We start from the raw sequence: 55,369 nt of genomic DNA, 5'->3' as shown, positions 1-55,369 counted from the left end.
TGCATCACCCGCATGGCTACCACCGTCGTTCCAGTTTTCGATGGTGCTTCCGCTAAGGGTCAGCCCCGTCTTCTTCACCGTGATGGTGTAGGTATAAGAATAACCGGCCTCCAACGCGGGTTTGATCATGTCCTTGTTGGAGTAGCTCTGGTATTCCCCGTCATCGGGAGATATCTCAAGCACCAAAGCGTTGGCGAGTGTCTGCGGGAGCAGGATCATGGTGAAAGTCATCACGCCCGTGGCGGCGTCAAAGGTTGCCACGCACTTGTCCGTGGCCGTCTTCGGGGCACCGGTGCACTGGCGTAACATCCAGTCGCTCACAACGCTGCCCGCGGTCGCGGCGGTACCGGTCTTCACATCGAACGTTCCCTCGTGAACCAGGCCGCCCAGCTTGTAGTCGGCGAATTCCAGCACGGCAGTGTCGTCGAAACCGTCGGTGTTCGACACCTGCACCTTGAGGATAAGACGGGCCATCTTGTGCTTGAAGGAGCAGTCGCTGCCGCCCGCGGCGGTGTTGTCCGTGAAGCTGACGGTCGGGCTGTCTTTATCGGCCATGGCTCCCGTGGCATGGATGTAGTCCACCTTCTCCTGTTCCGTGGTCGTGGGCTGGTTGCTTGTATTTACCGTAATCTTCCCGTCTGTACCAGGCAGGGTGGAGGCGTTTGCGCCCGATGCGTAAGGCGCGTAGGCGGCAAAAGTAAACTCGAGGAAAGCGTCCTCGAAGAAGATGCCGCCACCCGCCGTCATCGGGGTGAAGTCCGCGTTGGTGCCGGTACTCGTGGTTGCGTATCCCACGTTCTTGTACTTGCCGCCCATGGTCGTGGTCGTGCCAGGGGCATCCACCACCATCACGCCGATTCGGTCGGCGTTCCACCCGTTGTCCACAGCACGGGTCTTCGGCCCGCTCACGCCTGCCGTGATTCGTGCTTCCACCGGATTGTTCCGTACCTCGTTCTCTTGTGTACACGCAGCCAATAGCGTTGCCGCTGCTGCAATAATGAAAAACCTCATGATCATTGTCATAATCTTGTTTTTTTGATTAAAATATTTATCGTCAGTTAGCATCCCCATTGCCGCTTTCTACCTCGTTCCAGCCCGTGATGGTTGCGCCCGTTACCCCGGCCTCTACGGGCAAAAGCAGATTACCCGTGAGTTTAACCGGTTTGGTGCCGTTATTGAAGTCCCTTATGGCCTCGGTAAGGTCGCTCACTACCCGCTGCGTGTCACCGTTGTTGAAAGTGATGTCCACCGTCAGCGTATGCGTTTCCGTCGGGACGATGCCGAGCAGTCGGAAAAAGATTGTGAACTTGTTGTCGTCCTGCCTGAAAGCGTTTGTTACTTGTGCCGCTACACTCCGGTCGCCTGTTGCCATATCCGCTGCCGAAGCCACGCCGGAGAGCGTTGCCGTAGCCGACTGTACACGGCTGTAGTCGCCTTCCGTGGCGGTCAGTTCGATGTCGAGCCTGCGCACGTATTGTCTCATCGGGGCGGTGACGTGCAGGGTGTCGTCCGCCACGACGCTGATGTCCTGGTGCGAGGCGAAGAGGTAGCCGGGGTGCGGCTCTATTGCACCCGTCAGATCCACCGGATTCACCGTTGCCTTGTTTCCGTCGATACTAATCCCCTCCGGGGAGTTGTACACCGTCAGGCCGTAGCCACCGGGCGCGAGCAGCGCGTCGAACACGTTGGTCGCCGCGCTCACGTTCTGTTCCCTCCCGCCGATGCGCAGTGTGTATGCCTGCGGTATGTCCGCCTCGGTGCTCTTTCCGCTCCAGTCTGTGGTTACGACCACCGCCCCACGGTCGGGGTGCGGCGTGTCATAGAGGTCGTCCTTCACGCACGAGGTCAGTATGGCCACCGCACCTATTAGATATAATAAGGTATAAGCCTTTCCGTATGCTCCCGTATATTCCTTTATCTGTCGTATGATTATCGTTGTATTCATTGTTCCTCCTTTCCGCTAAAAGATGTTCCACACCAGGGTGACACCCGCCGAGACAGGGCCCCACCAGTTCTTTGTTCCGCTGCCGCGCCTTACCCTCACGCCGTTGATGACCACATACTTGTCATAGTCGGCATGGATATAGCCCAACCCTAAGGAGAAGTCCATCGAGAGGGCATTGTTCAGTTTCAGCACGTAGCCGCCGGTGATGCCGCCACCCATGATGTCGCCCTGCTTGCCGGTCTCCGACAGCTTGTAGTTGAATGAGCCGACTTTGTACATAGCACCTACGTAGCCGCGTTTCTCGCTGCCTATATAATAGCGGAGTTCCGGTGCCACTTCCCAAAGGGCGTATCTTCTGTCCTTGTCATTCCACGACCACGAAGTCCACGAGCCGTTCACGGATATTCCCCATGACGGGTTGATGTGCCACTCAATACCGAGGTCGGGCGTGAGGGTTGCCCAACGCAGCAGGTTGGCACGCAGTGATAATCCCAAAGTTGTGGATGATGCCGACAGTACGGATTCAGGCTGATTTTCCTGTCCGGTAGACACCTTTGCCCCCTCTGTGTCTTGGATTGTTTCTGTAGCCTTGTCGTTTTCACGGTGTGACTGTTCCTTTTCTTCCTCGTAACCGGGATGTGTATCCTCCGCAATAACCGGCACTTTCTCTTTCGGCAGTATGATACGCACCGTCACGAAGTCGCCCTTCGAGGCATGGTTACGGGTGATGAAGTTGTTTTCACGCAGTCCTTTCCGGGTAATCAACTCTGATTTCACACGGTTGGAACGTGTCCCGGCGATAGCGAGGCTTGCCCGTTCCGACTTGCCGGAGTTACAGTATCCGTCCACGTAAAGAGGCAGCCGTCCCTCCACTATATCCGGTTTGTTACTTTCGATACACTCCAGAAGACGCGCAAGTTCTTTGCCATTGTCATTCCATGGCACATAGAACATGTCTTTTCGCGGCACGAAGCGGAAAGTGTAGACCGTGTCGGTTTTCTGCTGCGCAAAAGCAGGAAAAGCTGCCGATGCCAGCCACGAAAACAAAATGAAGAATAAGATTCTTTTGCTCATTTTTATATGCTTTTTTATTTCCAATTAGGAATATCAGCATACAAAATAAGCGAATAGATTTTATTCTGCCCGATTCTTGCCTATAAAAATTGTCTCAATTGTCAGAATCGCATATTTTTGTGGTTTAGAACATTTCAGTTTTGTCGTTCAGACTATTTTTTGTCGTTTAGGCTATTTCTATTGGGCATAAAGCAGTGCATTATTCCGCCTCTGTTTTCCTCCATTTGACAGGAGTACAGCCTGAATTTTCCTTGAACAGCCTGATGAAATGGCTTGGGGACAGAAAGCCGGATCTTTCAGAAATGTCAGCAACCGTCAGCCTCGGATATTGCGCAAGCAGGCGTTTCGCATAATTGATGCGGAGACCGGTAATCCAATCGCGGAACGATGCACCATACGTCGTTTTGATATACTCAGACAGATAGGTGCGGTTAGTCTGGAGCATATCAGCAAGTTTCTTTATGGTAAGGCCGGACTGGATATAACCCTCCGCATCAATCCAGCCGTTTATTTTCTCCGCCATTTCGGAATGGTATGACGGGTTCTCCAGTTTCTGTATCTGTTCCAGTTTGGTGTCACACGGGTCTTCCTCTTCAGAAATCATACCATCTTCCATTGCGGTTTCCACCTGTTCGTAAAACAGCAGATAATTCTGGTAGCAATGGTAGAGATAGACGTAAAACGGAATTGATGACAGAATCCATATATAAACGTATTCATCAGGCAAAAATGTAAGCAATCCGCATCCAACTCCGAAGATAAGAGCCCAATAAGTAAAGATGGACAGCCATTTTATATATGCGCCTATATCATCGGCATGTGTGTCATCGAAAATCCGGACAGCTCTGCGGTATGCGACAATGACTCTGCGAGACAACACCAGTCCGTAAACCACCAGCCATGCTGCCAAAGCCAGCAAAGTGCTTTTCTGCACTATTCCATCCGGAAACAACAATAGGACAACCCCGGAAAGTCCGGAGAAGATGATCCATAGAATGATATGCGTCCGAATCCTTTTCCGTGTGATATAGAAACGGTCAAGCAGTGTTATCAATGCTGAACTGAAAAGGTAGTAGCACAGAAAATAGGTGGACAGATTCATCAATATGGCTGCATGGACATTTTTGAACCTTATCCCGAAGAAGAAATGTACCGAATAGTTTGCCGCAAGCAATAACAACGCCATACCCATTATCCGCCGGGAGCGTAGGTAATTCTCAAAAATGGCCTTTTCCGGGGTTTGGGCCAGCAAAAAATAAAAGCCGAAGAACAACATCAACGGCAGCGCAATACAAAGTGAATAACTGTATATAGATGGTTCCATTTTATTATGCCTGACTATTTTGGTTGCAAAATTAGCGAAAATACTGAAAATATGGCGGATTTGCCGTGACGATTTACTTTCAACACCCTATTCCTTGATATAAATTGGAGGATTTTACGTATGGAATCCCTGTTATACCATATTGATGGAAAAAGGCAGGAAAAGGAACGGTATATTCCCAATCCTGCCATACATATCCACACTCGTTCACATTTTTATTCCTTTCGGTTTGCATTCGTCACGAACGTTGAATCCCGGCCGTCCGATAACGACATGGTCGGCAATGAAATTCCCAGACGGACTTCGCTCATTCGCCGGGCTGCGTATCAGCGGAGCTTCTTCGGTGGGTTGTGACGGTACGTTCCGTACACCTTCCGTATCCGGCTTGACCTCCTGCCCGTCATTCTCCTTTTCGGCGACTTCGGGCGTGGGCGGCGCAAGCTCCAACTGTATCTTGCGGTCGAGCGCGGCAAGTTCGGACTTGAGTTGCTTCAGCTCGTCCTCCTTCTTCCACACCTTGCCGGCTATCTCCTGCAACTGCGGTATCTCCTTTTCCAGCACCTCGTTCTTCGCCCTGTACTGGTCGATGGTGGAGGGAAAACAAAGGGACGGGGGTAATGTTTCATACATAACACCAGAAAATTGCTCAAAATGAATAAATCACAATACAAGGATTGCTATCTTCCTGTATGCCGGAAAATTCTTCTCTCATCCGTTGTATCTGTTTGGGATACTTCTCTTCAAAATTGACATATTCATTTCCTCCTTTCAAATACGTACACATATCCGAGGCACTGACAGAGGTTATTATATAATCCGAAGTGATGTCAATCATACGCCCAAAGGAAATAAAATACTTTCCGGTATAAGCCGTTAGTTCACAAACCTGAGACTCCCGATTGTTCTTATTATACAGGCACAAGCGATTCTGACCGGCTGCCAGCACCCAATAAATATAGAAATCCGGAGTTTCCTGGAATTTCTCTATGGTTGTAATATAATCCGGATTGCGTGTATATTCTTTGTACTCATCATATGAAAGTTGTTCCGCTGGCAAATGAAATTTTCCAAAACGTACCGTATGGTCAACACACATATCCTTCCCCTGGCAACGATAAATGTTAAAGTCTGTAGGTGCTATATAATACAACGAATCCTGGTATGTGGAAAGCGAATGGATACTGGCCATTTTACTTTCCCAGCGGGAGTCTATTTTCATATACTGACTTTCGATTTCGTACCGGGAATTCATTGCCCACAAATTGTATGGTTGGTTTTTATCTTGCGAATAGTTGCCCATATATCCGATGTAGCCGTTTTCCAATGAGACCATTTTAACAAATGCTTTCGGAAGACGGATAGTCTTTACCAAGCGGTATTCGTCCACATCAAACACCAATAGCTTTTCGTCTATTCTTGACAATAAATTCAAGGTCCGGTTCCGGGAATCGATAAACATATCGGATAATTGCAAATATTCTTCTGCCCCGCGTCCTTTCCTGCTTATTTTATGCAACAATTTACCCTGTAAGTTAAAAATATAAACCGCTTGCTCAGGAGAAAAGGTGGCGACATACAGACGGGTTTCGTAAAAGATGACCTTATCAATCTCTCCTATCAGAACCGAGTCGTTTGTTTCCAAAGGAACAATAGTACAATCTTTTAACAAACCCATTGTATGAACATCCTTCATCTCTTGAGTGAAATCGAAATGGATGCAACGAGACACTCCAGATGGTTTAGTCCGACAACCGGATAACAAAATGATAATGGCAATCATTACCATACAACTTAACTTTTCCATGATGAAAACAACATTATTTCTGTTTCTTATCCTGTCTTCCCCCCTTTTTATGGTTAAACAAACCCAATAAATATAGACATCTATTTATATCGTATATCCCTTTTCATTATTCGATTTATATACTTAACAAATATTATTCTATATTTCTGAAAAGAAGACAGCCCAAGATCCGAAAAGAGTGGTTCGGGAAATAATTTTTTACAAATAACATTATTTTTATATAAAATCAATCTATTGACGAAATTAATAATTAAGCAGTTATATACATGTTTACACTTATAACGCAGGTTTAATTTTTTTCTTTCTATTCCGATTCCGGTTTTTATACCGTCCGACCGATTCGCCTGGAACGGTCCGGTGAGGAGTTCCGCCGGTCAGTGACAGAAAAAGATAGACGACCGACAGAAGCGACCGGGTCTCCAAACACGAACACCGTAGACGGGCAAGTAACAAAATAATTCTATGTATTATCCTAAATAAGTTGACTAAAAACAGAGTAAACTTATGTCAGTAATACATCTACCCTATTTTCATTAACCGAATCGCCTCTACGATACCCTCGTAATCGTCGGGATGAAACCAACGGATATCGTCATCGCGCCGGAACCAGGACAATTGTTTGCGGGCATACCGCCGGGAGTTGCGCTTGATCAGGCGGACGGCTTCGGCATAATCGGTCTTTCCCTCGAAATAATCGAACAGTTCTTTATAACCTACGGTATTCAAGGCATTCAAATGACGCAAAGGCCACAACCGCCGGGCTTCATCTTCCAGTCCTTCCTCCAGCATCAGGTCTACCCGCCGGTCGATCCGGGCATACAACTCTTCTCTTTCGCGGTTCAAGCCGATACGAACAATACGGAATCCCCGGTCTTTGGGGGTGTTTTTCCGTAGCGAAGAGTAGGGTACACCGGCCATGCAACACACTTCGACAGCATGGAGCACCCGTTTTCCGTTGTTCAGATCGACCTGTCCGTAAAATACAGGATCCAATTCTTTCAGCATCTGCCGGATACTTTCCAAACCTTCCCGTTCATATACCTCCATCAGCCCGGTTCTCAATTCAGGAGAAATGGTCGGAATATCGTCTATACCTTTACATACGGCATCGATATACAGCATCGATCCACCGGTCATCAGGACCACTTCCTTCTCCTGAAATAATTCCCGGATCCGCTCCAAAGCCTGCACTTCGAATTGCCACGAATTATAATAATCGTGCACCGAGATCGTTTGGATAAAATGATGCCGGACAGCAGCCAATTGACCGGGTGAAGGCACTGCGGTCCCTATCCGCATTTCTTTGTAGATCTGCCGGGAATCACAAGAAATGATTTCCGTACCGAACGCTTTGGCGATACCGATACTGAGATCCGTCTTTCCCACTCCCGTCGGTCCCAATAAAACAAGTAGTGTTTTCATCCTGACTGATTTTCATGACAAAGGTTACAAGTGTCCGCATTCATTTTTGTGACCCTTGTAACCTTTGCAACCAAGTAACTGAAAAAAAACTATAGTTTATCTATATAATCGTCCAGACTTTCATAGCGGTCGTCATACCCATCGTCGTCGCCATAACTATCGTCCCTATAATCGTCGTCTTCATCACCGAAGCGAAAATCTTCGTCATCGTCGTCTCCTCCCCTTCTGCGGCGTCCGCTACCACCGAATTCCTCCATAAAACTATCGTCATATTCGTCGTCGTCTTTATCGAAAGCCCAATCTTCATTGGCATCGTATTCCGTCTGATGGGGCAATTCTCCTTCGCAATAGACACACAAGGGCAAAACATCGGCAGAATCCCCGATATATTCCCCGGCATATTCGACTTTCAGATACTGATTGGCAAAGAAATCATATACATATTCCAATTCGATGCAACTGGCATTTACCACTTCACGGATGGTCGTAACATCCATCACCAGCGTATTATTATCTTCTTCATCGTCGGCCGACATTTCCATCAGAGCAATTTCTTTTCCCCGGTTTCCCATTTTATCCAAGGTAAAAAAGGAGGCCATCTGCGAACCGTCGAAGTTCAATGTTTCCACCAATTTATCGTGCAACTGCTGAAAAGTCTGCTCACCGTTAATAGCTATTTCACACCTAAAATCATTACTGTCTGGTTTACTGATCTCAAATCTGTAGTCCATATTATTAAGTTTTTATAATCCAAAACTAGCAATACCTATGCTGGCAACAATTCCCATTAATACTAAAAGTAATACCACGACCACAACCCCCGCAATGCAGATGGAAATAATCCCGCACACCCGGCCTGCATTCACATTCTTGAATGAAGACTCGGTATATTCATCCGGCGACTGCAAATACAGTTTCCGTTGTCCCCCGGCCAAGACTACGGCAATGATCCCCAATATCAAACCGAAGAACCCGTAACACCAACAAAATATCAGGGACAGAATTCCCAAAACCAATACGACCGTCGCATTGGGCAGGTCCTTTTTCGCTCCATTCATTATTTCCATAATACACTGATTATTAAATTTATATTCTGTTTCCTGTTTTTACCTTCCCTCCTCATTTCTTCTTCGGTTTATCGCCTGGTTCATTAAAGCAAATATGAAATTAAAATTATTATCAAACAAACAAAAACGACATTTTTTAACAACCCGGCCAACATTTTTTTCATATCGGTTCCTCAGGAATAAATTCGAGCTTAGGATACGACGACAGGCCGATAAGGTTACAGGAATAAGCATACAAATCAAATCACCTGCCCCATTCTTATAAACCGGAATACATAAACGAGGAGAATCGTAGCGACACAACAAAATCCGGTTCCTTTCAAAAAACCGGCAGAGATCTTTCTGATCCCACAACAACGTCCGATCAGAAGCAGGCCGAATGCGAAAAGGGGAACTATTCCCGGCCAGCTAACGACCGCTGCCTGTATATTTCCTTTTAACAGGAGTAACAGCGCAGTCTGAAATCCGCAACCAGGACATTGGATCCCCCAAATCTCCCTGAAAAAACAGGGCAACTGATGTGCCTCCAGCCATTCGATCATGCCGTTATACGCTTAATTTCCCCGGATTACCCCTTCGAGAATATCCATCGCTTCTTTCACCAGATTGAGGTTGGCCTGAGTCCCCATATGTCCGATACGGAAAACTTCTCCTGCCAGACATCCGTAGTTTCCGCCGACCACCAGGCCTTCGGCCCGCAAACGTGTATCCAGATTCTTCCAGGATATTTTCTGCGGAACGTAGACTGCCGTCACTGTAGGAGAAGGTACAGCATCCATTGCCGGATATAATTTCAATCCCATTTTAACGATCCGCTCCCTGCAATATCCGGCCACTTTCTGATGACGTGCGATCACTTTGCCCAATCCTTCTTCCAGAATCAGTTCGCAAGCCTTATTCAACTGTGCGGTTCCTTGCCAATAAGGAGTATAAGGGAAATAAGCATTTTTTACCGCTGTACGGAAAGGTAAGAGGGCATCGTACCCCACATATCCCACTTCTTCGATTATTTCCCACGCCCGGTCGCTCACCGACAAAAAAGACATCGAAGCCGGTGCAGACAAACATTTCTGCGAAGCCCCCAGACAGAGGTCGATATGCCATTCATCGGTTTTGACTACGCTGCCCCCTAATCCGGAAACCGCATCTACATATAATAAAGGTACGGCATATTTTTCTTTTAAGGCCCCGATTTCAGCCACGGGATTCATCGTCCCGCTCGGCGTCTCGTTTTGTACCATCGTAATCATTTTCGGCTGGAATTCCCGGATAGCCTTTTCAATCAGATCAAAATCGGTAAAGGTCTCGTCGAATCCGAATCCGACCGTCCTTACCTCACAACCGATAGCCTCCGCCATTCCCCCCATACCGTAACCGAAAAGCCCGGTCGACAACACCAACACTTTATCCCCCGGTAACAAACAACTCTTCAAAGCACTCCAAAGCGCCAACATCCCCTCACCGGTTTGTATAATGACACTATTTTTCGTCTGCATGATTTTACGCAGCGATTTTTCAGTGGCCTTATACAGATCGATATACTCTTTTTCCAGGTCGGCAGAACCGAAATTCTCCTGCCCTGCCTCCAAAACTTCCCGGGATACAGAAACAGGTCCCGGCACCATAGGAATTCGATATATTTTCATCGTTTAAAGTATTTAGTAACTAAAGTAAAAACATACAAAAATATTCTTTTCACCTGAAATAACGCCAAAATAAAAAGAATGATTCAAAATTATCCATATTTCATGATTTTTTCTAATTTCGCATCATATGCAGTAACCCGAAAACGACATAGTAAAATTGAAAAAAGGAAACAAAGGTTTTCTGGCACAGTTTTTCGTTTTTAGTTGATAAATAGTATATATTTGTAGCTTGAAAAGTTATAGTCAAAAATGTTAAAAACGGAACAGGTAGTAAATAAAATTATTGAAGCGCTGGAAGATAATAAAGCGCACCGGATTGTAAAAATCGATTTAAGAAAAATAGAAAACTGTTTTTGTAGTTTTTTCGTAATATGTCATGGAACTTCCGGCACGCATATTGCAGGGTTAACCGATGCTGTTGAAGAAAAAGTGAGAGAAGATCTGGATGAAAGGCCTTTTCATATCGAAGGATTGAATGCAGCACAATGGGTAGTCGTCGATTATGGGGATATTGTCGTACACATTTTTGAAAAAGAATTGCGCGACTATTATCAATTGGAAGATTTCTGGGCAGATGCACAGATCACCGAAATAGCCGGAGAGCCGGAAATGCTCACTTATTCCGGTTATCATACGACAAACGGAACAAATTGAAAACAGTAAAGAATACAAATATTGCGAACATACCAAATGGCAGACAACAACGAAAACAAGAAAGACGGAGGATTCAATTTTCCTCCAGTAGGGGGAGGTAAAAATATCAAAGCTCCGAAATTCAACGGATATTGGATGTATATCATACTGGCAGCCATTATTATCGGATTTCAATTTTTCAATATGAATCCCGATCCGGTAAGGACAACCTGGCAAGAAGTCAAGACTAAAATGCTCGGAAAAGGTGATATCGAAAAGATTACGGTCATCACGAATAAAGGGCAGGCCCAGGTATATATGAAGCCCGATAAGATCGAGAATTACTCCCAATTGAAATCGCAGGGGTTCAAAAATTCCAGTCCCGGTCCTCAGTTTTACTTCTCACCGGGCCCGTTGGAAACTTTTTCCAAAGAATTTTCCGAGCTCCAGGAAAAGACTCCGGCAGCAGCGGATATCAAGATCGACTATGATCAGGAATACGACGGTTGGGGAAACCTCTTCTCTATCTTCTTCCCGATCGCTCTTTTGGTATTTATCTGGATTTTCTTCTTCCGCCGGATGAGTAAAGGGGGCGGAGGTCCCGGAGGAGTCTTCAATGTCGGCAAATCACAGGCCAAGTTGTTCGATAAGGACACCCACATCAAGATTACCTTCAAAGATGTAGCGGGATTAGCTGAAGCCAAACAAGAGGTGGAAGAGATCGTTTCTTTTCTGAAATCTCCGGATAAATATACCAAATTGGGGGGTAAAATTCCGAAAGGAGCTCTCTTAGTAGGTCCTCCGGGAACCGGAAAAACGCTGATGGCGAAAGCTATGGCCGGCGAAGCCAATGTACCTTTCTTCTCGATGTCGGGTTCCGACTTTGTGGAGATGTTCGTCGGTGTCGGTGCCTCCCGTGTCCGGGATTTATTTAAACAAGCCAAAGAAAAAGCGCCTTGTATTATCTTTATCGACGAAATAGACGCCATCGGCCGGGCCAGAGGTAAAAACCCCAACATGGGCTCGAACGATGAACGGGAAAATACGCTGAACCAGTTACTGACCGAGATGGACGGTTTCGAGACCAATTCGGGGGTGATTATTCTGGCTGCAACCAACCGGGCGGACATTCTGGACAGCGCCTTGCTTCGTGCCGGACGTTTCGACCGCCAAATCTATGTCGACCTGCCGGAATTGAAAGACCGGGAAGAAATTTTCAAAGTGCACCTGAAACCGTTGAAACTGGCCGGAGATGTGGATATCCCTTTCCTGGCCAAGCAAACGCCGGGTTTCTCGGGAGCCGATATTGCCAATGTCGCTAACGAAGCAGCTTTGATTGCAGCCCGTAAAGACAAAAATGAAGTTGAAAAACAGGATTTTCTGGATGCAATCGACCGGATTGTCGGGGGGCTGGAAAACCGCAGTAAAGTAATAAAAGTAAGTGAAAAGAAAGCCATCGCTTATCACGAAGCCGGCCATGCTACCGTCTCCTGGTTGCTCGAACACGCCCATCCCCTGTTAAAAGTGACTATCGTACCCCGGGGTAAAGCTTTAGGAGCAGCCTGGTATCTTCCGCAGGAACGTCAGATCACGACAAAAGAACAACTGCTGGATCAAATGTGTTCTGTATTGGGAGGACGTGCTGCCGAAGAACTCACTTTCGGTCAAATCTCTACCGGAGCACAAAACGACCTGGAACGGGCTACCAAACAAGCCTATGCGATGGTTACCATTTTCGGTATGAGCGAAAAGATCGGTAATCTGAGTTATTACGATTCCAGTGGTCAAAGCGATTTCAGTTTCACCAAACCTTATTCGGAAAAGACCGCAGAACTGATCGACAGTGAAGTAAAAGAACTGGTTGAAAATGCTTACAACCGAGCCAAAGAATTACTTAAAACTCATCAGGACCAACATCGGCAGGTTGCAGAGTTATTGCTCGAACGGGAAGTTATTTTCAGTGACGATCTGGAACGCATCTTAGGGAAACGCCCCTGGAAAGACGATGAAGAGGAAGAAACGAAGGAAGAGAAAACAGTCGAAAATGAAATAAAATCGCTATGAACGATTGGGTAGTTATTTTCGAAACCGGCCAGCTCTACCGGGCAGAGCTGGTTAAAAGTTTGCTTAACGATAACAACGTAGAAGCAGTGATTCTGAATCAGAAAGACTCCTCTTTTAAAATAGGAGCGATCGAAGTCATGGTTAAGAAAGAAGATAAAGGGAAAGCAGCAGCAATCATAAAATCAGTCAATTGTGAATAATTTCGGTAAACGGGCAATCAGCGGATTCCTATTTGTGGTGATACTAACAGCATGTATTTATATACATCCATTTTGTTTTTTTGCACTTTTTTTTATTATAAACATTATCGGATTACTTGAATTCAGCCATATGGCAGAGGTGATTCATATCCGGGTCAACCGTACCATGTGTATCCTCAGCGGGAGCCTGCTTTTCATTTCAGGGTTCATTCATAACTATTTCGGTTATAAAGAAGGTTATCTGTTTTTCTTCAGTGCCACATTCTTTATGGGGATTTGGGAATTGTACCGGAAGAGTACCCATGCTTTTCAGAATATGGCTTTCGGGATTTATGCTCTGTTTTATTTCACCCTGCCCTTTACTTTGCTGATTTACCTCCCCTACTTGTGTACGGGCAGGTGGCAACCGGATATTATCTTCTTTCCTTTCTTATTGGTATGGTTCAATGACACTTTTGCTTATTTATTCGGTTCGAAATTCGGAAAGCATAAATTATTTCCCCGTATTTCGCCTAAAAAATCCTGGGAAGGAACCATCGGAGGCGGACTCACGACACTGGTCGGCGGATTGCTTATCGCTCCCCATATCGAAGGTTTGTCTTATATCGATACCACCGTTATCTCGGCCATTGTCATTGTATTCGGTAGTTTCGGTGATCTCGTAGAATCGATGTTCAAAAGATGCATCGAGATCAAAGATTCGGGACATATCATGCCAGGTCACGGTGGGGTATTGGACCGATTGGATTCGATTTTGTATGCTTTGCCTGTAATCTTCGTATATATCGCCTTTAAATTCGGTTGCTGACCTATAGTAAACCGAATTTATTCGTTCGGGATATTAGCTTTTAAATCGAAAATTGATACCTTTGCGAGCTGATACCGTATAAATATTTAAAGTTAAAAATATGACCATACATAAAGCTGGATATATCCTGTTATTGAAAATTTTAATCGTGCTGATTATCCTTAATCTGGCATCTTTTTATTTCATCAATAATACCTCTATTGTCTATACAATTCTGGGGATTACGGTAGTTATGTATCTTCTTGTCGTCAATTTTTTCCGTTTTCCGAACCGGGTGATCATACAAGACGACAACACGATCTTAGCCCCTGCCGATGGAAAAATCGTCGTGATTGAAGAAACCGAAGAACCGGAATATTTTAAAGACCGCCGTCTTCAAGTCTCTATTTTTATGAACATTTTCAATGTACATATCAACTGGTTTCCCGTAAACGGTGTGATCAAGTATTTCAAATACCACAAAGGCAATTTTGCAGCGGCTTATCTACCCAAATCCTCGACCGATAACGAACGGACTACCATCGTTATCGAATGTAATAACGGTAAGACCGTCCTGATGCGTCAAATTGCAGGGGCTATGGCTAAACGTATTGTCTCTTATGCTCCTGTCGGAGGACAGGCCCGTCAGGATCAGCACGCCGGTTTTATCAAATTCGGTTCGCGGGTAGATCTTTTTCTTCCTCTGGGTACCCAAATAGAAGTGAAATTGGGACAAAAAACGACCGGTTCTCAGACGATAATCGGAACCTTTAAATAAATTTCAGATTTACGGACGACGATTCGGATGACTTTTCCCATCGGAAATCCCAGTTCTAAAGTCACAAATCAAATTAATCATGTCAACACAATCAGCAGTAAAAGTGGTAACCACCCATGTTTTATCGGAGATGAAACTCAAGGGTGAGAAAATCAGTATGCTTACTTCATATGACTATTCTATGGCCCGTATCGTCGATCAGGCAGGCATAGATGTTATCCTGGTCGGCGACTCGGCTTCCAATGTAATGGCAGGCCATGAGACAACCTTACCGATCACCCTCGACCAAATGATTTATCATGCCGCTTCGGTAGTCAGAGGAGTAAAACGGGCATTAGTTGTTGTAGACATGCCTTTCGGTAGTTATCAGGGAAATAGCAAAGAGGCCTTAAACTCAGCCATCCGTATCATGAAAGAAACGGCTGCCGACGCCATCAAACTCGAAGGAGGAGAAGAAATTCTCGAATCTATCCAACGTATCCTGTCGGCCGGAATTCCGGTTATGGGCCATCTTGGACTTACCCCCCAGAGCATCCATAAATTCGGGACCTATGCCATCCGCGCCAAAAAAGAAGAGGAAGCGGAAAAATTGGTTCACGATGCCCATCTCCTGGAAGAAGCAGGTTGTTTTGCCATCGTGCTGGAGAAGATTCCGGCAGCTTTGGCAGCCAGAGTCGCCCAAGAAGTCAGTATCCCCGTCATCGGCATCGGTGCCGGTGGCGGTGTAGACGGACAAGTCCTGGTCATCCACGATATGCTCGGTATCAATCAGGAATTCTCTCCCCGCTTCTTACGGCGCTATCATAACCTATATGCAGAAATCAGCGGTGCTGTCGGCAATTATATCGCCGATGTAAAAAGCGGTGATTTCCCGAATGAGAGAGAACAATACTAATAAAGTTATAGGCTATAAGCTAAAAGCTAAAATGTTTATCTATCTTTTATTTACTTTTAGCCTATAGCCTTTAGCTTATAGCATCTAGCTTATAGCCTATAGCCTTTAACTTATATCTTTTATTTATGTTAGAAGTTTTATACGAAGATAATCATATCATCGCCGTCAATAAGAAAATTTCGGATATTGTACAGGCAGATAAAACCGGAGATACCCCTTTGAGCGAAGAAGTAAAGGCGTATATCAAGAAGAAATACAACAAACCGGGAGAGGTTTATCTGGGTATCCCCCACCGGGTGGATCGTCCTGTCAGCGGTGTAGTGATTTTTGCACGCACCAGTAAAGCCCTCACCCGGCTGAATAAAATGTTCCAGGAACACGAAAAGGAGATCAGCAAGATCTATTGGGCTATCGTAGGCAATTTGCCGGCCGAGGATCATGCCGTACTCACCCACTATCTGATGCGTGATCCGGAAAAAAACAAATCGCACGCTTACAACCAGCCCAAAGCCGGAGCCAAAGAAGCCACCCTGGAATACAAACTACTCGGAAGTTCACAACGTTATTACCTGCTCGAAGTGAAGCTTTACACGGGCCGGCATCACCAAATCCGGTGCCAATTGGCTAAGATCGGCTGTCCGATCAAAGGAGACCTGAAATATGGTTTTCCCCGCTCGAACGAAGGAGGAGGGATCAGTTTGCACGCCCGTTCGATCACTTTCAAACATCCGGTGAGCCAGGAAATGATTACCATCACGGCAAAACCTCCTTTAAACGATCCGCTTTGGAAAGTATTCTATGAAGGAATAGTTAACTAACGTCATCAACCTGATGAAGCGGGAATTGACCATATTACTGACAGAGGCTTTCATAAAAGATATCGAACGCTACGAATTGGATAAAATCGGTTTCATCCACGACACCTGAAGGGAAACCGATTTTATCCTTCAATGTATTCCCCACCCCACAACCACTTTCAAAGATGTTGAAAGTGACCGGAAATGGTACTCCGGAATTTTACTGTTATATTCACGTTAAAACATTCATATAGCCCATCTATTCGGCAGCCAGACAGTGAATGACAGAATAAATGGCTTCCGCCACCTGTTCGTCCGTAGCCATCGAACTGTCCAGCATCAAATGGTAATAGTACCGGTCGCCCCAATCGCAACCGGCATAGTGCAGGCAGTGTTCACGCCGCTCCTGGTCGGTACGTTTCAGTAAGGCTTCTGCACGGTTGTTCTCTATCCCATATTCAGAGATTATGCGTTTCAGACGGGCAGCCTCATCGGCATAAACAAAAACATGGAGACACCGGGGACGGCCTTTCAGAATGAAATTGGCAAGCCGTCCCACGATAACGCACGACTCCCTGCCGGCAATATCAAGTATTACCCGGCTCTGTGCGCGGAATACGGCAGTCTGCACAGGATCGTCATACAACAGTCGTCCGTTTACGGTCTGTTCATTCTCCTGCACGGTGCATTCGCCCAACCCGCTTTGCTGCGCAGTGAGCGTGATAAGCTCCCTGTCATAGAATTTCACCCCCAACCGCTGTGCCAGCAGTTCCCCGATATGATGCCCGCCACTACCGTATTCACGTGAAATGGTAACCACAAACGGCAGGGATTTTCCGGAGGACAGGGTGGTATCCTCTTTTTCTCCGAGACCTTGCATTCTCCGGCGGTTCTCCGGATTGAACGACGAGGCATGACAGCGTCCGAACACATAATAGTAGCCCCACGACAGCAGGCAGGGCACGATCATGCAGAGGAACATGGCATCATACCCCAGCCATTTCACCAACACGCCTGCCAGAAAGCCGCCCAGCGCAATACCGAAATCGAAGGCCACAAAAAATGTGGAACTCGCAGCTCCCCGCCGTTCGGGAGCTACGGCGTGCATCGCCATGGTCTGCAAGGAAGGCTGGATAGCCCCGAAACTATACCCCAACAGGACTGCCGACAACAGGTAGCAAGGCACGTTGTGCGCAAATATCAACAGCAATATGCCTGCCACGATAGCTGCGTTACCGGTATAAACCAGCCGCGCCTCCCCATACCGGTCAACGGCACGCCCCAGCAGAATACGTGTCCCGACCGTGGCCAGAGCGATGAAGATGAAATAGATCCCGCCTCCGGGCAAATGACAGGAGGCAGCATAAATCGCTACATAGACTTCTATCACGCCATACGCCATCATGAAGAAGAACTGCGTAACGGCAGCGGGCACTGACATCGGTTCGAACAGTTCACGAATACGCAACGGAGCGTCGGATACCGTGTAGTTGCGCGACCGTATGCCCATGCCTGTCAGCAGTGCAGCCAGAGCTACCAGTGCAGCAATGGCGAACAGCGGCCGGAATCCCCAGGCGTTCATCACCGCCAGCCCCAATGCAGGTGCCACGGCGGTCGATACGGCCATTGAAAGTCCGTACATGCCCAGCCCTTCTCCCATCCGTTCATGCGGGATAATATCCGTCACCCAGGTGGAGGAGGCGTTGCTCGATGCCGCATGAAACACCCCGTGCACCGTGCGTAGCACAACAGCCATCGCAATGCCTGCCGATACAAAATATCCCATCGGGATAAGTGCCATTCCGACAAGTCCCAGTACCAGTATCGTACACCGTCCGCGCGTGTCAATAAGCCACCCCACGAACGGACGCGATACGATGGAGGTGACACTGAACAATGCCGTTGCCAGTCCGATAGTCACTGCATCACCTCCCAGGTAGGTGACGAAAAAAGGAAATGTAGGCAGCAACGCATGAAAATTCACGAAAATAAAGAGGTTCACCAGACAGATTCTAATGAAAGAGCCTGTCCATAATTTGTTCTGTCCTGCTGTTTCTTCCATATTTTTCCTGTTAAATTATGCAAAAAAAGAATGCCTGAACACGTAAACCACCAACTGGATTTACGTGTTCAGGCACTACTCGTTGTTCTCTTTTAACGACTGCAAAGATAGAAAAAATCGGGAAACATCCCGGACGGAAGACTTGAAAACAATCGGTAAAATTTGTGAAATAGTGTGTATTAGGAAAAGAAAATTCCGGTGACCAAAAAAAGGACTGCCAACCCAACCACGGCAGCCAGCAGTCCCGGCAACAAAAGCAAAAGAATCCTCCGACACAATCAGAAAAGATCATGAAACAATTTGTCGATATTTTTGTCAGAGGGAGAAGGCGCATGAATGTCTATAACTTTTCCGTCTCTACCAAATAACATAAAATGGGGTATGGCCGATACATTATATTCATTTCCCAGTATTTCTTTCGCGTGTTTCGTTGCCCAATACTGTTTCCAATTAGATCTATCGGCAGGAGCTTTTGCCAGCCACTCCTCTCTACTATCATCCGTGGAAAGACTGATAATCATCAAGCGGGAATTGTTTGCGTATTTTTGTGCCAATTGCTCCAGGAAGGTCATCTCATAACAACAAGGGCCACACCACGAAGCCCAGATATCAAGGAAAACTCCCAGGAAACAGCACAATTATTATTCAACATAGGACAGTCTTATCAACAGATTTCCGACCCGGAGAATGCTCTAAAATATTTCCGTAAATCTTTAAGCCATACCGCTGAGGCAGATGAATTACGATACAAGTGCTATCTTGCCATGGTGACAATTCACAAGGCTTTACTATCTGGGGAAATTGGGGACCTTTTGCAGCGGCCAATTACAATATGGGATGGCATTCAAAAGGAGGACATGACCGGACTTTCGGAACTAATGCAAAAGCATGGGATTGGTGTTCTGTGAACAATGCGGGCTTTGAATATTATCAGAATGCCAAAAAAGACGGTATCGGACTACCACCACACAATCCCAGAATCTGGGTTTTCAGACATCAATCCAATGCAAGTTGTGCTCCAATGCTCCGGCGTGTATGGCATCCTATCGGTTATAGCTCAAATTCAGGATGGTCTAACTTTTTTATCAATATTACTGCTGGAAGGTTATTGACATATACAAATACTCTTCTTAAATTTGCTTTGCCGGATATTGTCATTGGAACAGGAGGTGGTTATAATACATACGATATATATGAAAGTGTAAATCATGAATTATCCCATGCCAGCCATTTCAACAAAGTGGGAAGTGCTTTTTGGGCAAAATATGTCAATTATATCATTACGTATGGCAAAAAATATGACCACCCTTATGGAGATGCAAGTTGTAATAATTCAGGTTTTTGTGGAGTTGGTGAAATGTGGGGATATGCGATGGGATATATTCGAACTTACGAAAAATATCAACAAAAACCCAAAAATGGTCAAAGTAAATGGTTCCAACCAAATTTATTATATGATCTCATGACAGAAAAGATTTTAACCAAAAAACAGATTTTTGATTGTTTGTCTTCAGATGTCACTTCACATGCTCTTTTGAAGCAAAAGATGATTTCAAGATATCCTTCAAAGAAAGATTCAATAATTGCCAAATTCAGCAGGTATGGATTTTAAATTATTTTGGGTAGGTATATTTATATTTTTGATAGCCTGTAATCCATCAGATTATAGAGATCCGAGAAATAAATGTGAATGGTTCTTAAAAAATAGTACCGGTAGTACTATTATTCTATTGAAAAATTTCGATTCGCCAAATTACAATATTGTTCCTAATGATAGTACTATTACTGTATATGGAGCTGGGATCTCCAGTTTTGAAGAGACACCCGATATGTTCAATTGGATTTTAGATGCTATTGTCTTAGAGGATTCATTAACAATTTTTGATTCGAATAATGTCCTCCTTAGAACTTGGGTTCAATCTCAACGGAATGATTCCGGTAAGCAATTTTTCAATGAGCAGTATTGGCAAAAGCGGGAATGGAAAGAGGGGAAATATACGTATCACGAATGGACGTTTGAATTGCTTCCGGAAGACCTTGAAATCAAAGAACAAGATTAACCATAGCATTAATAAACTATTCTTAGACATTCTCTAAGATACGTCACATAAAAACGAACCCTAAAAGTTATGAAAAATGTTTAACTGAAAAATTTTTTCTGTGTCTACTTTTTCAAGCTGGTACAATAACAATAGTATATATTGCCGATTATATAAAACTTAGGAACATGCTTGCACTAGAAGAACTACTCGTAGAAACGGATGAAGATTTACCAATAGTGGCAACAGTGATTATCGGCTTTGATGACAATGGCTGTTTGGTATTAGAGCATAAAATCATGGATTATGACGTGCCGGAAGAATCCCGTACAAAGTATGCAGTTGTTGAAAAGCAGGAAGCATACGTTTTGGCTAAAAAGGTAAAGGTTTCTTTGATGCAACTTCCTGCTTATGTTTTCAAGAAATATGGTGTCCAACCTTTTTGCCAGGCTGTTCCTTCAGAAGCTCGTACGTTGTTTAAAGCCATATTAGATTTTTTTGCTTTTTATGGTGTGAAATATCGATTAAAAGACGCACTATAACACCCTTGGTTAGTTACCCATTTCCCGGTTTTACCCGACAAAAAACTTATTCCGCCGTTTCCCAATCCCCCACCGTTCCCGTTTCGGAAGAGAAGCTCACACCGATGCGGTAAAGTTTGCGAGGGTCTTCCAGATACGGACGGGCATAACCTTTCTCCAAAGCGTCTATCGCCAGTCCCTCGAACAGCCCTTTCCGGCCTAAAAAATAATGCTTCAGTGTCGATACCAACAGACTTTTCCCGAAACGCCGGGGACGGCTCAGAAAATAAATTGTTCTCTCCTTCACTAACGAATAAACCATTGCCGTCTTGTCTACATACACATAACCGTCTTCGATGATTCGGTCAAAACTCTGGATGCCTATCGGATATTTCATCATGATACGTATTTTTCTGGTCATTTGTAGGTAAAGATACGCAAAGGTGAGTGCAAAAGTAACAAACTTGTCTGATTGATTTTGCCGAACCGCATCCTATCTTCTCCCAAAATATGGAAATATTCCATTTTTACAACAGCAGTGATGTCCCCCCGTCAGCCCCGATATCATCTATATCCGCATCCTCATAAAAAGATATGATTGAATATATCCTGACATTTTTAGAAAATTGCTTTAAATTTGTCGCATTTATGCGAACGAATGATAAGGCATAAAGTTTGCTGATACAGATATCAATATAAATCCGTTTATTGAACGGGAAAAATAATTTATAAAAAAAATGTCACACATTGAAAATAAGCAAATAATATAAATTCGCCCCCCAAAATAATGAACACGAAAAAACGATATCCATAAACGAACGTTTAATAATATAGAATTACACACGGCAGTACATCGATCATGATAGAAAAAGGTAGTCATACGACCGAGTCAGATCAATCCCTATTGGACGCATTGATCAAAGGAGAGGAAACCGCTTTCGAGAAAATATATAAAAGCTATTTCGCTCTTCTTCAAAACTATTCTGCCTCTATCGTCGGTGATTCGGAAGCGGCTTTGGAGATTATTCAAAATATTTTCGTTGCCTTATGGGAAAACCGGAAAAATCTCGACCGGGAAAAATCTCTGCGCAATTACCTGCTTCGCAGCACGCACAACAATTCCCTGCGTTACCTCAAAACCCGGTTTCTCCACCTACAACATCAAGAAAACCTTAAAAGAAAAAAAAGCGAAGAGGAACAAGAAAACGTGATCCGGGCGGAAGAAGGACCCGAACCCGAACAACAATTATCCGCTTTACTGAATGAATTACCGGAAAGAAGCCGCCAGGTAATGATCATGAGTCACATTGAGAACAGGAAAAGTGCCGATATTGCCCGAAAATTAGGCATTTCCGTCCGGACAGTAGAAACCATCCTCTACCAGGCAATGAAAAAACTTCGGGGAAAAATAAAAAAATAGTATTTTCGAATACGTAGTTTCGGGCAGTCAGGTATTATATTAATGTCGATCAGGTTATAGCGTGCATGAAAACAGATACAGAGAAATATTTGAACCGCCCCATCGGGGAAAATGAAGATGAGTTGCTGGATGAGATCTGGAACTCTCTCCGGGCAAAGGAGTGCGGGGAACATATACTGGACAGAAATTACCAGGACGTAAAAAGCAGGATCCGCCGGAGAAGAAATACCCGCCGGATGTATTGGATTTCCAGCGGTGTTGCCGCGGCTTGTGTGTTCGTGTCCCTGTTTCTGGTGTTCCGTCCCACTGCCCTGCAAGAGGTTACGGTATACACCCAACTCGGTCACATGGGCATATCCGTTTGCAACGAACAGGTGCAACTACTCGTCGGGGATTCCGCCGTTTCGAACCTGGGAGGCGACGCCAAGATAAATATAGACAAACATTCGAATGTCGCACTGCAATCCGCCGACGGGAAAAAGATTATGCTGCAAAAGGCAAAAATATTGAAAATATATGTTCCTTCGGGTAAGCATTTCAACCTTGAATTAGCCGACGGGACACGTATCGTACTAAACGCCGACACCTGGTTCGAATACCCATCGACGTTCGACTCCCAACCGGAACGCAGGGTAAAAATCAAGGGAGAGGGATTCTTTGAAGTGAAAAGCGATACAACGAAACCTTTCTACGTGGAGATTCCCAACAGCGAATCTATCCGGGTACTCGGCACCTGTTTCAACGTATCGGCTTATGAAGACAACACGGAAAACGTGACTACGCTACTCTCCGGTAAAATAGCTTATCACGTTCCGGAGAACAACCGAACGGTGACTTTATCGCCGAACGAGCAAATCCGCGTGGACAAAGAAACGAATAAAATGGAAAAATACGAGGTAGATGCCGCAGAATATTCCATGTGGAAAGAGGGCGTGATCTATTTCAACAACGAGAAATTAAGTGTATTGGCTAAAAAATTGTCCAGAATGTATGGTATCGATATTCAGGTATCGGAAGAACACCGCGATTCCCGTTTTTCGGGAATGATCCGGCACGAACGGGGAATTGATTACATCACCAAGCTGTTAACAACGACAAGTAACATCGAATGTATTATTGAAAACGGGGTTATTTATCTGAAGTAAAATCCCCTCCATATCAATTACAAAACTTCATTGGAAAATGAAGTTCGGGGCTTTGTATGCTCAAATATAAAGAATAGTAATAAAATAAATATTCATTAATACAAGATCAATATGAAAGAAGACAGATCATTCAGCCGGAACCGGACGGTTCTCCGGGACAAACTCCGGAAGAAAATCGTCCTGCCACTGTTCTTGCTACAAATGCTTTGTAGTTTTACGCAGGTAAGTTATGCCCAGGAGGTACAACTAAATTTAAAGCTGGAAAATTCCACTTTACTGGACGCTTTGAAAAAGATAGGAACAGCCACCGGAACGGAATTTTTTTATAATGCCGGGCAAATCGGTACTTCTGACAAACGAATCACGAGGGAGTTCAGAAATACGCCATTGAGATCAGCACTGGAATACGTTTTGAACGGAACTCCTTTCACATTTAAAATCGAGGATAAAACGATTATTATCACCCAACGTCCGGCAGAACCACAAAAAACTGAAATGAAAATCATCGAATTGAAAGGGATTGTGGTGGATAGTCATACGAAAGAACCGTTACCGGGAGTAACTGTTATGATCGAAGGAACAACGCAGGGAACTGCCACCGACGTTAACGGACAATTCACATTCCCCCTCGGTCCGGCAGAGTATAACATTATCTTTTCGTACATCGGTTACGAGCGTCTGGTAAAAAAGTTCAACGGAAATAATGTCTCCGATTTTCAGAAAATTACACTTGTTCCTGTTATCGAAGAGATGGATGAAGTAGTCGTCACGGGTATCTTCACCCGTAAAAAGGAAAGTTTCACGGGATCATCGACTACATTCAAAGCAGAGGAATTGAAAGCCGTGGGAGCGTCGAATCTGGTTCAAAGTCTGCGCACACTCGACCCTTCATTCAAAATCGTGGAAAACAACCAATTCGGTTCCGACCCGAACCGCATGCCCGATATCGAAATCCGGGGCAAGAGCAGTGTTATGGGATTGAAAGAAGAGTATGGGACCGACCCCAATCAACCTTTGTTTATCCTTGACGGTTTCGAAACGACATTAGAAACCATCATGGACCTGAACATGAACCGGGTGGCATCGGTCACCTTGTTAAAAGACGCAGCCTCAACCGCCATTTATGGTTCGAAAGCAGCTAACGGCGTGGTGGTTATCGAAACAAAGGCCCCGGAGGGGGGACGCCTGCAATTCTCCTATAAGGGAGATTTCAGCGTGACGATGGCAGACCTTTCGGATTACAACTTAATGAATGCCCGTGAAAAATTGCAATTCGAGACACTCGCCGGTGTATACACGGACAAATCCAACAGTGCCATCAACCAGGTACGCCTGGATAGTTTACGGAATGCCCGTTTAAAAGGAATCGAAGAAGGGATCGACACCTATTGGTTAAGCGTACCGCTACGCACCGGGTTCACGCATAAGCACAATCTATATGCCGAAGGGGGTGAAGAAAACATCCGTTACGGTATAGGGCTCAGTTACGGTAACGTGCAGGGAGTAATGAAAGGTTCCGACCGCCAGACCATCAGCGGAAATATAGATCTGATCTATCGTTCCGGCAAGTTCCAGTTCAGTAATAAATTGACTGTAGACTATATGGAAACGAACGATCCGTCCGTAAGCTTCTCCGAATATGCACAAGCCAACCCTTATTACAAAAAATATAACGAAGACGGGGGTATCGACAAATACCTATACTATTACTCGGGAGATGGTTACGAGGAAAAAGTGGCCAATCCCCTGTGGAACGCCAGTCTGAATAATTATGACAAAAGCGACGAAACCGGATTTACCAACAATTTCATCATCGAATGGTTCGCCACCGACGATTTACGTGCAAGAGGGAAATTCGGCATAACGAAAACCAGCAGTTCGGCAGAAGAACGCCTCTCACCCGAACACAGTGACTTTGACGATGAAGAGGAAATGAAAAAAGGAAGCTATACGCACACCGCCAGTAAATCCACCAGCTACGAGGGAGATATTGCTGTTACTTACGGACGTCTGTTCGGAGGGAAACACATGATAAACGCTGTGGGCGGTTTCAATTTCAGCCTGTCGAAAGAAACAAGCAACGGTTATAAAGCGATCGGCTTCACGGAAGATGCTTTCGGGAGTCCTTCCTTTGCCAATGGTTATCCCGAAAACGGGAAATCGTCCTACTCGGAAAGCGAAACACGTGCCGCCAGTTTTTATCTAAACGGCGGATACGCTTACGACAACCGTTATTTACTCGATTTCAACTACCGTAGTGACGGTGCATCCATGTTCGGCACGAACAACCGTTTCCGCAATACCTGGTCGGTAGGTATCGGCTGGAACCTACACAACGAAGCATTTTTTCATGCGAAAGATTGGTTTCAGCTATTGAAACTACGCGCTTCGGTCGGAAATCCGGGGAACCAGAACTTTTCGGCATACCAGGCATTCACGACCTACACGTTCAACACGGATATGACAAACATTTTCGGTTCGGGACTGGTGATCAACGCGCTGGGCAACAAAGACCTGGCATGGCAAGAAACGATTAATTGGAATGCCGGAGCAGATATCACAACCTGGAACAACCGCCTGAACATCACGTTCGACTGGTATAAGAAAATTACCGACCCGTTATTGGCCCTGATTACCACACCAGGTTCCATGGGGGTGAAAAGCGTGGCTATGAATGCCGGACAGCAAAAGACAACCGGAATAGAAGTGACTCTGAAAGTCTCCCCCATTTACAGACCGCAAGAAAGAATTAACTGGAATATCAGCCTTAACGGGACACACGCCAAAGCACGGTACGCCAAAATCGGCAACGCTTTCAGCTCCCTGAACGAAGAGCAGAAAGCCTCATTGGCCGGGACAACGCGTTATTATGACGGCGGAAGCCCCACAGCCATCTGGGCGGTACGTTCTGCCGGTATCGATCCAGCCACGGGAAAAGAACTTTTTATCAAAAAAGACGGTTCCTATTCCTTCACTTATGACACAGACGACGAGGTCGTTCTGGGAGATACGGAACCCAAACTGGAAGGAGTGATCGGTACCACACTATACTATAAGGGATTATCCGTAGGATGTTACTTTCGCTACACCCTGGGAGCCCAAATATTCAATGAATCGGTTTTCGAAAAAGTAGAAAACATCAGCAGTGACGAAGTTTACAACAACCAGGACAAAAGAGCCTTGTACAACCGTTGGTCGGCGACTAACCGTGAAGCCCAATACAAAGGCATCTCATTGACCCAGACAACCGACAAGTCATCGCGCTTCGTGATGGATGAAAACACCATAAGCGGGGAGTCATTCAATATCGGTTATGAATTCACCCAACCTTTCGTGAAAAGAATGGGACTATCCGTTTTGAACATTCAGGCCATCATGAACGACCTGTTCCGTTGTTCATCCGTGAAAAGCGAACGAGGGATCGATTACCCTTTTGCCCGCACGGTTTCTTTCTCATTATCGGCAACTTTTTAAAGCAAATGTTATGAACATGAATATACAACGACTGATCGGACTGTACTGCCTGGCATTTTTACTGGCAGGATGCAGCAATTGGCTGGATGTCCAACCCTACGACCAGATCTCAGAGGATGAACTGGTGAAATCGGAAGAGGGATTCCAGAAAGCACTAAACGGCATTTATATCGGACTGAATGACGAGGCCCTGTACGGAAAATCCCTGACAGTAGAAATGATCGAAATCATGGGAGGCGCCTACGAAATCGGCAACGAAAGCCTGGTATGGGGGAATTACACGGACTTAAAAGATTATAATTACAACACCGAATACTGGCGTAGCTGTATGAGTTCCACCTGGGACAAGGCATACGCTCTGATTCTAAACTGCAATAAATTACTGGAAAATATGAAATCCCGCGAAGAATTATTCACGGGAAACAACTATAACATAATCCAAGGCGAAGCCCTGGCACTGAGAGCGATGCTGCATTTCGATATGCTACGCCTGTTCGGTCCCGTATATTCGAGAAACCCGGAGGCAACCAGTATCCCCTACTACACGTCGGAGGTATTGTCCCCCGAACCTTTGCTGCCCGCATCGGAAGTGATGACAAAAATCATACAAGATTTGCAGGAAGCACGCATCCTCCTAAACGAAGATCCCGTGAAAACGGAAGGAGGATTGTCAAGCGGGAATGCAGGCGAAAGTTCGAATTTCTTATGTTACCGGGCACTACGGTTAAACTACTATGCCGTAACAGGCCTGCTGGCCCGTGTATGCCTGTACGCCGGACAACGGGAAAATGCATTCAATTATTCCACTGAAGTGATAAAAGCTTCCAATAACGGCATATTTCCTTTCGTAGACAGAAGCCTGGTGAACGGAACTGCCCAGGATCCGGACCGTATTTTCTCGCCAGAAGTTCTGTTCGCCCTCTCTGACAGCCAACGAGGAGAATTGTTCGAAGAATATTTCGACCCATCGTTAGCCCCCAACATGGTATTCCGCATGGAAACCGATTTACTGGAACAAACTATTTACGGTGGAACCGGAACCGGCGGAAATCTGGACGACTACCGTTGCCGTTCCAATTGGATTTCCTCGGGAAGCGCACGCTATTTCTACAAATATTCGGACATGACGGAATCGGGACGGATAGAAAATACCATGATCCCCTTGCTACGGCTGGGCGAAATGTACCTGATCGCCGCAGAAAGCCAATCCAACAGCCTGGCTAACGGAGTATCATACATAAACACGTTGCGTAAAAACCGGGGAGTAAGCAATTTACAGACCCTGACCACCACCCTTCTGCAATATGAATACATCCGCGAAGTTTATGGCGAAGGACAATTATTCTTCATGTACAAACGGATGTACTCATCGATTATCCGGTCGAATTCGGCAACGAACAACCCGGCTCCGTCAAATGCAGTATTCGTGGTGCCTTTGCCCGACACTGAAACAGAAAACAGATAACCAAGTAATCACAACAGCAATGAAGAAAAACATAATCAGGAAAGTATACTGGGGAATGACGGTATTGTTCGGACTGGCAGGATGTAACGAAGAGAAACCGGCTACTTTCGACCAAATCAACGGAATATATTTCAACAACCGTTTGTTAAACAATACGATCGTTGACAGTACCAACGTGACATTCGTTTATACCAGTGCCGACACGATGACTGTCACGGTAAAAGTCCAGGCATTGGGACGCCCCGTGGCATACGCCCGCCCGATAGACATCAGTGTAGCAGGAGGCAATGCCATAGAAGGAACCGACTATGAACTGGTCTCTGTCGCAGAAATGCCGGCAGAGGCAGTAAACCTCGATTATAACGTGCAACTGAACCGTACGGCGGTACTGAAACAAGAAAACCGGGAGATTGTGCTGGAACTGAAAGCCAACGAGCACTTTATCCTGCCTTTCGAGTATCAGGTGCAAAGTGGAAATGACACGACAACCGTGATTCGTTACCGCATCATCTTCTCCGACCGTTTCACGGTTGCCCCGGAAAGTTGGGATGAAGACTTCGGGGGAGAATTCTCCCAGCAAAAGTTCGAATTAATATGCCGGGTACTGGAAATAGACCCCGCCGAATTTAATACGGCAGGCGGTATTTCACTGGCAAGATGGCAGTTTATCTATATAGAAATGTGCGACTACGTGGCCACCCAAACAGAAAAGAAAGCAGCGGGAGAAGAATACGACGAAGAGGCTTTCGACCCGACAACCGGAGAACCATTGTTTAAATATTAATATATGCAACCATGCGAAAAGGATTATTATACACGGCCTGCTGGATTTTCTTACTGATATCCTGTGCCGAAGATTTGGGGAATTACGATTACCGGGAACTCTCCTCCCCGGTGGTGACCGGCATTGATGAGAAAATACCCGTACGAAAATTCGAACGTTTACAGTTGACACCGCAAATTGAAGGTGAACAATTCACGGAAGAAGATTACCAGTTCGAGTGGAAAGTGATTCCGCAGGCAGACGCCGTTACAGCTACCGTGATCGGAAATGAACGCATTTTGGATTATGAAGTGGTATTGGCGGAAGGGACATACACGCTATATTTCACGATAACCAACCGTACAAGCGGTTTGTTCTGGCAACAGACTTACGAACTGGAAGTCACCCAAACCACTTCCGAGGGCTGGATGGTGTTGTGCTCCGACAACGGTCGGACACGACTGGACATGATATCCATGGTCACGGGAGAAACTTACAGGGACTTATTATCCAGCCAGGATATGCCGGAATTAAACGGCCCACGGCGTATCCAGCAACTGGAAGACCTCGCCGAAACCGGATCGCCTTTCTACTTGCTGACGGATGACGGAGCAACCCGCTTGAGCAGTGACGGTTTTGCCTGGACGGAAGAATACAATATACGTTACGAGATGGGGAACGGACAAGCAGTAAGCCCACATGAAATAATACCCACGGTCAATGCCAAAATGATGGTTGCCGGGACGGATTTCCACTATGCGAGCAATATGGGTGAGATTCTCGGACTTTTCAGTTCTCCCATAAACAAAGATTTCCGGGTAGCCCCCATGGCAGGCAGCAATGTTGCAGGCAACATGATCCTCGCTCCCCTGGTGATGATATACGATATCGACAACAAACGCTTCATGGGATACGGACAAACTTTAGCTTCCTCAGACCTGAACAATCAGGAACCTTTGCGGGAGATGAATGAAATGGCAGAACTGATGGAAGACATGCAAGCGACGACGGGAGGAGTTACGGGTTCGGCATTTGATGAATTTCCCACCGGACTAGACTACGTGTACATGGAGAACACCCGATATGACCCGGGTAGCGGGCAAATGGCAGTAACCTATACAGTACTGGCAGACGGCGACAAACGCTACCTTTACGGCATCCAGCTAGGCGACATAGTCCCTCAATCGTGGAGTAGTTGTCCTAACGCGCTTGGGAAGGCTTATTATGGCGACTTGTCGGAATGTACCGATATAACAAAGGTGACAGACCTCTTCGCTTTCAGTTCACTGAAAAACTGTATGTACTATGCCGTGGGCGGTACCCTCTACCAGGTAGACCTTTCCACGAAACCGTTGCAGGCAAAAGTGCAGTTTACATTACCGGGAGGAGAGGAAATCACCCGCCTGAAATTCAATCTATTCCGCAAAAATACCAGTGACTCCCGTTCGTACAATCTGATCATCGGAAGCCTACGGGGTGAGGAAGGTATCCTCCGGATATATAACGACACGGAAATGAGCGGAGATTTTTCAGGAGTGGAACCGGAAGTCTACGACGGTTTTGCCCGTATTGTCGACGTAACCTATAGAGAATGGTAAGTTTTAAGTGTTCAATTTATCTATATTATTAATTTCTAAAATCTAAATGTTATGAAAAAAATTCGGATAATGATGCTTATGATATGCAGCATTTGCGCATTCACGGCTTGTTCGGATGATGATGATCCGACACCACAAAACCCTGTATCAAACGTGAGAATACCCGCTACAGCTGAAATCGGTACGGAAATTATCGTATCCGGTACCGGATTCGCTTCAACAGCACAGTTCACCTTCAAAGGCACAGCCTCATCTGCCGATGTAAGTCAACTAACCATTGTTTCCACCGGTGTGACAATGACCGTGCCGATGAGCTTAACACCAGGACAATATACGTTGGTACTAAAACAAGACGGCGAATGGGAATTGGGAAGCATTGAATTAACAGCGGCTTCACTCCCAATCATCGGATTAGAAATACCCGAAGCAGGATTTACCGGCCAAATAATAAATATTGGCGGTAACGGATACAACGAAACGTCAAAAGTATACGCAGAAACCGGGAATGGCACCCGAACTGAATTGACTGTAACAGACTACCAGAGCGGATTGATTTGTACTTTACCCACAGACCTCAGTGCCGGAACTTACCGTCTTATCCTTGCCCAGGATGGAGGGGAATGGACATTAACCGAAGAGTTCGAAATTGTAAAATACAAACGATTGGTCAAGATCGGCTGGGTAAATGATTTCAGTCAAATAATGGCAGATTATATCACAGAATCTACATTCGAAATTTCCTATGCAGCCAACGGTCCACAAAGTTTCAAGTACGCTAATGTCCTTTACGAACATGAGATGAACTATGATGTACAAACAAACAATGACCAAATTATTTTATCTATCAGTAATCCGGATCCTGACTGGGAATTAGAAGGATATGTAAGACAGGTTACTCTGAGTGTAACCGATGATTTAGCACAATCAAATGCTACAATTTTCTATAATCTTTGGAATACAAAGGACGTAAACATGAGTGCTGACTGGACATATGCAGACCGGTATATGAAATCCTATGAAGGCAAAGGAGGTCTTAACAATTTAGAATATACTTTTGATGCCGGCAATTTAGTCGATGTCAGCGGAACATCATTCGAATACGACCAAACACAAAAATACACTCGTCCAGGAATGGACATTGCAGCCCTTTTCTTACAACTTTCAAACATAAACTATACTCAAGATTGGGGATGGATGTACGCTGCATTCACAGGGTTGATCGGAGAAAAATCGGCAGGAATTCCCGTAAAAATGTCGGTAGTAGATCCGGAGACGGAAGAAACAACGACCCACGAGTTAAACTACACGTATGATGAAGATAATTACGTTACAAGCGTATCTTATGAATCTTCATATTACGGAATGGGTATGGTTACTTTCCGGATCGATTTCACATACGAAGAGGTACAATAATACCACATAGAGGGTGTGTCAAAATGCGTGTTTCGATAAATTATATAGTTGCAATTTATTGATAATCAATATTGAGAAGCCACTAAAAATACGAAAATTTGCATTTTGACACACCCTCTTTAAAAACAGCAAATCGATTTTAAAGATGAAATACATTCTATTTATCGCACTCATTCTATCCGTCGTCAGTTGTACGGAACACGACGGATATACCCTCACCGGACATGTCCCCGAAGCATGGGAAGGGAAACCCGTTTTTCTGGCACTGGATGATACCAATCAACCTCATTTCATCGACAGTACGAAAATATCGGGGGGTAAATTCAGGTTTCTGGGTAAATTCGATGTGCCGCGTTATTGCACGGTCAGCATCTACCTTGATCCCAATGACCGGCTGACCCGCAGTAAAATTGTAAACTTCTCGTTATTTATCGACAATGCAGCGATAGAAGCCACTTGCGACTATTCCAGCAAATATCCCGTGTTTCAGATCTCCGGAAGCGGGACTCAAACTGAATATCAAAACTACCTGAACGAGATACAACCCATGGAGGACGACCGGAGCAAAACGTTCCGCGCTTACGGGGAAGCTTATTACAATTCGAAAGATTTAGCCAAAGCGATTGATCTGGCCAAACTCGTCACCCAAAAAAGACTAGCCCTCAGAGAGACTCAAATCAACTACCTTAAAGCACATCCCGAATCTGCCATCAGCGTTAAAATCGCACAAGAACTCTCCGACAAGAATTCCGACCTTTCTTTGAAAGAAATCGAAGGATTATTCACCTGCCTATCCCCCGAAATGCAAAATTCGGAAATGGGCCAGGCTCTTCGGGCAACGATCCAGGGCAAACAGGTATTTATCGGAGGATCTTTCATCGACATGGAACTCACGGCAGCGGACGGAAGTAAAAAGAAAATATCGGATTTTGTGAAACCCGGGACCACTACATTAATTGAATTCTGGGCATCATGGTGTAGTCCCTGCCGCGGGGAGATACCTCACATGCGTAACACGTACAATACCTACCATCCCAAAGGGTTAAATATCGTGAGTATCTCCATTGACAGTGATCCGAAGAATTGGCATCAGGCTTTGGAAGAGGAAAAGATGCCTTGGGAACAGCTTATCGATAATACCAAAGCGGCTTTCCGGGCTTATAACCTGAGCGGAGTTCCTTCCTCTATCCTTGTAAACGACAAGGGAAAAATCATTAATGTAAACGCAAGAGGCGGATGGCTGGATGCTGCCATGCAGGAAATTTATGATTAATCATATACACTTTAAAATGAGAAACTTTATATTTATTATTTTACTCTCGGTCGTTTGCTCTTGTTCACAGCAAAACAACGACGATATCGTCGTAGACTTCAACGTGCAAAACATGACCTATTCCAAAATTGCCATTGTTGTCAGCCCGGAAATGATCAAGGAAACGGATCTGGATAAACACGGAAAAGCCAGCTGTACATTACAGGGGAATATGATATACGCCCGTCTGTTTTATGGCGAGGAAGCCAAAAATGTTTTTTTCCAGAAAGGCGATCGTGTCACAATTTCTTTTGATGCCAACAATTTTAAGGACAGCATGAAATTCGAAGGAAAAAACACTCCGGTAATAGAATACCTCAATTCTATCACTTACAACCCGATAATCCCCCCCGAATACGAGCGCTCACTAAAGGAGATTGTCAGTCTTGTCAACGAGAAGACAGACGAGGCGGCCAATTTATTGAAAGCCCGGAAACTGGAAGCGGTAAATCCCGAATTTGCAAAACTGGAGGAGGGACGAATCAAGTATTCATATCTGATCAGTTTGGTTATGTATCCCATGGGACATATCATGTTCGACACAACTTATCGCCCGAATGAGGAATATTATTCAACATTGGAAAAATACGTACAGGAAGACGAAAGTCTGATTGACCTTGACATTTACAGGGAATTTATTATAGAGGCTGCTCTTGTGCTTGGAAGCAAGGATAAAGAAATCTCCGGCATCTACAATAAAAATGTTGCCCGGATGAAATATATCGCCCAACATTTCAAAAATGACAAGCTAAAACAATCTCTTCTGAACGAGATTGCCATCAGACAGATAAAGAACGGTATTAACCATATCACCGAACTGGAAAATATTTACAATACTTACGTGACTGACCCGACTCTACGGACTGCCTATAAAACAGAGTATGACAAACGGAACATTGCCGTTACCGGCAAACTTTCCCCGGACTTCCAGGCCAAGGACATTAACGGTAAAACTTACTCCTTGAAGGATTTCAAAGGGAAATATCTGTATATCGACATGTGGGCGACCTGGTGCGGTCCCTGTAAAAGAGAAATGCCCTATTTGATAGAACTGGAAAAGAAAATGGAAGGGAAAAACATCACCTTCCTCGGTCTTTCCACCGACGAGGATAAGGCAGCATGGGAAGAAACAGTCAAATCGGGAGAACTCTCCGGCGTTCAACTTTTGCTTGGGCGAGGGAGTCAATTCCAACGGGATTATAATATCGACGGTATCCCTCATTTCATTCTTATTGACCCGGATGGCAAGATTATCAACCCCAAAGCAGTCCGCCCTTCTTCACCAGACGCCGAAAAGATTTTAAATGCTCTTCCTGATATTTAAACGGGATGGAACTGCTTCAATATAATTCAAATCTATATCCTCATAAAAAGATATGATTGAATATATTCTGCCATTTTTAGAAAATTACTTTAAATTTACCGCATTCATTCAAACGAATGAAAAGTAATATGAATCAATAAAATGGAAAGACTATGAGTGAAATTATTTGCCACTGCTTTGAAGTAAGCAGAGAAGAAATTGAAAATGCAATTCGTGAAAAAGGATTAAAAACCGTCGAAGAAGTAGGCGAAGCGACGAACGCAGGAACCGGTTGTGGCGGTTGCCAGGAACAGATACAGGAGATTCTGGACGAAATCAATGGGAAATAATCTCCCTTCCAGCAATAACAAAAAGATCCCGGATAATGAATTTTCATCCGGGATCTTTTTGTTATTGTGTCGCTGAATAACTTTTAGCGGTTCAACCAGTCCCGGAACTCGCGAATGCGGTCGGCACTGACGATAGCTTCTATATTTTCAGGAGGCAAAGGAGATAAACCGATTTTTATGCGGTTGTTGGAATAACGGATCATTTCTTTGATAGCAGAAAAGCTCACTATAAACTTCCGGTTGATCCGAAAAAAGATTTGGGGATCCAGGCGTTCTTCGAGTGCAGCCATCGTCTGATCGAGGATATACCCTCCCCCTTCATGGGTATATAACATCAGGTATTTTCCATCGGCCATAAAATAAGCGACTTCTGCCACCGGTACGGATTTGATCTTCGTTCCGATCTGCACCAAAAAGCGCTCCTGAAATCGGACCGTCCGGGGTGCTTTCTTTTCTTTTGCAAACCAATTCCGCACTTTTTCCAACGCCCGCAGTATTTCCTCTTCGTCAAAAGGTTTCAGGATGTAATCTATTCCCTGGCTCTTGAAAGCTTGCAAAGCATATTCATCATAAGCGGTAATAAAAATGACAGGAGCTTTGATCTCTACTTGTCCGAAAATATCGAAACTACGTCCATCTCCCAAATGAACATCGCTGAAAATCAAATCTACCTGATTTTCTTTCAGCCATTGTACACTTCCCCGTACAGAATCCTGACGGGCAACGATTTCTATTTCCGGTGCCAACTTTTTCAGAATACTTTCCAATTCACGGGCAGCCAAAGCTTCATCTTCAATAATAATTGCAGTCATATTGAAATATAGGATCGCCCGAAAATACGAAAAAAGGACTTGCCTGCCAAGTCAAAGTTTTTTATTTTATAAAAAAAACGGTAACAACCGTATTTCTTTACCATTTTTACTGTTGTTACCGTTTTATCCGTTGTTACCGTTTCAACTCAACCCTAATTATTCAATTCCGGATTATTCTGAATCGCTTCTTTCGGATAAGGAATAATATACTTGGGATCGTCCTGCCGGATCGTAACCGTAAGCGAATTCCAATCGGCATCCATATAGTTTTTTATAACCTCCGGGCGGGTTGTTCTACGAAGATCGAACCAGCGATGTCCTTCGAATACCAGTTCCCGGACCCTTTCCTCCATGATATCGGCCAACAATTGTTCCTGATTCATGGTTTCGATCTCTGCTTTCCGTTCGTTATAATAACTTTCAGCCAGACGCTTCTGAAGCAAGGTCAACAGATATTCTTTGGCTGCCGGCAGTTGTCCTTCGCGGTGAGCAGCAGCTTCGGCAGCAATCAGCCAAAGCTCTGCACTCCGGAAAGTGACCTTCTCATTCTTATTCCCTCCTTTATTACAATACCAGGTTCCGTATTTATCGACCAAATAATTTCCCAGCCGGGCATCTACATATTTATCTCCCTCTTTTATCTGGTTAAATTTTCCGCTGATATTATCCAATACGTACATATCTTCTTTCATTACGGTACTGGATACCGTTTCCAAAGCAAGTATCGCTTCTTTCGACGTATAAGTCCAAGGTTGGGCTTCGGTAGTCGTCAGATCCTCCAGCGGACAAGCCGCCAGCAGACTTTCGGCTGTCTCCTGAGCCTGTTTCCAATCCTGATGATAAAGATATACCCTGGCCTGGAAGGCTTTCAGCGCTTTCTTCGAAAACCGGTACAGATAAGCACCCGTCTGTTGCTCCACCTGCATATATTTCTCCGCTTCCTGTAAATCGGCGAACACCTGTTCATATACCTTTTCCACAGTAGTAGGTATAAACGACTGTCCGATATCGATCTTTAAAGAAAGCGGAACGGCTTTATCTGTTGCCGCAGTAGCCGGATCATACCATTTGGCATACAGATTGATTAAATCGAAGTGAACAAAAGCCCGGAGACAATAGGCTTCAGCCAGCAATTGCTCGCGGGAATCCGTCGTGACATCCGCCCTGGCCTCCATCACTCCTTCGATAACCGTATTGGCATAAAAAATCATATTATACATAGCAGTCCAGGGATAAGTCTCGGTTAAAGGATCCGGATTCTCATCGTTCAAAGTGGCCAAGTCAATGTAATTATCGTAAGACAACCCATACAAATCCGGAAATACTTCATCGGAACGTACCATCAGATAGCGGCGGTATTGGGGATAGGTACTATAAGCCGTAGTCAGAAGGGCCCGATATTCCGAAACTTCATCCGGAATCACCTTTCCGACAGGATCGACATCGACATAATTACATCCTCCCATTCCCAGTGAAAAGACAGCGATCAATAGGATATATATTCGTTTCATATTTTTATATTTAGAGTTAAAATGTCAAATCGATTCCACAAGAAAAGGTCTTCGCCAACGGCTGGGTATAAATATTCCCATAGGTTTCCGGATCGAAATAACCTTTATAGCTACTACCGAACACAAAAGGATTACGGGCTTCAAAGCTGATGCGTGCAGAGGAAAAACCGATATGTCCTAAAAGCCGCTCGGGAAAAGTATATCCTAAACGTATACTATTGATGCGCATATAACTCATCTTCTTGAACCAATAGTCGTATTTCCGGTAAGAATTACCGGGATCGAGCATACCGAGCCACTGATAAGCCCAATTCTCCTCCCCTTCGGTATAAGTACCCATGATACGGGGATATTTACCGGAGGTATTATCCGGAGACCAAATCTGTGACATCCGGCGGGAATAATTCTGTCCCGGTGAAGTCTGTACCGGATTATAGAAAGGTTGTTCCTGCACGGTCTGATCCAACACAAAAGAAGCCGATACGGTCAAATCGAAATTCTTGTAATAAAACCGATTGATCCAGCCACCGGTAAATTTCGGTTCGGTCGTACCTTCGTAGGTAAATAAATTACGATATTCTTCTGCACTCAGGTTACTTTTCAGGAAAGGAATCAGGCCTCCCATCATATAACCGTATTCCAGACCGAAAAAGTCATTGAAAGAAACCTTTTCCCCCTGTTTATTATAAAACATCTGCAATCCATTTTCATCCAGCCCTGCGGTCTTCAGCGAAAATACAGCACCGACAGAATAGCCTTCGCGTGAAGGTTCATAGGAATTATCCCTGACATTGAGCCGATTGATCTTACTCTTATTATGCGCCAGATTAAAATCCATCACCCACCGGAAATCCTTTGTTTTCACATTTACTGTAGACAGAGATAATTCGTATCCCCGGTTGGTCAATTTCGCCCAGTTCATGGTCGAATAATCGAAACCGTTCTCTCCCGGCAAGCTCCTCATACCGATCAAATCATCACTCACCCGTCTGTAAACATCGGCTGTAAACGCGATCCGGTTACCGAGCACCGCCACATCGAGTCCCCCGTTCCAGTTGGTGGTTTTTTCCCAACGCAAATATTGGTTAGGGGGAGACGATACGATAATATTGGACTCGGAATTGTCCGGTAAAACCTGGGTATTGTCCCATTCCCCGACAACCAATGGAGAGGTATCTTTATCGACATTTCCCTGGACCCCATAGGAAGCTCTCAGTTTCAGATCGGACAACCAGTCGGCATCGCTCAAAAATGCCTCCCGGTTGATATTCCAGGCACCGGAAACAGCCCATAAAGGCAAGTATTTGTACTTCCGGTCTACTCCGAACATATTGGAACCGTCATACCGTAAACTTCCGAAGAAAGTGTAACGGTTATTATAAGTATACGAACCGGTCATGTAGACAGAAAGGAAACGGTCCTCCGTGAACGATTTACTATACTGTTTAAATTCGGCATTATCTATCTGGGTACTTCCTTCAGGAAATACCAAAGGCTTCGTAGTCAACGAATTCGGATCATAACCGAATCCACGGGTCATCAGGTCTGTCACCTTGCTGCGACGTAATTCTATACCGGCCATATAATTGACAGCATGTACTTCTCCGAACACCTGATTGAACTCACCTTGCAATTTCCAGTGATATTGATTCATATCTTTGGTAGAATTCTGTATAATTCCTCCGTCGGGCAAAAAATAACTACCATCGTTCCCTCTTGTTTTTTCGCGATATTTACGAACATAATAAGTTTCTTTAGCCGCCACCTTTTCTGTCGCAGAATGATCCAGCTGCATAGAAAACTGAGTTTGTAGTTTTAGCCAGTCGGTCAGCCTGTAATCTAAAGTAAACAAAGGCTTTATAGAGCGATTTTTCAGCGTATAATCCGTATTATCCACCTCTTCCAGGTAATTGAATTTCACATAACGGCCACTATATCCTTCGATATCAGGGTCATAAATATAGTCTCCTTTTTCATCGGTCAGCTGCAAGTAAGGATTGGCATTACGTGAATAATTGGCGGGATTGATAAAAGCATCCCCATCCGTCAGGTAACCGTTTTTCTTACTGTCGTTCAAAAAAAGAGAAACGCCGGCCTTCAGGTTTTTAGCCAGATCGAAATCGGTTTTCAAAGTCAGGTTGTAGCGTTCGAAACCGGTTTTACGGGTCGTCCCCTGCTCATTGTAATATCCGCCAGAAAAATAATAAGTCGCCTTATCCGATCCTCCTGAAATGCTCAGGTTATACTGTTGGTTGACTGCATTCCGGTAGATCACATCCCCCCAATCGGTAGTTTGTCCGCGCAAAGCATCGATAGCCCTCTGTGCCTCGGAAGAAATACCGTTGAACCCATTTTCCCTCAAAGCATCCAATTGCCCGTATTTTGACAGCAGACGGGACACTTCACCATAGTCGCTCCGGTAATCCAGATCGGAACGGGAAGCCAATCCCAACTCGAAGTCCACTTTCTCAGACGAATTCATCAGATTCAGTTTGCCCAAATCAGGTTTCAATGTATAGAATACCCCACCGGAAAAATTCACCCGTAGTTTTCCCTGCCGGCCCTTTTTCGTCGTAATCACAATCACCCCGTTAGCGGCCTTAGCTCCATAAATAGCTGTAGCTGCCGCATCTTTCAATATAGTGATGCTCTCGATATCTGCGGGATTGACCCCGCCGATCGAAGTATTCTGCAGTTCATCGATATTATCCTTATCTCCAAAATCCTTGGGTATATCGTTTCCTTCCAGGATCATACCGTCGAGTACCCACAACGGATCGGTACTCCCCGACAGAGAAACCGTACTCCGGATCCGCATTTTAGCGGGAGCTCCGGGCGCACCGTTCGTCGGTGTCGACATCAAACCGGCCACCTGTCCTTCCAGCATCTGATCGATACTGGCCACTCCGATACTTTTAATATCGTCTGCCTGTACAGTAGTAATAGCCGAAGTAACTTTCCGCTTTTCTATCTGCTGATATCCCGTAACGACCACTTCATCCAACTGACTCACTTCTTCCTTCAGGCGGAAAGTAAATTCGGTCTTTCCCGATATATCCGCTTTTAAAGCCTCGTATCCGATAAAACTCACCACCACATAACGAATCGAAGCAGGCAAGGTCAATTCGAATTTTCCGCTTACATCCGTCACTGTCCCCGCAGGATTATATTCTTTAGCTTCAGGAGCATCCGGATCGATAAAAACCGTAGCACCGGGGAGAGGTTCACCGCTCGCAGCCTCGAGCACTCGCCCGGTAATCTTCCGCATATCCTGTGCCCACACCACCACAGGCAGGCACAATGTTATTAAGATCAATAGTTTACGCATTTATATTTATTATTTAGGTTTGTATGTTATCTTATATTCAAAGCCTCTTTAATCCGCACAACCAAATCTTCATAATGTTGCCGGGTTTCCGCATTTCCTGCATTCCGGTTTCTTTCTGCCAATTTTAATACCTGTAACATAACTCCTCTCTTCACCGATACAGCCTCGGAAACCCGTCCCATAGAAGAATATTGCATATTGCTAAGCCGGGTTTCAGGCTGTTCGGGGAGCGTGAAAGCAGCTTCCCGGGCTGCAAAACCACAACAATAACCGGTATGCAAAGCTTTTTTGGTCGTTTTTTCCACCGCTTTATTGGAACTGACAATGATAGCATCGATAAAATTCTTTTGGGTCATCCTTTCATACAAAGACAAATTACGTCCCTGTAAGGATCCCTTGAAAACCACCTGGTATAAATCGGCAAACATTTCTTCGGGTGTATACACATTTTTCTTTCCCTTCATCGCTTCGGCCTCGTACATCCGCATCAGCCGATCGTCTTTCAATAAATCATAAAAACAGGCATACTGTAATTCCCGGGCAGTATTATAAGGTGAATATTCTACTTCCTGGGGGGAAATACGAACGGGAAAACTCTTCTTCCAGACATCGGCAGCAAACAACCATTCAGGAACGGTAAATACTTCTTCGGATAAATATTTCACCGCTTCTTTCTGCCGTTCTTTCTCTACCGGTACATAGCGTTCCAGATCATCTCCCATCACCGGATTGTTGATATAGAAACCTCCGACATTCGCAGTTACATGTCCGGCATACATTTTCCATTGATTGATCACTGCCATCAATAATTTTCCCGCTTCCAGATAACCTCGTCCTTCTGCTTCGGTCCATGCTACAATATTCGGCACAATCCGTTTCAGATTTTGTATACCGTAGCGATTAGCCTTGATCACATCGTCACCGAGGTCCTCATCCTGAGAACGGGGATCGATCGGATCTTTAGGGTCCTGTTGTTCGCCGTACCAATACATCTTGTCTCCGGAATGTTTCGTAATCCATTGATTGAGTACAGGTAATTCTTCGTGCGGATCCTTTACATCCAGCCAACGATAAGCCCAATTTATCGCAAATTTATCATATACCCCGATCACCGGCGTAATTCGTTCTACCTCATCTTCGGGTTGGGCCACGTAATTAAAACGGGCATAATCCATGATCGAACTAGCCGTCCCGCCCATCCTTGCTGTGAAGGTCTTCGAGCGCAACGAATCTACCGGAAAAGACGAAGAAGCTCCCATATTATGTTTCAATCCGAACGTATGTCCCACTTCATGGGAAGATACAAAACGGATAGCACTCGCCATATAAGCATCATCGAAAGTATTCGCTCTGGCCCGGGGATCGATAGGCCCGGTCTGTACCCGCATCCAGGTATGTAACATCGTCATCACATTATGCCACCAAACGACATCGGCTTCGATAATCTCTCCCGAACGGGGGTCGACCACAGAAGGTCCCATGGCATTCGCTTGCTGCGAGGCCGCATAAGTAATCACCGAATAACGCGCATCGTCGATATCGAAATCAGGATCATCGGTCGGAGCATCCTTCGCTACAACCGCATTTTTAAAACCGGCAGCTTCAAAAGCTTCCTGCCAATCAAAAACACCGGCTTTAATCTCCTCCCTCCATTGAGCGGGAGTTGCCGGGTCGATATAAAATACAATCGGTTTGGCCGGTTCTACCAACTCGCCCCGTTTGTATTTCTCTATATCCTCCGGTTTCGGTTCCAGCCGCCAGCGATGTACAAAATCACGGGTTTCCACCGCCTGTTGTTTGTCATTGAAATAAATGTGAGGAGTCGTAAAAAATCCGACTCTCCGGTCTGCAAAACGCGGAGTCATCGGCACCTTCGGCAACAATACGATATTCGTTGTCGTTTCGACTGTCAAGGGTACCGACTCGGTACCTTCCGTAATCTGGGTTGTCAGAAAAGCTTTTACTACAATATTCTGAGGAAAAGCTTTCATACCTCCGATCCGGGACAATTCTTTTTTCACAGAAGCTCCCAAAGAAATACTATTGTATAAATCGTTAAAGCTCTTCTCACTTCCGTCGAAAACTTTATTCACCTTGATCAAGACGGCAGAAGAATCGGGCTTGAAGGCTTCTATCGGAAACTGTTCGATCACAGCTTCACGATAGTTGTCCTTCACCGAAAGGGCTATAGCATCCCCCTCGGGCACACTGACACGGGGATTCCACGTTGTCACCCACACTTTATTAAGCACTGTATCTTTATGAAAACGGATCAGCTTATCTTCGTAAGCCATCCCTTTATTTAAACCGGCATCGTTCAATTGATAAGGTACACCGGAAACTTTATTGACAATCAGGAGATCACGGTTCATCAACGAATCGTCGATCTCGAAATACCAATCCTTCTCTACCTGATGAATACGAAACATACCTTCCCGCGTCTTTGCCTTCTTCACCAACTCATCGTATTTACTTTCAGAAGTTACGACCGAATCATTTTTTACGGATTTTCTTTTATGCCATCCCCAGGCATAAGCATCGGAGACTGTTCCGGTAAAACAGAGTGCGAATAACGCAACAATTAAATTTGTTCTGGTTTTCATCATATAGTTTATTCAGTATTCATCGATATTTATGCAGTTTACAATATTATCGGGATTTTTTATAAAATGAAAAAAAAACCAGAATGAATCCCCCGAATAAAAGTATGAAACACGATAAAAAAGGAGTGAATTATTCAACCAAAGGTAAGCGGCAGATAAATTTCCCTTCCTTTATCTCATATTCCGGCTGAACGTCAGCATAATAACGATAAATTTCCTGAATACTCTCCATACCGACTCCGAAAGATGCCTCCGGCATATCGGTCCGGGGATGATAGGAATTTTCTACAATCACCGCTCCAACTTCCGCATAAATATCGATATCCAAAGGATATCTATGAGTAATTTCATTGTACTTAAGTGCATTTTCGAAAATCAATTGCAGACTCATCGCCGGAATCCTCCCGTTTACCGTTGTCAAATTATCGGCCAGGTGCAGATTCAATTGTTCCCCGAAACGTATTTTTTGGAGAAAATAATAGTGGCGGATAAATTCAACCTCTTCTTCTAATTTACTCAGGTTTTCTTTCCGTTTTTCCAGCACATAACGATACACTTTCGACATTTCCAATATAAATTTCCGGGCTACTCCGGGGTCGGTAGTGATCAAGGCACTCAAAGAATTCAAAGCATTGAATAAAAAATGAGGATTGAGTTGATTTTTCAATTGTTGCAAATTCAGCCGGATGGCTTCCTGTTCGGCCTTTTGCCGTAAATCGTATTCTTTCCGCCACCGCCGTTGGGAATAAGCAAGCAAAACAATAAAAATCACGACTGTAAACACGACTATCCACAAAGCATACCGATGGAAATCGGCCATAGCTTCCTGATTATCCAATTGCACCACGTTAATGACGACCGTACATTTCTCTGTCCCCACCGTGAGCGGATAATAAATCTTATCGACAGGCAAGAGTAAAAACTGCGAAAAACCGGTAACATGGATCCGCTTATTCTCCCCGACGACCTGTTTTACCCTTCTTCTTTCAAGCGAATCGAGGAGCCGCATCCCCAGCCATTTTTCTTCGGGATGGGCGACAATTACCCCGGAGTCGTTCAGGATATAAGCATAGTTCTTCCCCGCAGGTAATAAGTTTGAAAAATAAGCATGTAAATGATCCAAAGCGATATCGATCCCCAATGCCACCTCCCCCTGCCGCCCGTATAACGTCCAGTAATAAGTGGAATCTTCGGCATACAACCCTCCATTTCTTTCCTTTGAAGGTCCGGCTTCACTCTCCCGTATACCGGAATCGGTACAAATCGTTCTTTTCCCTTCCGTTTCGAACCAAATTCGGCTCACCTTATTATCCTGTCGGATCAATAAGGCAATCAACTCTTCGAATTGTTCCTTCTGATAGCCCCGTGTCGCCAAATAATCCTGCATACTTTCAACCAGCTCTGCCGTCTTTTGGAAATCCTGCCGGATCAGTTCCGTCCGGTACTCCCCCATCTCTTCCACCACTGAATAATGCATCCGATTCACCGTCTTGTCCATCTGTACACTGACTAAGCCGATAGCTCCGGCAAATAAGATCAACAACAATATTCCGGCAACAATTCCGTTTTGCTTATAAAACATGTCTCCGCTTTTTTATTTATTCTCTAAACAAAAATAGGTATTTTCTACGGGAGATATCCTATAAAAGAAAAGGGTTATCGAAATTTTCCGGCTTTAACAGAAAAACCTAGAATTATTCTGTCGTTACTTATTCGTCTTCGGTGTTCGTGTTCGGGGACCATTGGAGCGGGAACGAGGGTCCGGTTAGGTTTTCCGAACGGCCGAGCGGTGGTGTTTGACGAACGAAGTGAGGAGTTCCGCCGGTCAGTGAAGGAAAGCCTTAACGGACCGGTCCAGGCGAACCGGTCCGATGGCACAAAACCTGGAATCGGAATAGAAAGAAAAAATAAACCTACTATAAATATGAAAAAACGGAGCATTGGAAAAAGGGGGAATTATAAACTCCTATCTGTTCACTTTATAAAATTAGCCGGCACGTCGGTCAATTCTTCATGCCGCATTTCCTTTGCCAGTATTTTCCCGTCCGGCCCCACTAAAATAATGTGAGGGATTCCCTTGATGCAATAAGTCGTAAAAATATCCGTTTTTGGAGGCAATAACAAATGATCCCAGTTACTATGATCTTCTTTGATAGCTGCCAGCCACAACTCTTTCTTCCGGTCATCCGATACGCCTAAAATGGTAAAATTTTTTCCCTTAAAAGCTTCCAATGCTTTTCTCAGCCACGGTGTTTCTTCGCGACACCAATGACAATAAGAATCCCAAAAATCCACAATAACATATTTACCTCTGAAATCACTTAATTTGATCGGATTACCCAGCGTATCCCGGCCGGTAATCTCCGGGGCGACAGCACCGATAGCACATCCCGCATAACGGTCGAGCTGAGCGTTCATCAAAGCGATATAAGGAGTCTGCTGAGCTTCCGGTCCAAAATTTTTCTGGTATTCCCTTTCCGCACCGATATTTTCTTTAGTAGAGAAATCTTTCCGTCCGAATAATTTACTGTAGTACAAATAAATTCCGAACGGATTCTCCATATTTCCGTCAACCGTTTGTCTTACCAACTGATCTTCGGCCATCTGTGCCTGCTCATAATAAGGCATAGACTCCTCTTTGATCCGGGCCATTTCCTCCCGGTCCTCCCGGTCGCGGGCAGTAAAAAACAAGGCATCCAACGAATCCAGCAACCGATCGTTTCTGACAACGGCACAGGCTTTCAGAAAATCCCGATACTTATTATTTAAGACAGACCCGGAAACTTCCCATACCACTCCTCCCTTCTTAACAGTTGCAGGTTTTACCTTCAGATTACCGGCCTCGGCAAATACCATTCCTCCTTGTCCGGGCCTGAATCCCAGAAAGAGCATTTGTTTTTTCGCACAATCTACCGTAAAAGTAAATTTACCCTCTTCAATTTCAGCCGAATCGATCGGATCGAACAACCCATAATAGGTATTCGTTATTTCCCCGAGATAGATCTTATTTTCCTTTATATCTCCGATTTCTCCTTCAATCCGCATGCGATTGGAATGGCATGCCCCTAACAGGCATGCTATTCCAATGATTAAGTTTATTATTTTCATCACTTTCATATATTAATCTTGTTTTTCCACCGTCGCTACCACCTCATCACAAAATCCTGCTTTGGTATAAAGTTTTTGTGCTGCAAGTCCACCGATATTATTCAATTTATAAACAGCAATTCCCCCATTCGGAGCCGGAATATTCCCGTCTTTAATGGCTATAGTCAACTGTATCATGGTAGCATTCGGATTCTCTGTCGTCGGAGCAGCTACTTCTGTACAATCTACCCCATCGATCGCATAATGCTCTTTCGTACCGTCGATAATCACTCCCTCAGAAGCCGTTTTCACATTAAAAGCATAAACTTTATCATCGCTGACATAGAAAAAGATATCCGAAATTCCTTTCGAATCCATATGCCAAGGCATGTAATTGTCTACCTCGGCCTTGTTTCCGGGTATCATCGCCGTAGCGTTGTATAATCCGGGATAGGCTGCTCCGGTTAATACCTGCTTTGACAGAGAGATAAAATCATACGTCCAGTCGTCATTAAAAATAAATTTATAGGTAATCAAAAAATATTCATTCTTATTTTTATCTCTCATCAACGCCCATACTTCATTCAGAGTCGAATTCATACTTCCTGAAAGTACTAATTCTACCCCTTCTCCCATTGCTTTGGGATCAAATTTCGAAAAATCGGAATTCGCCCCACCGATAAAACTAAAATACCCACCGCTTTGGTTGATCATAAAACGTCCGTGCAGGTTATCATAAAATAAGGGAGCGGCATAAAACGGATAGCCTGTCGGCTGTGCAACATAAAGTGCTGCCGAATAATCCTGAGGAGCCGACAAAAATACAATTTCCGGATTCCATACGGCTGTTTCCTCAAAACCATAGGCCCGCCCGTGTACTTTCCCATTCACCACCAGATAATCACTCCCCTGGTCCGTACAATAACCGTCGATCCCGATGTCTCCGGTCAGGTCTTCACCCGAAAAGAATTTCTCTTTCATATAAGCCTTCCGCACAAACAAATCGGGATCGAGATATACGCCTCCCGTATTATTTTTTGCAGTAACGACGACTGCCTTATAAGGTCTCGGGTTACGGGCATAAGGTTTGATCAGGATGATTTTTCGGGACTGCTCACTGAGTTTCTCTCCCTCATTGATTTGAGTATAGATCTTTTCGTATAGGGTGGTACCATCTTTCTTTAACATCGTCAGGTCGTACTCTCCACCGGTTTTACATAACATCAGGGTGCCTCCTGAATATTTACCGATAGTGGTAAAACTGGATTCTTCGATCACATAAAGACCGGTTTTATTGTCGGTCACTTTAAATTTTAAAGTAGTTTTCACCCCCGGTAAAACATCCGAGATCACCACATCCAGATTTTTTTCAAAAGACAAGGTATCGGCGACCGACTGTTCTTCATTGTATTTATACCACACATAGGAAAGATCCGATTTTTCGCCGAACTTTGTCGTCACTACCGGAGCGATGGTCAATTTCCCTCCCACTTCGATCTCCTGATAATCTTTGATCCCCTCAATTTTAATCTCATCGATATCGATATCTCCGTATCTGGATTCATCATCCACACAAGAGAACAGGATCAACAAAAATAATATTCCTATATATTTCAATTTTTTCATAGCTATCTTCTTTTTTAATTAACAACCCATAGACTAAGGTACATTCCATCCTTGCATCACTTTACCGGTTTCATCCCTGATTTCACTCCCGGTAATGATCTTATACAGTTTTCTGGCATAGGGAGTGTAATAATCTTCCTCGTAATAAATGCCATAATTACCGTTTCCACTACCATAGGTATCTTCCCAAAAATCATGTCCGGTCATTTCGATGATCATCATATGCTTTTTTTGGGAATATTCGCCGAATAATTTCTTAAACGCAGTCATATCTCCATAATAGCCTTCTCCCTCAGGCTTTTTCAACATATCGGCAATGAGCAGACGAATCTCGGACTTATCGGCATAGGCCACACCCAGCTCACCGGTAGCAACCAGCCTCAACGTAAGAGTCACCGGTTTCTGTTTAATAGCCGCATCCCCCTTAATCAACCGCACAGGCATTTTATAAATAAATTCTCCGGCCGGGAACTCATAGAATTCAGGAAGTTTTTCATAATGTATACCTTCTTTGGCATCCGTTCTCTCCCCGACCACCTCGACTTTAAATTTCTGCGGCTTGGTCAATACATTTCCCAACATCTTCACATCTACGGTCGTCTCCAGAATCTGATCGGCCATCAGCAAGGAAACATACAGACTATCCCGGGTATCTGTCACAATGGAATAATAGATATCGTGCATATGCTCATCGTATACCATCCGTTCATTCTCACTACATGCTAACAGGATCACTGAAGCAAGAAGAAAAAATATCTTTTTCATAACGCTTAATTTTTAATATTCCCAAAATCGATTTCTACTGTCGGAATAGGCAAATTATACACCGCATTCACATCTTGATGAGCGATATTATTTTCAGCCCCGATAGTTTCCATTGCTTTCCGTTTATAATAGAAGAACATTTGTCCCTCACCTATAAATTCCCGGCGATATTCCTGAAAGATATAACCGGCTAAATCATCGGTCGGCGCAATACTGCTTAATCCCCGGTGATTTCTCAATTTATTGAGATAATCATAGGCAGCCTTCCCTTGAGCACATTCGGCAGCTATCAGATACAATTCGGAAATTTTAAACATCGGAATATAATTTACTCCGGTATATTTCTTCAATACGAACGAACTACCGTCGGAATACGGGGTGATCCAATAATTTCTGAACTCATTATCCAGTCCGGAACCATTGAAAATATTCGTTTTTCCTTTTGAAGACATCGTCAATATATTAGAAGTAGAAGAAAAACTCTCGGTAAAATAAATATCGCTATTGTCTTTCAATTTCTGCACATCCAATGTGAAAATCAACTCTTTATTGAACATCGGATCGGAAGTAGTAGCAGCACTATTGGCCAATTCATAAGAAGCAGGACTTTCTCCGCCGGCTTCACCGATAATTTCCTTTGCTTCTTTCAAAGCCGCCTCTTTATCGTTTCCCCAAAGATATACCCGGGCTAAAAGTGCTGTCACCGCATAATAATTCATTCTTTGTTTCCGGTTATACAACGGATCGGAAGTATCGGAAAATTTAAATTCTTCTTTCCCTTTCATCAACTGTTTTGCAGCCAACAAATCCGTTTCTATTTTTTTCAAAACCTCTTTCACCGTCAACTGGGACTGGGCGATATTCGTAAAAACATCTATATAAGGAATAGCCAATGCGTCCAATCCTTTATTATTATTCATCGCAGCCGAAGGAGCGAATAAACGGAGTATATCGAAATGCAGAAAAGCCCGCAAAGCCAGAAATTCTCCTTTATACACATCATGTACCTCGGGTGAAGTAAAAACCCCTTTATTTTCGTCGATGAACAACATGGCCTGATTGATATTGGCTACAGCAGAAAAATGATTACTCCAAATAGAGCTAATGCGACTTTCCTCTGTTTTCTCGGTATACTTATATTCTGCTGCATTTTTGAAATTATGCTCATAACCGGAAGAAGTTGTTTTCAACGGACTGTTGTAATATTGAGCCAATACATCCAGGTAGCCGTACGTCAGATCTCTGCCGTAACTATTCGTACCGCACATCAATGCATAAACACCTACCAAAGCATCTCTGAATCCGGCTTCAGTACCGAACAGATCCTCTGCTTTCATATCCGCTTTCGGAGAAACGTCCAGCCAGTCGTTACAGCCGGTCAATGCCACAAAGAGCGAAAGAATGATCGTTTTATTTATTAATTTTTTCATAGTATTGTCCGATTAAAAAGTGATTTGAGCAGCCAGTGAAAAAGTCCTTGCAAAAGGATAGGAAGTACCTCTTTCCATCCGCACCGTGGAAGAAGTGAAAACATCGTTTCCGATAGCGGAGATTTTCAAGCGCTGAATCCCCCACTCTTTCAATTTCGCACTCCGGAAATCATAACTCACAGATAAAGCCTGAAGCTGAATATAATTTTCTTTTTCCACAAAGCGGGAAGTCGGATTAGTGACCGAAACATCGCTTACCTTTTTGAATTTTGCCACGTCTCCCGGTTCATTCCAACGGTCGTACAGAATTCGCCGGTCTCCGTTCTCGTTGGGATTTACATTCTCCACTTTGTCGACTAAGGTCTGATTGTAAATATAACCACCGTATTTATAATATAAATGCGCATTCAACTCCCAGCCTTTATACATAAACATCGTTCCGACCGTTCCATAAATTTTAGGATCGGAAGATCCCCAGGGTTTGTAATTTTTACTATCCCATTTATTCACTTTATTCCCGTTCATATCCAGGAATATTTCATCACCGGTAGCCGGATCGATTCCCAAAGATTCATTCACCCAGATGGTATTCTGCGACAACCCTTCTTTGTAACGGATCATCGGTTTGTTTTCCACTTTGGAATCCTGGTCGGCATTAAAGGCTGTCAAAGCTTTGTTGATTTTCTTCACTTTATTTTTATTGTGTGCCAGATTGAAGAAAATATCCCAGTTCAATTCCCGTTTGACATCCCGGAGTACCGTACCTTTTAAGGATAGTTCGACCCCACTGTTTTCTACTTCTCCCAAATTTTCTTTATAAGAAGAAAAACCCAAAGACGGAGCAATAGATACGTCGATCAGCACATCTTTCGATAAATCCCGGTATACATTGAAAGATCCGGTCAGACGACTATGGAAGATTTCGAAATCCAACCCTACGTTTTGTTTTTCTACCTTCTGCCATTTCAGGTTTTTATTTCCGAAAGCCTTCATAATGGCTCCCAGATAGCCGCTGTAAGAAATGGTATTGATCCGGCTATCGTTATAGGAATACATGGCCATGGCCTGGTAAGGACTAAAGTTTTGCCCACCGGTTGTCCCGATAGATCCCCTGATCTTCAACAGGTTGATCACGCCCCAGTCTTTCATGAATTTTTCGTTATGGATATTATATCCGACACCGACCGACCAGAAAGTACCCCAGCGGTTGTTCGAACCGTAAATAGACGAACCGTCGCTTCGAACAGAAGCATCCAACAAGAAACGATTGTCATACGTATATCCCAGGTTACCCACAAAACCGACCAGGCGGGTCACATCGAAACTACCTCCGGGTTTCGCCCCTTCCTGATACCCCGAACCGATCGACACATGATCCATGTTCGCATTGGGAAAACCGACAACGTAGATACTGGTATTGTCATACTGTTTTTCCTGAAGGTTATACACAAACCCCAGGTTGATAAAATGTTTTTTCAGGCTCTTAAAATATGATAAGATGACGTTAATATCATAACTGAAATCATTGGAAGTCGACTGGGCATAACTCCCTTTTTTCTCTTTGTCCAAAAATTCGGTATTTTCATAGGATTTATAAACATCGGTCTTTCCATTATCCACGCTTAACGAAAGATTGGCCTTCAATTTCAATCCCTGAATAATATCGTATTCTATCGAGAAATTATTCAGAAAATTATTAGAAGTCTGCTGATTTTTAGAAGGCAATACCGCATTGTACAATTCATTATACATGGTCTTCGAGGTAATTCCCCGGTCATAATATTCATAAGAATAGAGGACCTTTTTCACATTCCCGTTTTCATCATAAGGATTATAATAGGGATTATAATAGAGGTAAGAACTAAAACTTCCGTAAGGGGAATTGACCGACTTCAAATGATCGAAGGAAGCATAATTGGAGAATTTCAGGTTTTTCAGGTTATATTGAAGCCGGATCCCTCCACCGTAATTATCCCGTTTCGAGCCTTTCATCACTCCGACTTTATTCGAATAGAAAAGATCGAAAGCATAACGGAACGATTCGTTTCCACCTTCTGCCATTACGGTATGTTTATGGCCGACCCCCAATTCCCGTACCGGAATGGACAACCAATCCACATCATTTCCTTCCTTCACCAATTTCAGAATCCGGTTATATGCATCCAACTTATCATCCGTCCATCCGGGTTTGGAAGATTTTTCATACAATCCGGAACGCACTTCGTATTCCAGTTTTTCTTCTGCATTCATCAGATTATAATCCGAAAGATCGGCTATTTCGAAGTTGGCACTACCGTTATAAGACAACTGCAATTTTCCGGCTTTGGGAAGTACTGTCTCGATCACCACAACACCATTGGCAGCACGTGAGCCGTAAATCGCTGTAGCCGATGCATCTTTCAGAATAGTGATATAACGTACCCGGTTGGGGTCGAGGTCGAACACCTTCTGAGCGGTTACTTCGAAACCATCCATAATAAAAGTCGGCATATTCGGATTGTTTTCATACTCGGCCTTCAAACTACTGGACCCCCGGATTTCAAAATCAGGAATCGTATTCGGGTCACTACCCATTTCATTATTCACCACTTTAGTAAAAGAAGGATCGAGCACAGACAAGGTATTCAGGATATTTCCCGTAGAAATAGTCTTCAGTTCATCTCCGGAGAAGGTCTTGGATACACCGGTAAAGCTCTCCTTCTTCCGGGTAAAATAACCATTGACCACCACCTCTTCCATTTCCGCCACTTCCTCGGTCAATATCACATTCAACGTTTCTTGCCCGGCATATCTGACCTCCTGTGGCTTCATGCCGACAAATGTAAACATCAATACCGTTTCTTTCCCATCCTCCGGAATGGTGATCGAATATTTTCCATCGATGTCGGTCGATACGCCTAAGGTCGTCCCTTTAATTACGACGGTCACTCCCGGTAAGACCGCCCCGCTTTTATCTTTCACCACCCCTTTCAGTACTTTCGGCCCGGCCGGTACTTCTCCTTTTGCACGAATCAGAATGATATCATTGTACAGCTCATACTCCAAATTCACTTTTTTCAATACCATATCCAACACTTCGCTCAATTCTTTGTCTTTAACCTGAACGGAAACCTGACCAGCTTCCCGCACCACACCGGAATTATACATCATTTTCATACCGGTTTGTTGTTTCACGGCATCGACAAATTTCTCCACAGAAACCTCTTTCAAGTCTAAAGTCACCAGCTTGCTTTGAGAAAAAACATGAGCCGATAAATTCAGGCTAAAAACAAAAATGAAAACAATACAACATTTGATAAACATCAAATTTTTCCTAAACCTCTTTAAAAGGCCCGGAAATCGGATCAGACGATTTTTTTTCATACCATTGTAATTTAGTTAAGTAATTAAGAAGACTTTCGAGATAACAGGATTTTATTATTATCTATTTCATAATGAATATCCTGGAGTCTTTCCAACACTTGCAGGAAAGTATTGATCGAATCATACCGTTCGAGACTACCGGTATATTTCAGCTGTTTCATTTCCTCATTCCGGAAAACCACTTCAGATCCGTACCAACGGGACAGTGTTTCCATAATTTCCTCCAGGGGCTTATCCCTGAAAACAAAAACCCCGTCTTTCCAGCCTACATATTCTTCAACTTCGACTTTACGACTGATTAATTCACCGGACCTTTCCAGGATAGCCTGTTCACCTGGCGATAAGATTACGCTTTTCTTTGTATGGGAAGTATAACGTACACAGCCTCTCACTAAGGTGGTATATTCTGCTTTATCCATGTATGAACTTATTCCGAAAGCCGTCCCCAATACGGTCACCTCTCCCTGAGAAGTAATTACCTGAAAAGGACGTCCGTCTTCGGCCACGTCGAAATAGGCTTCTCCTTCCAAATACACTTTACGTTCCCCAGCAGTGAACTGCACCGGATACTTTATTTTCGATTCTGCATTTATCCATACTTTCGTATGATCTTCCAACGTGATGTAACACTCTCCGGCTGTGGGCACAATCAATTCATTATAAGCCAATTCCTGTATTTGAGGCGTAGATCGGTAAGTAATCTTTCCCTCTGCATAACTAATCTGAGTCCCATTTTTTTCCAGTACCTGCATGGAATCCCGCTCGAGATTCACCGTCTCGCCATTTGTCAGTCGTAATATAGCTTTGTAACTCCCGGGGCGAATCGTCTCCTGCTGTGCCGGTGGAACAACTTCTACCTCCGGTAATCCAAGATTCAGTAACCAACTCATTCCTAAAAGTAAAACCACCACTGCTGCAGTAAGAATCCGGATAATCCTCTTTTTATGACGAAGCGATTTTTGTTGCCTGCTGAATTTGCCGAAAGCTTTCCGGGCATCGTATTGTTTATATTCCTCCAGCTTTTCAGCCAAAATATCTCCCTGACTCAACTGCCGAAACACATTTTCCAAATTCCGATCGTTCAACATTTCCCGAAATTCCTGCTTTTCCCTTTTCTCCAATGTCCCGGAATAATATTTTCTCAAAAGAGTAACCTGTCGGTCAAATTTATCTTTTTGCATCTTAAAAAACGTTCGATTCTTTTTGCGGGAATCCGCAAAAAGAATAATTGCCAGCTGACCAATGACAATTGACAATTGTCTGGAAGCTTTGCTTCCATTAGAAAATAATAAGAAAAGAAAAATGAGAAATAGGATGAAGAAAAAAATCATTGATTATCAAACAAATAAAGAAGAAACCACAGATTGGAAAATATGTGGTCAATTGTCACGCGACAATTGTCAATTAACTAAGTGCCCGCAGGATCCAATAGCTTTTTAAACTTTATGAACTTTCAACTAATTTAATCGAACGTTTTTTAAGATGCAAAAAGATAAATTTGACCGACAGGTTACTCTTTTGAGAAAATATTATTCCGGGACAT

At 44.3% G+C, this 55,369-nt stretch carries 43 protein-coding genes and 2 pseudogenes; 20 read left to right on the top strand and 25 right to left on the bottom strand.

Going from position 1 to position 55,369, the window contains the following annotated elements:
- The 11 genes and pseudogenes from AC5RDS_RS03860 to AC5RDS_RS03810 all read right to left on the bottom strand — a co-directional run.
- A partial coding sequence (locus AC5RDS_RS03860; RefSeq protein WP_494222214.1) for a fimbrillin family protein occupies nucleotides 1-1,023 on the bottom strand: 1,023 nt, incomplete at its 3' end.
- 31 nt (nucleotides 1,024-1,054) lie between these two features.
- Nucleotides 1,055-1,945 carry a FimB/Mfa2 family fimbrial subunit gene (locus tag AC5RDS_RS03855; protein ID WP_172720584.1) on the bottom strand — a complete coding sequence of 297 codons (891 nt, stop codon included), beginning with the start codon at nucleotides 1,943-1,945 and terminating at the stop codon, nucleotides 1,055-1,057.
- Between the two features lie 15 nt (nucleotides 1,946-1,960).
- Entirely contained in the window at nucleotides 1,961-3,019 is a 1,059-nt protein-coding gene (locus AC5RDS_RS03850; RefSeq protein WP_013610850.1) for a DUF3575 domain-containing protein, read from the bottom strand.
- Nucleotides 3,020-3,218: 199 nt separating this feature from the next.
- Nucleotides 3,219-4,343, bottom strand: a complete 1,125-nt coding sequence (locus AC5RDS_RS03845; protein ID WP_013610849.1) for an AraC family transcriptional regulator — start codon at nucleotides 4,341-4,343, stop codon at nucleotides 3,219-3,221.
- A 207-nt stretch (nucleotides 4,344-4,550) separates the two neighbouring features.
- Nucleotides 4,551-4,940: pseudogene (locus AC5RDS_RS03840) on the bottom strand (hypothetical protein); the annotation flags it as partial.
- 49 nt (nucleotides 4,941-4,989) lie between these two features.
- Nucleotides 4,990-6,147, bottom strand: coding sequence for a DUF4934 domain-containing protein (locus AC5RDS_RS03835; RefSeq protein ID WP_087383063.1), 1,158 nt, complete (start codon nucleotides 6,145-6,147; stop codon nucleotides 4,990-4,992).
- A 519-nt stretch (nucleotides 6,148-6,666) separates the two neighbouring features.
- Entirely contained in the window at nucleotides 6,667-7,569 is a 903-nt protein-coding gene (gene miaA / locus AC5RDS_RS03830) for a tRNA (adenosine(37)-N6)-dimethylallyltransferase MiaA (protein WP_013610846.1), read from the bottom strand.
- 89 nt (nucleotides 7,570-7,658) lie between these two features.
- Nucleotides 7,659-8,300, bottom strand: coding sequence for an IS1096 element passenger TnpR family protein (locus tag AC5RDS_RS03825; protein WP_013610845.1), 642 nt, complete (start codon nucleotides 8,298-8,300; stop codon nucleotides 7,659-7,661).
- 12 nt (nucleotides 8,301-8,312) lie between these two features.
- Complete coding sequence (locus AC5RDS_RS03820) at nucleotides 8,313-8,636, bottom strand: CCC motif membrane protein (protein WP_306450987.1); 324 nt, start codon at nucleotides 8,634-8,636, stop codon at nucleotides 8,313-8,315.
- 239 nt (nucleotides 8,637-8,875) lie between these two features.
- On the bottom strand, nucleotides 8,876-9,178 hold the full coding sequence (locus AC5RDS_RS03815) for a DUF2752 domain-containing protein (RefSeq protein ID WP_494222213.1): 303 nt from the start codon (nucleotides 9,176-9,178) through the stop codon (nucleotides 8,876-8,878).
- Nucleotides 9,179-9,190: 12 nt separating this feature from the next.
- Nucleotides 9,191-10,282 (bottom strand): pyridoxal-phosphate-dependent aminotransferase family protein, encoded by a 1,092-nt coding sequence (locus AC5RDS_RS03810; RefSeq protein WP_195203542.1) that lies wholly within the window; start codon nucleotides 10,280-10,282, stop codon nucleotides 9,191-9,193.
- A 249-nt stretch (nucleotides 10,283-10,531) separates the two neighbouring features.
- Here AC5RDS_RS03810 and rsfS point away from each other — a divergent pair, with 249 nt between their 5' ends.
- The 7 genes from rsfS (at nucleotide 10,532) to AC5RDS_RS03775 (ending at nucleotide 16,457) form a co-directional block, all read left to right on the top strand.
- Complete coding sequence (rsfS, locus tag AC5RDS_RS03805) at nucleotides 10,532-10,936, top strand: ribosome silencing factor (protein WP_013610841.1); 405 nt, start codon at nucleotides 10,532-10,534, stop codon at nucleotides 10,934-10,936.
- Between the two features lie 135 nt (nucleotides 10,937-11,071).
- On the top strand, nucleotides 11,072-12,979 hold the full coding sequence (gene ftsH, locus AC5RDS_RS03800) for an ATP-dependent zinc metalloprotease FtsH (protein WP_494222215.1): 1,908 nt from the start codon (nucleotides 11,072-11,074) through the stop codon (nucleotides 12,977-12,979).
- Nucleotides 12,976-13,179, top strand: a complete 204-nt coding sequence (locus tag AC5RDS_RS03795) for a putative signal transducing protein (RefSeq protein ID WP_013610839.1) — start codon at nucleotides 12,976-12,978, stop codon at nucleotides 13,177-13,179. The genes ftsH and AC5RDS_RS03795 overlap by 4 nt, the downstream gene beginning before the upstream one ends.
- Nucleotides 13,172-13,987 (top strand): phosphatidate cytidylyltransferase, encoded by an 816-nt coding sequence (locus AC5RDS_RS03790; protein ID WP_013610838.1) that lies wholly within the window; start codon nucleotides 13,172-13,174, stop codon nucleotides 13,985-13,987. The genes AC5RDS_RS03795 and AC5RDS_RS03790 overlap by 8 nt, the downstream gene beginning before the upstream one ends.
- Nucleotides 13,988-14,087: 100 nt before the next feature.
- Complete coding sequence (locus AC5RDS_RS03785) at nucleotides 14,088-14,744, top strand: phosphatidylserine decarboxylase family protein (RefSeq protein WP_013610837.1); 657 nt, start codon at nucleotides 14,088-14,090, stop codon at nucleotides 14,742-14,744.
- Nucleotides 14,745-14,823: 79 nt separating this feature from the next.
- Nucleotides 14,824-15,639: a 3-methyl-2-oxobutanoate hydroxymethyltransferase gene (gene panB, locus AC5RDS_RS03780; RefSeq protein WP_022160720.1), complete on the top strand. Its 816-nt coding sequence runs from the start codon at nucleotides 14,824-14,826 to the stop codon at nucleotides 15,637-15,639.
- A gap of 125 nt (nucleotides 15,640-15,764) precedes the next feature.
- Entirely contained in the window at nucleotides 15,765-16,457 is a 693-nt protein-coding gene (locus AC5RDS_RS03775; RefSeq protein WP_306447946.1) for an RluA family pseudouridine synthase, read from the top strand.
- Between the two features lie 238 nt (nucleotides 16,458-16,695).
- Here AC5RDS_RS03775 and AC5RDS_RS03770 read toward each other — a convergent pair whose 3' ends face one another.
- A complete protein-coding gene (locus tag AC5RDS_RS03770; RefSeq protein WP_493591769.1) occupies nucleotides 16,696-18,498 on the bottom strand; it encodes an MFS transporter in 1,803 nt (600 codons plus the stop codon).
- 278 nt (nucleotides 18,499-18,776) lie between these two features.
- Nucleotides 18,777-19,136: a TlpA family protein disulfide reductase gene (locus AC5RDS_RS03765; protein ID WP_202194921.1), complete on the bottom strand. Its 360-nt coding sequence runs from the start codon at nucleotides 19,134-19,136 to the stop codon at nucleotides 18,777-18,779.
- Between the two features lie 113 nt (nucleotides 19,137-19,249).
- Here AC5RDS_RS03765 and AC5RDS_RS03760 point away from each other — a divergent pair, with 113 nt between their 5' ends.
- From AC5RDS_RS03760 to AC5RDS_RS03750, 3 genes are all read left to right on the top strand, one after another.
- A complete protein-coding gene (locus tag AC5RDS_RS03760; protein ID WP_306450985.1) occupies nucleotides 19,250-20,110 on the top strand; it encodes a hypothetical protein in 861 nt (286 codons plus the stop codon).
- Entirely contained in the window at nucleotides 20,100-20,558 is a 459-nt protein-coding gene (locus tag AC5RDS_RS03755) for a hypothetical protein (RefSeq protein WP_013613587.1), read from the top strand. Before AC5RDS_RS03760 ends, AC5RDS_RS03755 begins: the two co-directional genes overlap by 11 nt.
- A 167-nt stretch (nucleotides 20,559-20,725) precedes the next feature.
- A complete protein-coding gene (locus AC5RDS_RS03750) occupies nucleotides 20,726-21,079 on the top strand; it encodes a hypothetical protein (RefSeq protein ID WP_202194907.1) in 354 nt (117 codons plus the stop codon).
- A 145-nt stretch (nucleotides 21,080-21,224) separates the two neighbouring features.
- Here the strand turns inward: AC5RDS_RS03750 and AC5RDS_RS03745 are convergent.
- Nucleotides 21,225-21,455 (bottom strand): annotated as a pseudogene (locus AC5RDS_RS03745) (AAA family ATPase); the annotation flags it as partial.
- Nucleotides 21,456-21,917: 462 nt separating this feature from the next.
- On the opposite strand from AC5RDS_RS03745, the gene AC5RDS_RS03740 reads away from it, so the two are divergent.
- From AC5RDS_RS03740 to AC5RDS_RS03695, 10 genes are all read left to right on the top strand, one after another.
- The gene (locus AC5RDS_RS03740) at nucleotides 21,918-22,478 is read left to right on the top strand and encodes an RNA polymerase sigma-70 factor (protein ID WP_013610825.1); all 561 of its coding nucleotides are present in this window, start codon (nucleotides 21,918-21,920) and stop codon (nucleotides 22,476-22,478) included.
- A gap of 65 nt (nucleotides 22,479-22,543) precedes the next feature.
- On the top strand, nucleotides 22,544-23,623 hold the full coding sequence (locus tag AC5RDS_RS03735; protein ID WP_013610824.1) for a FecR family protein: 1,080 nt from the start codon (nucleotides 22,544-22,546) through the stop codon (nucleotides 23,621-23,623).
- 111 nt (nucleotides 23,624-23,734) lie between these two features.
- Nucleotides 23,735-27,097: a SusC/RagA family TonB-linked outer membrane protein gene (locus AC5RDS_RS03730; RefSeq protein ID WP_118104432.1), complete on the top strand. Its 3,363-nt coding sequence runs from the start codon at nucleotides 23,735-23,737 to the stop codon at nucleotides 27,095-27,097.
- A 10-nt stretch (nucleotides 27,098-27,107) separates the two neighbouring features.
- Nucleotides 27,108-28,562 carry a RagB/SusD family nutrient uptake outer membrane protein gene (locus AC5RDS_RS03725; protein ID WP_013610822.1) on the top strand — a complete coding sequence of 485 codons (1,455 nt, stop codon included), beginning with the start codon at nucleotides 27,108-27,110 and terminating at the stop codon, nucleotides 28,560-28,562.
- Nucleotides 28,563-28,581: 19 nt separating this feature from the next.
- On the top strand, nucleotides 28,582-29,346 hold the full coding sequence (locus AC5RDS_RS03720) for a DUF4843 domain-containing protein (RefSeq protein WP_013610821.1): 765 nt from the start codon (nucleotides 28,582-28,584) through the stop codon (nucleotides 29,344-29,346).
- An 11-nt stretch (nucleotides 29,347-29,357) separates the two neighbouring features.
- Complete coding sequence (locus AC5RDS_RS03715) at nucleotides 29,358-30,923, top strand: PKD-like family lipoprotein (protein WP_013610820.1); 1,566 nt, start codon at nucleotides 29,358-29,360, stop codon at nucleotides 30,921-30,923.
- A gap of 51 nt (nucleotides 30,924-30,974) precedes the next feature.
- On the top strand, nucleotides 30,975-32,336 hold the full coding sequence (locus tag AC5RDS_RS03710; protein ID WP_118121792.1) for a hypothetical protein: 1,362 nt from the start codon (nucleotides 30,975-30,977) through the stop codon (nucleotides 32,334-32,336).
- A 145-nt stretch (nucleotides 32,337-32,481) separates the two neighbouring features.
- Nucleotides 32,482-33,609 (top strand): TlpA disulfide reductase family protein, encoded by a 1,128-nt coding sequence (locus tag AC5RDS_RS03705; protein WP_013610818.1) that lies wholly within the window; start codon nucleotides 32,482-32,484, stop codon nucleotides 33,607-33,609.
- Nucleotides 33,610-33,625: 16 nt separating this feature from the next.
- Nucleotides 33,626-34,972: a TlpA family protein disulfide reductase gene (locus AC5RDS_RS03700; RefSeq protein WP_013610817.1), complete on the top strand. Its 1,347-nt coding sequence runs from the start codon at nucleotides 33,626-33,628 to the stop codon at nucleotides 34,970-34,972.
- Nucleotides 34,973-35,124: 152 nt separating this feature from the next.
- Nucleotides 35,125-35,301 carry a (2Fe-2S)-binding protein gene (locus AC5RDS_RS03695; protein WP_013610816.1) on the top strand — a complete coding sequence of 59 codons (177 nt, stop codon included), beginning with the start codon at nucleotides 35,125-35,127 and terminating at the stop codon, nucleotides 35,299-35,301.
- Between the two features lie 83 nt (nucleotides 35,302-35,384).
- Here the strand turns inward: AC5RDS_RS03695 and AC5RDS_RS03690 are convergent, their stop codons facing one another.
- From AC5RDS_RS03690 to AC5RDS_RS03640, 11 genes are all read right to left on the bottom strand, one after another.
- On the bottom strand, nucleotides 35,385-36,113 hold the full coding sequence (locus AC5RDS_RS03690; RefSeq protein ID WP_013610815.1) for a LytR/AlgR family response regulator transcription factor: 729 nt from the start codon (nucleotides 36,111-36,113) through the stop codon (nucleotides 35,385-35,387).
- Nucleotides 36,114-36,265: 152 nt separating this feature from the next.
- Entirely contained in the window at nucleotides 36,266-37,624 is a 1,359-nt protein-coding gene (locus AC5RDS_RS03685) for a RagB/SusD family nutrient uptake outer membrane protein (protein ID WP_195328719.1), read from the bottom strand.
- A gap of 16 nt (nucleotides 37,625-37,640) precedes the next feature.
- Nucleotides 37,641-40,952: a SusC/RagA family TonB-linked outer membrane protein gene (locus AC5RDS_RS03680; RefSeq protein ID WP_494222212.1), complete on the bottom strand. Its 3,312-nt coding sequence runs from the start codon at nucleotides 40,950-40,952 to the stop codon at nucleotides 37,641-37,643.
- Nucleotides 40,953-40,978: 26 nt separating this feature from the next.
- Nucleotides 40,979-43,558 carry a zinc-dependent metalloprotease gene (locus AC5RDS_RS03675; RefSeq protein ID WP_337584390.1) on the bottom strand — a complete coding sequence of 860 codons (2,580 nt, stop codon included), beginning with the start codon at nucleotides 43,556-43,558 and terminating at the stop codon, nucleotides 40,979-40,981.
- Nucleotides 43,559-43,685: 127 nt separating this feature from the next.
- Nucleotides 43,686-45,137: a histidine kinase gene (locus tag AC5RDS_RS03670; protein ID WP_013610811.1), complete on the bottom strand. Its 1,452-nt coding sequence runs from the start codon at nucleotides 45,135-45,137 to the stop codon at nucleotides 43,686-43,688.
- A 392-nt stretch (nucleotides 45,138-45,529) separates the two neighbouring features.
- Nucleotides 45,530-46,663: a TlpA disulfide reductase family protein gene (locus tag AC5RDS_RS03665; RefSeq protein ID WP_046403959.1), complete on the bottom strand. Its 1,134-nt coding sequence runs from the start codon at nucleotides 46,661-46,663 to the stop codon at nucleotides 45,530-45,532.
- A gap of 12 nt (nucleotides 46,664-46,675) precedes the next feature.
- Nucleotides 46,676-48,268, bottom strand: coding sequence for a PKD-like family lipoprotein (locus tag AC5RDS_RS03660; protein ID WP_118104450.1), 1,593 nt, complete (start codon nucleotides 48,266-48,268; stop codon nucleotides 46,676-46,678).
- 33 nt (nucleotides 48,269-48,301) lie between these two features.
- Nucleotides 48,302-49,033, bottom strand: a complete 732-nt coding sequence (locus AC5RDS_RS03655; protein WP_118104452.1) for a DUF4843 domain-containing protein — start codon at nucleotides 49,031-49,033, stop codon at nucleotides 48,302-48,304.
- 5 nt (nucleotides 49,034-49,038) lie between these two features.
- On the bottom strand, nucleotides 49,039-50,463 hold the full coding sequence (locus tag AC5RDS_RS03650; RefSeq protein ID WP_013610807.1) for a RagB/SusD family nutrient uptake outer membrane protein: 1,425 nt from the start codon (nucleotides 50,461-50,463) through the stop codon (nucleotides 49,039-49,041).
- Nucleotides 50,464-50,475: 12 nt separating this feature from the next.
- Nucleotides 50,476-53,658, bottom strand: a complete 3,183-nt coding sequence (locus AC5RDS_RS03645) for a SusC/RagA family TonB-linked outer membrane protein (protein ID WP_254888270.1) — start codon at nucleotides 53,656-53,658, stop codon at nucleotides 50,476-50,478.
- Between the two features lie 191 nt (nucleotides 53,659-53,849).
- Nucleotides 53,850-55,007, bottom strand: coding sequence for a FecR family protein (locus AC5RDS_RS03640; protein ID WP_118104460.1), 1,158 nt, complete (start codon nucleotides 55,005-55,007; stop codon nucleotides 53,850-53,852).
- Nucleotides 55,008-55,369 lie beyond the last annotated feature (362 nt).

The sequence above is a fragment of the Odoribacter sp. genome (assembly GCF_985060555.1).
The sequence above is the reverse complement of the archived record's forward strand: the minus strand, read 5'-3'. Positions and strand labels throughout refer to the sequence as shown.

Excerpts from the sequence above, each read along its gene's own strand:
- AC5RDS_RS03815 (WP_494222213.1), bottom strand. The coding sequence starts at position 9,178 with ATGATCGAATGGCTGGAGGCACATCAGTTGCCCTGTTTTTTCAGGGAG.
- AC5RDS_RS03850 (WP_013610850.1), bottom strand. The coding sequence starts at position 3,019 with ATGAGCAAAAGAATCTTATTCTTCATTTTGTTTTCGTGGCTGGCATCG.
- AC5RDS_RS03685 (WP_195328719.1), bottom strand. The coding sequence starts at position 37,624 with ATGAAACGAATATATATCCTATTGATCGCTGTCTTTTCACTGGGAATG.
- AC5RDS_RS03640 (WP_118104460.1), bottom strand. The coding sequence starts at position 55,007 with ATGCAAAAAGATAAATTTGACCGACAGGTTACTCTTTTGAGAAAATAT.
- AC5RDS_RS03665 (WP_046403959.1), bottom strand. The coding sequence starts at position 46,663 with ATGAAAATAATAAACTTAATCATTGGAATAGCATGCCTGTTAGGGGCA.
- AC5RDS_RS03700 (WP_013610817.1), top strand. The coding sequence starts at position 33,626 with ATGAGAAACTTTATATTTATTATTTTACTCTCGGTCGTTTGCTCTTGT.
- AC5RDS_RS03820 (WP_306450987.1), bottom strand. The coding sequence starts at position 8,636 with ATGGAAATAATGAATGGAGCGAAAAAGGACCTGCCCAATGCGACGGTC.
- AC5RDS_RS03755 (WP_013613587.1), top strand. The coding sequence starts at position 20,100 with ATGGATTTTAAATTATTTTGGGTAGGTATATTTATATTTTTGATAGCC.
- rsfS (WP_013610841.1), top strand. The coding sequence starts at position 10,532 with ATGTTAAAAACGGAACAGGTAGTAAATAAAATTATTGAAGCGCTGGAA.
- AC5RDS_RS03680 (WP_494222212.1), bottom strand. The coding sequence starts at position 40,952 with ATGCGTAAACTATTGATCTTAATAACATTGTGCCTGCCTGTGGTGGTG.
- AC5RDS_RS03715 (WP_013610820.1), top strand. The coding sequence starts at position 29,358 with ATGCGAAAAGGATTATTATACACGGCCTGCTGGATTTTCTTACTGATA.
- AC5RDS_RS03750 (WP_202194907.1), top strand. The coding sequence starts at position 20,726 with ATGCTTGCACTAGAAGAACTACTCGTAGAAACGGATGAAGATTTACCA.
- AC5RDS_RS03735 (WP_013610824.1), top strand. The coding sequence starts at position 22,544 with ATGAAAACAGATACAGAGAAATATTTGAACCGCCCCATCGGGGAAAAT.
- AC5RDS_RS03825 (WP_013610845.1), bottom strand. The coding sequence starts at position 8,300 with ATGGACTACAGATTTGAGATCAGTAAACCAGACAGTAATGATTTTAGG.
- AC5RDS_RS03725 (WP_013610822.1), top strand. The coding sequence starts at position 27,108 with ATGAACATGAATATACAACGACTGATCGGACTGTACTGCCTGGCATTT.
- AC5RDS_RS03650 (WP_013610807.1), bottom strand. The coding sequence starts at position 50,463 with ATGAAAAAATTAATAAATAAAACGATCATTCTTTCGCTCTTTGTGGCA.
- AC5RDS_RS03660 (WP_118104450.1), bottom strand. The coding sequence starts at position 48,268 with ATGAAAAAATTGAAATATATAGGAATATTATTTTTGTTGATCCTGTTC.
- AC5RDS_RS03705 (WP_013610818.1), top strand. The coding sequence starts at position 32,482 with ATGAAATACATTCTATTTATCGCACTCATTCTATCCGTCGTCAGTTGT.
- AC5RDS_RS03675 (WP_337584390.1), bottom strand. The coding sequence starts at position 43,558 with ATGATGAAAACCAGAACAAATTTAATTGTTGCGTTATTCGCACTCTGT.
- AC5RDS_RS03655 (WP_118104452.1), bottom strand. The coding sequence starts at position 49,033 with ATGAAAAAGATATTTTTTCTTCTTGCTTCAGTGATCCTGTTAGCATGT.
- AC5RDS_RS03845 (WP_013610849.1), bottom strand. The coding sequence starts at position 4,343 with ATGGAACCATCTATATACAGTTATTCACTTTGTATTGCGCTGCCGTTG.
- ftsH (WP_494222215.1), top strand. The coding sequence starts at position 11,072 with ATGTATATCATACTGGCAGCCATTATTATCGGATTTCAATTTTTCAAT.
- AC5RDS_RS03720 (WP_013610821.1), top strand. The coding sequence starts at position 28,582 with ATGAAGAAAAACATAATCAGGAAAGTATACTGGGGAATGACGGTATTG.
- AC5RDS_RS03670 (WP_013610811.1), bottom strand. The coding sequence starts at position 45,137 with ATGTTTTATAAGCAAAACGGAATTGTTGCCGGAATATTGTTGTTGATC.
- AC5RDS_RS03740 (WP_013610825.1), top strand. The coding sequence starts at position 21,918 with ATGATAGAAAAAGGTAGTCATACGACCGAGTCAGATCAATCCCTATTG.
- AC5RDS_RS03810 (WP_195203542.1), bottom strand. The coding sequence starts at position 10,282 with ATGAAAATATATCGAATTCCTATGGTGCCGGGACCTGTTTCTGTATCC.
- AC5RDS_RS03785 (WP_013610837.1), top strand. The coding sequence starts at position 14,088 with ATGACCATACATAAAGCTGGATATATCCTGTTATTGAAAATTTTAATC.
- AC5RDS_RS03855 (WP_172720584.1), bottom strand. The coding sequence starts at position 1,945 with ATGAATACAACGATAATCATACGACAGATAAAGGAATATACGGGAGCA.
- AC5RDS_RS03770 (WP_493591769.1), bottom strand. The coding sequence starts at position 18,498 with ATGGAAGAAACAGCAGGACAGAACAAATTATGGACAGGCTCTTTCATT.
- AC5RDS_RS03730 (WP_118104432.1), top strand. The coding sequence starts at position 23,735 with ATGAAAGAAGACAGATCATTCAGCCGGAACCGGACGGTTCTCCGGGAC.
- panB (WP_022160720.1), top strand. The coding sequence starts at position 14,824 with ATGTCAACACAATCAGCAGTAAAAGTGGTAACCACCCATGTTTTATCG.
- AC5RDS_RS03690 (WP_013610815.1), bottom strand. The coding sequence starts at position 36,113 with ATGACTGCAATTATTATTGAAGATGAAGCTTTGGCTGCCCGTGAATTG.
- AC5RDS_RS03835 (WP_087383063.1), bottom strand. The coding sequence starts at position 6,147 with ATGGAAAAGTTAAGTTGTATGGTAATGATTGCCATTATCATTTTGTTA.
- AC5RDS_RS03775 (WP_306447946.1), top strand. The coding sequence starts at position 15,765 with ATGTTAGAAGTTTTATACGAAGATAATCATATCATCGCCGTCAATAAG.
- miaA (WP_013610846.1), bottom strand. The coding sequence starts at position 7,569 with ATGAAAACACTACTTGTTTTATTGGGACCGACGGGAGTGGGAAAGACG.
- AC5RDS_RS03695 (WP_013610816.1), top strand. The coding sequence starts at position 35,125 with ATGAGTGAAATTATTTGCCACTGCTTTGAAGTAAGCAGAGAAGAAATT.
- AC5RDS_RS03710 (WP_118121792.1), top strand. The coding sequence starts at position 30,975 with ATGAAAAAAATTCGGATAATGATGCTTATGATATGCAGCATTTGCGCA.
- AC5RDS_RS03795 (WP_013610839.1), top strand. The coding sequence starts at position 12,976 with ATGAACGATTGGGTAGTTATTTTCGAAACCGGCCAGCTCTACCGGGCA.